The sequence below is a fragment of the Plantibacter sp. ME-Dv--P-122b genome, assembly GCF_030209375.1.
Taxonomy (GTDB): domain Bacteria; phylum Actinomycetota; class Actinomycetes; order Actinomycetales; family Microbacteriaceae; genus Plantibacter.
Genome location: NZ_JARVSC010000009.1, coordinates 112,875 through 169,466 on the forward strand (window position 1 = coordinate 112,875; position 56,592 = coordinate 169,466).

51 protein-coding genes (2 of these 51 running past the window's edge) are annotated in these 56,592 nt (G+C 68.9%); 23 read left to right on the forward strand and 28 right to left on the reverse strand.

Annotation, left to right across the window (positions count from 1 at the left end; genetic code table 11):
* A protein-coding gene (locus tag QRN19_RS15485; RefSeq protein ID WP_285028069.1) for a phosphodiesterase crosses the window boundary here: on the reverse strand, positions 1–656 show its 5' portion. It extends 283 nt beyond the left edge of the window; only the first 656 of its 939 coding nucleotides appear in the window; its start codon is at positions 654–656; the stop codon falls past the left edge of the window.
* Between the two features lie 179 nt (positions 657–835).
* Between QRN19_RS15485 and QRN19_RS15490 the strand changes: the two genes are divergently transcribed.
* On the forward strand, positions 836–1,603 hold the full coding sequence (locus tag QRN19_RS15490; protein WP_285028070.1) for a DUF1353 domain-containing protein: 768 nt from the start codon (positions 836–838) through the stop codon (positions 1,601–1,603).
* A 94-nt stretch (positions 1,604–1,697) separates the two neighbouring features.
* Here the strand turns inward: QRN19_RS15490 and QRN19_RS15495 are convergent, their stop codons facing one another.
* From QRN19_RS15495 to QRN19_RS15515, 5 genes are read right to left on the reverse strand one after another with little or no spacing between them, the layout of a single operon-like run.
* The gene (locus QRN19_RS15495) at positions 1,698–2,477 is read right to left on the reverse strand and encodes an ABC transporter ATP-binding protein (RefSeq protein ID WP_285028071.1); all 780 of its coding nucleotides are present in this window, start codon (positions 2,475–2,477) and stop codon (positions 1,698–1,700) included.
* The gene (locus QRN19_RS15500) at positions 2,474–3,295 is read right to left on the reverse strand and encodes an ABC transporter ATP-binding protein (RefSeq protein ID WP_285028073.1); all 822 of its coding nucleotides are present in this window, start codon (positions 3,293–3,295) and stop codon (positions 2,474–2,476) included. Before QRN19_RS15500 ends, QRN19_RS15495 begins: the two co-directional genes overlap by 4 nt.
* A gap of 38 nt (positions 3,296–3,333) precedes the next feature.
* On the reverse strand, positions 3,334–4,215 hold the full coding sequence (locus tag QRN19_RS15505) for an ABC transporter permease (RefSeq protein ID WP_285028075.1): 882 nt from the start codon (positions 4,213–4,215) through the stop codon (positions 3,334–3,336).
* Positions 4,212–5,285 (reverse strand): ABC transporter permease, encoded by a 1,074-nt coding sequence (locus QRN19_RS15510; RefSeq protein ID WP_228501403.1) that lies wholly within the window; start codon positions 5,283–5,285, stop codon positions 4,212–4,214. Before QRN19_RS15510 ends, QRN19_RS15505 begins: the two co-directional genes overlap by 4 nt.
* Positions 5,269–6,852 (reverse strand): ABC transporter substrate-binding protein, encoded by a 1,584-nt coding sequence (locus tag QRN19_RS15515; protein WP_285028078.1) that lies wholly within the window; start codon positions 6,850–6,852, stop codon positions 5,269–5,271. The genes QRN19_RS15510 and QRN19_RS15515 overlap by 17 nt, the downstream gene beginning before the upstream one ends.
* A gap of 174 nt (positions 6,853–7,026) precedes the next feature.
* Between QRN19_RS15515 and QRN19_RS15520 the strand changes: the two genes are divergently transcribed.
* Entirely contained in the window at positions 7,027–7,587 is a 561-nt protein-coding gene (locus tag QRN19_RS15520; protein ID WP_079003723.1) for an Lrp/AsnC family transcriptional regulator, read from the forward strand.
* A 33-nt stretch (positions 7,588–7,620) separates the two neighbouring features.
* On the opposite strand, the gene QRN19_RS15525 is transcribed toward QRN19_RS15520, so the two are convergent.
* Complete coding sequence (locus QRN19_RS15525; protein WP_285028080.1) at positions 7,621–8,004, reverse strand: avidin-fold protein; 384 nt, start codon at positions 8,002–8,004, stop codon at positions 7,621–7,623.
* A gap of 181 nt (positions 8,005–8,185) precedes the next feature.
* Here QRN19_RS15525 and QRN19_RS15530 point away from each other — a divergent pair, with 181 nt between their 5' ends.
* Together QRN19_RS15530 and QRN19_RS15535 are read left to right on the forward strand one after the other, a co-directional pair.
* Positions 8,186–9,598, forward strand: coding sequence for an aminopeptidase P family protein (locus QRN19_RS15530; protein WP_285028081.1), 1,413 nt, complete (start codon positions 8,186–8,188; stop codon positions 9,596–9,598).
* Positions 9,599–9,729: 131 nt separating this feature from the next.
* The gene (locus QRN19_RS15535; RefSeq protein WP_285028273.1) at positions 9,730–11,208 is read left to right on the forward strand and encodes a SulP family inorganic anion transporter; all 1,479 of its coding nucleotides are present in this window, start codon (positions 9,730–9,732) and stop codon (positions 11,206–11,208) included.
* 21 nt (positions 11,209–11,229) lie between these two features.
* Here QRN19_RS15535 and QRN19_RS15540 read toward each other — a convergent pair whose 3' ends face one another.
* Together QRN19_RS15540 and QRN19_RS15545 are read right to left on the reverse strand one after the other, a co-directional pair.
* A complete protein-coding gene (locus QRN19_RS15540; RefSeq protein WP_285028082.1) occupies positions 11,230–11,574 on the reverse strand; it encodes a type II toxin-antitoxin system PemK/MazF family toxin in 345 nt (114 codons plus the stop codon).
* A complete protein-coding gene (locus tag QRN19_RS15545; RefSeq protein WP_285028083.1) occupies positions 11,571–11,828 on the reverse strand; it encodes a CopG family ribbon-helix-helix protein in 258 nt (85 codons plus the stop codon). Before QRN19_RS15545 ends, QRN19_RS15540 begins: the two co-directional genes overlap by 4 nt.
* A 202-nt stretch (positions 11,829–12,030) precedes the next feature.
* Here QRN19_RS15545 and QRN19_RS15550 point away from each other — a divergent pair, with 202 nt between their 5' ends.
* Positions 12,031–13,116: an NYN domain-containing protein gene (locus QRN19_RS15550; protein WP_285028084.1), complete on the forward strand. Its 1,086-nt coding sequence runs from the start codon at positions 12,031–12,033 to the stop codon at positions 13,114–13,116.
* Positions 13,117–13,207: 91 nt separating this feature from the next.
* Here the strand turns inward: QRN19_RS15550 and QRN19_RS15555 are convergent, their stop codons facing one another.
* Positions 13,208–14,491: a M18 family aminopeptidase gene (locus QRN19_RS15555; RefSeq protein WP_285028085.1), complete on the reverse strand. Its 1,284-nt coding sequence runs from the start codon at positions 14,489–14,491 to the stop codon at positions 13,208–13,210.
* Positions 14,492–14,554: 63 nt separating this feature from the next.
* On the opposite strand from QRN19_RS15555, the gene QRN19_RS15560 reads away from it, so the two are divergent.
* Positions 14,555–15,919, forward strand: coding sequence for an LssY C-terminal domain-containing protein (locus tag QRN19_RS15560; protein WP_285028086.1), 1,365 nt, complete (start codon positions 14,555–14,557; stop codon positions 15,917–15,919).
* Positions 15,916–16,413: a ribosomal maturation YjgA family protein gene (locus QRN19_RS15565; RefSeq protein WP_285028088.1), complete on the forward strand. Its 498-nt coding sequence runs from the start codon at positions 15,916–15,918 to the stop codon at positions 16,411–16,413. The genes QRN19_RS15560 and QRN19_RS15565 overlap by 4 nt, the downstream gene beginning before the upstream one ends.
* An 8-nt stretch (positions 16,414–16,421) precedes the next feature.
* On the opposite strand, the gene QRN19_RS15570 is transcribed toward QRN19_RS15565, so the two are convergent.
* The 3 genes from QRN19_RS15570 to QRN19_RS15580 form a co-directional block, all read right to left on the reverse strand.
* Entirely contained in the window at positions 16,422–17,639 is a 1,218-nt protein-coding gene (locus tag QRN19_RS15570) for a DUF429 domain-containing protein (RefSeq protein WP_285028089.1), read from the reverse strand.
* 125 nt (positions 17,640–17,764) lie between these two features.
* On the reverse strand, positions 17,765–19,078 hold the full coding sequence (locus tag QRN19_RS15575; RefSeq protein WP_285028090.1) for a S1C family serine protease: 1,314 nt from the start codon (positions 19,076–19,078) through the stop codon (positions 17,765–17,767).
* Positions 19,079–19,449: 371 nt separating this feature from the next.
* A complete protein-coding gene (locus tag QRN19_RS15580; protein ID WP_285028092.1) occupies positions 19,450–20,031 on the reverse strand; it encodes a TetR/AcrR family transcriptional regulator in 582 nt (193 codons plus the stop codon).
* Positions 20,032–20,124: 93 nt separating this feature from the next.
* Between QRN19_RS15580 and QRN19_RS15585 the strand changes: the two genes are divergently transcribed.
* Positions 20,125–20,748 (forward strand): NAD(P)H-dependent oxidoreductase, encoded by a 624-nt coding sequence (locus QRN19_RS15585; protein WP_285028094.1) that lies wholly within the window; start codon positions 20,125–20,127, stop codon positions 20,746–20,748.
* Here the strand turns inward: QRN19_RS15585 and QRN19_RS15590 are convergent.
* Positions 20,723–24,256: a TM0106 family RecB-like putative nuclease gene (locus tag QRN19_RS15590; RefSeq protein ID WP_285028096.1), complete on the reverse strand. Its 3,534-nt coding sequence runs from the start codon at positions 24,254–24,256 to the stop codon at positions 20,723–20,725. The two genes, QRN19_RS15585 and QRN19_RS15590, sit on opposite strands and share 26 nt — an antisense overlap.
* Before the next feature lie 214 nt (positions 24,257–24,470).
* Here QRN19_RS15590 and QRN19_RS15595 point away from each other — a divergent pair, with 214 nt between their 5' ends.
* Entirely contained in the window at positions 24,471–24,863 is a 393-nt protein-coding gene (locus QRN19_RS15595; RefSeq protein ID WP_285028098.1) for a (deoxy)nucleoside triphosphate pyrophosphohydrolase, read from the forward strand.
* 18 nt (positions 24,864–24,881) lie between these two features.
* Here QRN19_RS15595 and QRN19_RS15600 read toward each other — a convergent pair whose 3' ends face one another.
* Together QRN19_RS15600 and QRN19_RS15605 are read right to left on the reverse strand one after the other, a co-directional pair.
* Positions 24,882–25,757: a hypothetical protein gene (locus QRN19_RS15600; RefSeq protein ID WP_285028099.1), complete on the reverse strand. Its 876-nt coding sequence runs from the start codon at positions 25,755–25,757 to the stop codon at positions 24,882–24,884.
* Between the two features lie 126 nt (positions 25,758–25,883).
* On the reverse strand, positions 25,884–27,362 hold the full coding sequence (locus tag QRN19_RS15605) for an MFS transporter (RefSeq protein WP_285028100.1): 1,479 nt from the start codon (positions 27,360–27,362) through the stop codon (positions 25,884–25,886).
* A 136-nt stretch (positions 27,363–27,498) separates the two neighbouring features.
* On the opposite strand from QRN19_RS15605, the gene QRN19_RS15610 reads away from it, so the two are divergent.
* Both QRN19_RS15610 and QRN19_RS15615 read left to right on the forward strand, forming a co-directional pair.
* Positions 27,499–28,134, forward strand: coding sequence for a uracil-DNA glycosylase (locus QRN19_RS15610; RefSeq protein WP_285028102.1), 636 nt, complete (start codon positions 27,499–27,501; stop codon positions 28,132–28,134).
* A 99-nt stretch (positions 28,135–28,233) separates the two neighbouring features.
* Positions 28,234–28,446, forward strand: coding sequence for a hypothetical protein (locus QRN19_RS15615; protein WP_285028104.1), 213 nt, complete (start codon positions 28,234–28,236; stop codon positions 28,444–28,446).
* A gap of 72 nt (positions 28,447–28,518) precedes the next feature.
* On the opposite strand, the gene QRN19_RS15620 is transcribed toward QRN19_RS15615, so the two are convergent.
* From QRN19_RS15620 to QRN19_RS15630, 3 genes are all read right to left on the reverse strand, one after another.
* Complete coding sequence (locus tag QRN19_RS15620) at positions 28,519–29,976, reverse strand: catalase (protein ID WP_285028105.1); 1,458 nt, start codon at positions 29,974–29,976, stop codon at positions 28,519–28,521.
* 115 nt (positions 29,977–30,091) lie between these two features.
* Positions 30,092–30,538 carry a Fur family transcriptional regulator gene (locus QRN19_RS15625; protein ID WP_285028107.1) on the reverse strand — a complete coding sequence of 149 codons (447 nt, stop codon included), beginning with the start codon at positions 30,536–30,538 and terminating at the stop codon, positions 30,092–30,094.
* Positions 30,539–30,693: 155 nt separating this feature from the next.
* On the reverse strand, positions 30,694–31,305 hold the full coding sequence (locus QRN19_RS15630) for a TetR/AcrR family transcriptional regulator (protein WP_285028108.1): 612 nt from the start codon (positions 31,303–31,305) through the stop codon (positions 30,694–30,696).
* Positions 31,306–31,424: 119 nt separating this feature from the next.
* On the opposite strand from QRN19_RS15630, the gene QRN19_RS15635 reads away from it, so the two are divergent.
* Together QRN19_RS15635 and QRN19_RS15640 are read left to right on the forward strand one after the other, a co-directional pair.
* Positions 31,425–32,198 carry a lysophospholipid acyltransferase family protein gene (locus QRN19_RS15635; protein WP_285028110.1) on the forward strand — a complete coding sequence of 258 codons (774 nt, stop codon included), beginning with the start codon at positions 31,425–31,427 and terminating at the stop codon, positions 32,196–32,198.
* A 111-nt stretch (positions 32,199–32,309) separates the two neighbouring features.
* On the forward strand, positions 32,310–33,188 hold the full coding sequence (locus QRN19_RS15640; protein WP_285028111.1) for a hypothetical protein: 879 nt from the start codon (positions 32,310–32,312) through the stop codon (positions 33,186–33,188).
* Positions 33,189–33,198: 10 nt separating this feature from the next.
* Here QRN19_RS15640 and QRN19_RS15645 read toward each other — a convergent pair whose 3' ends face one another.
* On the reverse strand, positions 33,199–34,281 hold the full coding sequence (locus QRN19_RS15645) for an alpha/beta hydrolase (RefSeq protein WP_285028112.1): 1,083 nt from the start codon (positions 34,279–34,281) through the stop codon (positions 33,199–33,201).
* 194 nt (positions 34,282–34,475) lie between these two features.
* Between QRN19_RS15645 and QRN19_RS15650 the strand changes: the two genes are divergently transcribed.
* The gene (locus QRN19_RS15650) at positions 34,476–34,649 is read left to right on the forward strand and encodes a CsbD family protein (RefSeq protein WP_064294062.1); all 174 of its coding nucleotides are present in this window, start codon (positions 34,476–34,478) and stop codon (positions 34,647–34,649) included.
* Between the two features lie 96 nt (positions 34,650–34,745).
* Positions 34,746–35,009 carry a GlsB/YeaQ/YmgE family stress response membrane protein gene (locus tag QRN19_RS15655; RefSeq protein WP_285028113.1) on the forward strand — a complete coding sequence of 88 codons (264 nt, stop codon included), beginning with the start codon at positions 34,746–34,748 and terminating at the stop codon, positions 35,007–35,009.
* A gap of 295 nt (positions 35,010–35,304) precedes the next feature.
* Here the strand turns inward: QRN19_RS15655 and QRN19_RS15660 are convergent, their stop codons facing one another.
* Both QRN19_RS15660 and QRN19_RS15665 read right to left on the reverse strand, forming a co-directional pair.
* Positions 35,305–35,856 carry a type 1 glutamine amidotransferase domain-containing protein gene (locus tag QRN19_RS15660; protein ID WP_285028114.1) on the reverse strand — a complete coding sequence of 184 codons (552 nt, stop codon included), beginning with the start codon at positions 35,854–35,856 and terminating at the stop codon, positions 35,305–35,307.
* A gap of 121 nt (positions 35,857–35,977) precedes the next feature.
* Positions 35,978–36,922, reverse strand: a complete 945-nt coding sequence (locus tag QRN19_RS15665) for a J domain-containing protein (RefSeq protein ID WP_285028116.1) — start codon at positions 36,920–36,922, stop codon at positions 35,978–35,980.
* A 150-nt stretch (positions 36,923–37,072) separates the two neighbouring features.
* Here QRN19_RS15665 and QRN19_RS15670 point away from each other — a divergent pair, with 150 nt between their 5' ends.
* Together QRN19_RS15670 and QRN19_RS15675 are read left to right on the forward strand one after the other, a co-directional pair.
* Entirely contained in the window at positions 37,073–37,324 is a 252-nt protein-coding gene (locus tag QRN19_RS15670; RefSeq protein WP_285028117.1) for a type II toxin-antitoxin system Phd/YefM family antitoxin, read from the forward strand.
* A gap of 5 nt (positions 37,325–37,329) precedes the next feature.
* Positions 37,330–37,587: a Txe/YoeB family addiction module toxin gene (locus QRN19_RS15675; RefSeq protein WP_285028119.1), complete on the forward strand. Its 258-nt coding sequence runs from the start codon at positions 37,330–37,332 to the stop codon at positions 37,585–37,587.
* A 20-nt stretch (positions 37,588–37,607) separates the two neighbouring features.
* On the opposite strand, the gene QRN19_RS15680 is transcribed toward QRN19_RS15675, so the two are convergent.
* Positions 37,608–39,140 carry a DUF7059 domain-containing protein gene (locus QRN19_RS15680; protein WP_285028121.1) on the reverse strand — a complete coding sequence of 511 codons (1,533 nt, stop codon included), beginning with the start codon at positions 39,138–39,140 and terminating at the stop codon, positions 37,608–37,610.
* 55 nt (positions 39,141–39,195) lie between these two features.
* Positions 39,196–42,792 carry an efflux RND transporter permease subunit gene (locus QRN19_RS15685; protein ID WP_285028123.1) on the reverse strand — a complete coding sequence of 1,199 codons (3,597 nt, stop codon included), beginning with the start codon at positions 42,790–42,792 and terminating at the stop codon, positions 39,196–39,198.
* Between the two features lie 256 nt (positions 42,793–43,048).
* Here QRN19_RS15685 and QRN19_RS15690 point away from each other — a divergent pair, with 256 nt between their 5' ends.
* From QRN19_RS15690 to trxA, 6 genes are all read left to right on the forward strand, one after another.
* Positions 43,049–43,429, forward strand: coding sequence for a hypothetical protein (locus QRN19_RS15690; RefSeq protein WP_285028124.1), 381 nt, complete (start codon positions 43,049–43,051; stop codon positions 43,427–43,429).
* A 395-nt stretch (positions 43,430–43,824) separates the two neighbouring features.
* Positions 43,825–45,504 (forward strand): DHA2 family efflux MFS transporter permease subunit, encoded by a 1,680-nt coding sequence (locus tag QRN19_RS15695; protein WP_285028126.1) that lies wholly within the window; start codon positions 43,825–43,827, stop codon positions 45,502–45,504.
* Between the two features lie 134 nt (positions 45,505–45,638).
* Entirely contained in the window at positions 45,639–47,978 is a 2,340-nt protein-coding gene (locus QRN19_RS15700) for a DUF6049 family protein (protein WP_285028128.1), read from the forward strand.
* Entirely contained in the window at positions 47,971–49,587 is a 1,617-nt protein-coding gene (gene murJ, locus QRN19_RS15705; RefSeq protein WP_285028130.1) for a murein biosynthesis integral membrane protein MurJ, read from the forward strand. Before QRN19_RS15700 ends, murJ begins: the two co-directional genes overlap by 8 nt.
* A 150-nt stretch (positions 49,588–49,737) precedes the next feature.
* Positions 49,738–50,748 carry a thioredoxin-disulfide reductase gene (trxB, locus tag QRN19_RS15710; RefSeq protein ID WP_086472471.1) on the forward strand — a complete coding sequence of 337 codons (1,011 nt, stop codon included), beginning with the start codon at positions 49,738–49,740 and terminating at the stop codon, positions 50,746–50,748.
* 45 nt (positions 50,749–50,793) lie between these two features.
* Positions 50,794–51,114 (forward strand): thioredoxin, encoded by a 321-nt coding sequence (gene trxA / locus QRN19_RS15715; protein ID WP_064294045.1) that lies wholly within the window; start codon positions 50,794–50,796, stop codon positions 51,112–51,114.
* Between the two features lie 267 nt (positions 51,115–51,381).
* Here trxA and QRN19_RS15720 read toward each other — a convergent pair whose 3' ends face one another.
* From QRN19_RS15720 to QRN19_RS15735, 4 genes are all read right to left on the reverse strand, one after another.
* Positions 51,382–52,440: a ParB/RepB/Spo0J family partition protein gene (locus QRN19_RS15720; protein WP_285028132.1), complete on the reverse strand. Its 1,059-nt coding sequence runs from the start codon at positions 52,438–52,440 to the stop codon at positions 51,382–51,384.
* Positions 52,440–53,450, reverse strand: a complete 1,011-nt coding sequence (locus QRN19_RS15725; protein ID WP_285028133.1) for a ParA family protein — start codon at positions 53,448–53,450, stop codon at positions 52,440–52,442. The genes QRN19_RS15720 and QRN19_RS15725 overlap by 1 nt, the downstream gene beginning before the upstream one ends.
* Positions 53,451–55,523: 2,073 nt before the next feature.
* Positions 55,524–56,165 carry a 16S rRNA (guanine(527)-N(7))-methyltransferase RsmG gene (gene rsmG, locus QRN19_RS15730; protein WP_285028135.1) on the reverse strand — a complete coding sequence of 214 codons (642 nt, stop codon included), beginning with the start codon at positions 56,163–56,165 and terminating at the stop codon, positions 55,524–55,526.
* 30 nt (positions 56,166–56,195) lie between these two features.
* On the reverse strand, positions 56,196–56,592 hold the 3' portion of the coding sequence (locus QRN19_RS15735) for a Jag family protein (RefSeq protein WP_064294041.1). The gene runs 107 nt beyond the window's last position; 397 of the gene's 504 nt are visible here — the last part of the coding sequence; its start codon lies off the right edge, out of view; the stop codon is at positions 56,196–56,198.

The following is a 56,592-nucleotide window of genomic DNA, read 5'->3' on the forward strand; positions in this document are numbered from 1 at the left end:
GGGATGCCGGCGAAGGTCGCGGTCGACGAGTAGTGCAGGTGCCCGGCGATGATGCTCCGGACGTCGGACCCCTCGAGCACTTCGGCGAGCTTCGCCTGATCGCGCAGCTCGACGCTCACGGCGAGGTCGAGCACACTCGGGACGGGCGGGTGGTGCATCGCGAGGATCGTGCCGTGGGGCGCCTTCGTCGAGAGTTCCTCGGCGAGCCAGTCGAGCTGCTCGTCCGACACCTCACCGTGGTGGTGCCCGGGGACGCTCGAGTCGAGGGTGATGACGCGGAGGCCGTTGACGTCGTACACGCGGTCGACCGGGCGGGTGGTCGGCACCTCACCGAACAGCCCGGCCCGGAACGCCTGGCGGTCGTCGTGGTTGCCCATCACCCAGATGACCTGCGATCCGAGGCGCTCGGCGACCGGCTCGACGATCGAGCGGATGCGGTCGTACGCGTCGGGTTCGCCCTTGTCGGCGAGGTCGCCCGTGAAGACGATCGCTTCGGGCCGACCGCCGGACGCCTCGAACTCGGCGAACAGGTGACGCAGGTGCGTCTCACTGTCGACGCTGTCGTAGAGGCTCCCCCCACCGGCGAGGAGGTGCGTGTCGCTCACATGGAGCAGGAAGTGATCGGGCCTCGGGTACTCGGCCGTGCGAAGACTCACGTGACAACTCTCGTTCGAGCGATGCTCTCCGAACCGCATCGCAGCTGTTTGACCATCTGACCAGACTCGGTTGAACGGCAACGGAACGCCACGCTACGACGCGGGAAACTCGTGAGCAAGGTCAGAGGCCGACATCCAGGGGACTCACACCTGACGGTGGGCTGCGGGAGGATGTCCGCATGCCCTACCTCGACGACGATGAGCAGCCGCTGCAGCGGATCGATCTGGCGCAGATCCCCCCGACCGGACGCCGCTTCCGGCTCGAGCGGCGGATCGGGTTCCAGGAGCACGCCCCGGACGGTCCCGTCGTGTGGGCACCGGCGTCCGACGACGGGCGCGACGGCGACCGCGCGGAGGGATGGACCGACCTCGCGTCCGTCCCGGGCGTCCTGTGGAGCTTCATCGGCAGCTACGGCCGGCAGTCCGCGCCGGCCGTCGTGCACGACCACCGGGCACTCCTCGCACTCGGGCTCCCGCCGGACCAGGCACTCGAGCAGCGTCTCGAGGACGACAGACAGTTCCGCGTCGGCCTCCGCCACCAGCGGGTGCCGCTCCTCCGGGCCTGGCTCATGTGGGCCGTCGTGTCGGTCGAGCGGTACGTCAGGCACGCTCCAGGCGTCGCCGCCGTGCTGATCGGACAGTCGGTCCTCGGGGTCCTGGCCGTCTGGGTCGCGACGATCGGACTCGTCACGCCCGTGCTCGGCGCTCCGACACCCGGGTGGCTCGGTCTCGCGGTGGCACCCGCGGTCCTCGCCGTATGCTGGCGGGAGGAGCGGAGACTCCTCGTCTGGTTGCCGTACGCGGGTGCGCTCCTCGGGCCACTCCTCCTCGTCCAGCTCGCAGCGGTCGGGGCGTTCCGGCTCCTCGAACTGCTCGTCCGGGAGACGATCGACCGCCCGTTCATCGACGACTCCCCCGGCCCCGTCGGCCCGCCGACCCTCCGCTGACCGGTTCCCTGTCTCAGGAACGCCTCGGCGTGTCGAGCGCGGGGGACCCGACACGCCGAGACGCTCCTGAGACAGGGACGGAGCAGAGGTCCGGCTAGGCGCCCGGGAGGGTGCCGAGTCCGTCGACGACCGGGATCGCCGCGAGGAGCCGCTGCGTGTAGGCGTCCTGCGGGTCGGACCAGACGCGGTCGACCGGACCGTATTCGACGATGCGACCGGCGCTCATGACCGCCACGTCGTCCGCGATGACCCGGACGACGGACAGGTCGTGACTGATGAAGAGGAGCGCCGCGCCCGTCTCGACCGCGAGCTTCCGCATGAGCTTCGCCACCCGTGCCTGCAGGGAGGCGTCGAGCGACGCGATCGGCTCGTCACCGATGAGCAGTTCGGGACCCGCCGCGATGGCTCGTGCGATCGCGATGCGCTGTCGCTGGCCACCCGAGAACTGGTGCGGGTAGCGGGTGCGGCTGGCGGCGTCGAGCTCGACGTGCTCCAGCAGCTGACCGACGTCCCACGCGTCGCGCACCGGGTTGACCCGGAGGCCGTCCTCGATCTGGCTCCCGATCGTGCGGCGCGGGTTGAGCGAGGCGTACGGGTTCTGGAAGACCATCTGGATCCGCAACAGCTCCGGTGCGCGCTTCCGGAGACCCAGCTTGCCGATCGGCGTCCCGTTGAACGTGATCGCGCCACCCGAGGTCGGTTCCAGCCCGCAGACCGCTCGCGCGAGGGTCGACTTGCCGCAGCCCGACTCCCCCACCAGCCCGAGCACCTGTCGCGGTTCGAGGTCGAAGCTCACGCCGTCGACCGCGTTCAGCGTGCCACGACCGGGCAGCTTGTACGTCACATGGACGTCGTCGAGGTGCAGCAGCGTCATGACGCCGCCTCCGTTCCCGTGTCGGGCAGCGCGTCGATGAGCGCCTTGGTGTACTCGTGCTGCGGATCGGTGATGACCTGGTACCGACTGCCGTGCTCGACGATCTCGCCGAGCCGCATGACCGCGATCGTGTCGGCGAGCGCCGACATCACCCCGAGGTCGTGGGTGACGAGGATGATCGCGATCCCGAGCTCGTCGCACAGCTTCCGCAGCAGGCGGAGGATGCCGGCCTGAACGGTGACGTCGAGCGCTGTCGTCGGTTCGTCGGCGATGAGCACGGACGGCTCGCACATGAGCGCCGAGGCGATCGCGATGCGCTGCAGCTGCCCGCCCGAGAACTGGTGCGGGTACTTGCGCAGCGCCGCCTCCGGGTTCGGGACGGCGACGAGGCCGAGCATCTCCAGCGCCCGCGCGTGGGCGGCCGCCTTCGAGGCTCCCGTGTGGTGCCGGTAGTGATCGACGAGCTGGGCCTCGACCGTGAGCATGGGGTGCAGGCTCGCGGTCGGGTCCTGGAAGATCATCGCGATCTCCGTGCCGCGGTACCGGTTCATGGTGCGCTGCTTGAGCCCCACGAGTTCGGTGCCGTCGAAGCGGATGCTGCCGCCGAGGTCCGCCCCGGCCGGCAGGAGGCCGCAGATCGCGAGCCCGGTCATGGTCTTGCCGGACCCCGACTCACCGGCCAGCCCCGTGATGCGACCGGCGGGGACCTCGAGGTCGATGCCGCGGAGGATCTGCTTGGCGGCGGCGCCGCGACCGAAGCCGAGCGTGAGCCCCTCGATGACGATCCCGCCACCGCCACCGCCTGCTGACTGGGTCATGTCGCGTCCTTTCGGATCGGTCACTCCGTGCTCGCCGCTCACAGCGCGCGCCCCTGCACGGCTTCCTGCGACCGCGGGTCGAGGGCGTCGCGGAGGGCGTCGCCGAGGAAGTTGAAGGCGAGCACCACCGTGAGGATGGCGAGTCCCGGGAAGACCGCGATCCACCAGGAGGAGAAGTTCTGCACCCCGTCGGACACCATCGCACCCCAGTCCGGCGTCGGCGGGACGGCACCGAGGCCGAGGAAGGAGAGACCCGACAGCAGCAGGATGGCCGTACCGACGTCGAGTGTGGCGAGGACGACGACCGGCGACACGACGTTCGGCAGGATGTCCTTGCCGAGCGAGGTGAACGGCCCGTTGCCGAGCAGACGACCGGCGATGACGTACTCGGCACCCCTGGCTCCGATGACGAGTGAACGCGTCACGCGGGCGTACGCCGGCCACGACACGATGAGCATCGCGATGACGGCGTTCGTGAGGCTCGGGCCGAGCGCCGCGGCGATGACCATCGCGAGGATGATCGTCGGGAACGCGAACACGAGGTCGGCGATCCGCATGATGGTCTCGTCGAGCGCCTTGCCGAAGTAGCCGGCGATCGCCCCGAGGAGCGAACCGATCAGCATCGCGAAGATCACGAGCATGAGGGCGAGCGGGATCGAGACCTGCGCGCCGCTGACGACCCGGGACAGGACGTCGCGGCCCACCTGGTCGGTGCCGAACCAGTGCGCGGCACTCGGGGCCTGCAGCCGGTCGAAGTCCTGGGCGAGCGGGTCGAACGGCCGGATCCACGGCGCGAGCACCGCGACGAGCAGCCAGAAGAGCACGATGACACCACCCGCGACGGCGAGCGGGGTGCGCAGCTGCTTCGAGATGTGGAGGCGGCCCTTGCGCTTGGTCTGGACGGCGAGGACGTCGGTCATGCCACCCTCACTCTCGGGTCGATGAAGCCGTACAGCACGTCGACCAGGAAGTTCAGGCCGATGTACACGAAGCCGACGATGAGCCCGACGCCCATGATCGCGGGCAGGTCGAGTTTGGTCGCCGCGGAGTACGCGTACTCGCCGAGGCCGTGCCACGAGTACACCTTCTCGACGAGGACCGTCCCGGACAGCAACGACCCGAAGGCGACGCCGAGCACGGTGATGATCGGCACGAGTGCCCCGCGGAGGACGTACCGGGTCACGACGACGTGGCCGGGAAGGCCCTTCGCCCGCGCTGCACGGACGTAGTCGAGGTCGAGCACCTCGAGGATCGCCGACCGCGCGAACCGGGTGAGCAGGCCGATCGTGTAGAGCGCCAGGACCGAGGCGGGCAGGATCAGGTGGGCGATGGCGTCGCCGAAGGTCGACCACTGGCCGGCGAGCAACGCGTCGATCGTGTACATCCCGGTGACCTTCGGCGGCGGGATCGCCGCGGGCGAAAGCCGTCCGGAGCCCGGGAACCAGTGCAGCTGGGAGAAGAACACGAAGTAGACGACGAGTGCGAGCCAGAACGACGGCACCGAGATACCGATGAGGCTCACGACCCGGATGACCTGGTCGGTGATCGTCTTCCGGCGCAGCGCGGCCCACATGCCGAGGCCGACGCCGATGATGATCGAGATGACGATGGCGGTGAGCGCCAGTTCGGCCGTGGCCGGGAAGGCGCGACCGAGTTCGTCCGCGACGGCGCCGCGGGTCTGCTGCGAGGTCCCGAGGTCGCCCTGGAACAGGTTCGCGACGTAGGTGACGTACTGCACGGGCAGTGGCTTGTCGAGGCCGGCGCTCTCGCGGAACTGCGCGACGATCGTCGGATCAGCCGCGGCCTGCTCACCGAGCGCCGCCTGCACGGGGTCCGCGGGGACGAGGTTGGTCAGCGTGAAGGTGACGAGCGTCACCCCGAACATCAGGAGGACCGTGAGGCCGAGCCGGATGCCGAGGTAGCGCGCGAGCGGGTGGAGACCCGCTCGCGCGCTGGACGTCGTCGGTGCGACGCTACTTGATTCCGGCAAGATCGACGGTCCACGTCGGGTTCAGCGGAACCTCGGTGATCGTGGTCGCGGTGACCACGTTCTGCGCCGGCTGCAGGAGCGGGATGAACGGTCCGCTCGCGTTCTGCGCCTTCTGGAGGTCCTGGTACGCGGCGGCACGGGCGTCCGTGTCGGTCGCGGCGAGCGCCGCGTTCGCGAGGTCGGTCACGGTCGGGTCGGCGCCTGCCGGCCAGCCCGCACGGAGGCCGACGAGCTCACCCGGCGTGAACGCGAGGTAGTTCGACGGGTCCGGGAAGTCCGGGCCCCAGTACCAGAGACCCACGGTCTCCTTGCCGTCGCGGTAGGCGTCCAGCTCGGTGGCGACCGGAGCCGGGGCCAGCGTGATGGTGATGCCGACCGACTTCAGCTGCGCCTGGACCGACTCGGCGATGCTCTGGAGCGAGAGCCCCTGCACCGTGATGTCGTTCGGGAAGTTCAGCGTGACGGCTTCGCCGGCGTAGCCAGACTCCTTGAGGGCCGCCTTCGCCGCATCGGCGTCGAACTGGTTGCCGTCGGCGGCGTCGAGCGCACCGTTGAAGATCGAGGGGATGAAGCCACCGGGACGGACGGAACCGTCGCCGGCGAGGTCGACGATCTTGTCGTAGTCGATACCGAGCTTGACGGCCTCGAGGAACTTCGGGTTGCTCGTGATGTCGCTGATCGCGGGGTCCTGGTTGAGCATGAGGAAGATCATGTAGCGCGAGGGGTTCGCGATGATCTTCACCTTCGAGTCGTCGAGCTCGGAGACCTGGTCCGGGTTGAGGTCGAGGGCGACCTGGGAGTCACCGGCCTCGACGTTGAGCTTCTGGGTCGGGCCCTGCACGTTGCGGAGGACGACGCGCTCGTACGCGGGCTTGGTCCCCGTGTACTCGGGGTTCGCCGTGAAGACGACCTGCGAGGCGGCGTCGAAGGACTCGAGCTGGTACGGGCCGGAGCCCGCGGAGGTGGTGTTGAGGAACGACTCGGCCGCGTCGTCGGCGGTCGCACTGCCACCGTTCTCCTCGACGACCTTCTTGTTCACGACGCCGAGGGCCGGGTTCGGCAGGATGAACGGGAGGGCCGGGTTCGGCGTCGCCGAGGTGAGCGTGAGGGTCGTGTCCGAGGTCTTCTCGATCGTGACGCCGTCGAGCAGGAAGGACGGGTTGCCCTTCACGCCCTGGACGCGCTGCAGCGAGAACACCGCGTCGTCGACGGTCACGTCGGAGCCGTCGGAGAACTTCTTGCCGTCCTTCATCGTGAGGGTCATCACCGTGTTGTCGGCGTTCATCTCGTAGCTCGCGAGGCCGTCGACGGGGGTGGTGACGTCGTCGTCCTTGAACGTGAGGAGGGTCTCGTAGAGCGCCTTCGCGACGATCGAGCCGGTCGTCTCGTACTCGCGGTTCGGGTCGGCGGTCTTGAGGTCGAAGGACGCGTCGACGACGAGCGACTTGCCCGCGCTGTCATCGAAGCCGCCTGAGGGGGAGCAGGCGCTGAGCGCGAGGCCGGCGGCGAGGGCGAGGCCGAGGGCCGCCATGCCGCGCCGGCTCGTGCGGCTGAAGGATCGTGACAAGGTGGAGCTCCTTATCTGGTTGGAGGGATGAGCTGAAAGTAGTGCGATACGCGATCATTCGTCAATCCACAAGCCGTTACCAAAGAATAATTGTCTCGATTTCGCGGCGAATCTGCCATATTCTCTCAAACGACCGCCAGGACCACCGCTGAATCTGGACGTTTGGAGCAATCGATGCAACTCGACGACACCCACATCCGCATGTTGGAGCTGCTCCGAGAGGACGGCCGGGCTTCGGTCGCCGCACTCGCCGAGGAACTCGGGATCTCCCGCTCGAACGCCTACTCACGCTACGAGGCGATGCTCCGCGCGGGCGTCCTGAAGGGGGTCCACGCGGAGATCGAGCCGGCCACGGTCGGGCTCGGCGTCGCGGCGATGGTCTTCATCACGCTGCGCCAGAGTCAGTGGGCGGACTTCCGCGCGCGGTTGTCCTCGGTCCCGGAGCTGGAGTACTTCGCCGTCACGACCGGCGAGCACGACGCGATGATGCTGATCCGGGCCCCCGACGTGGCGGCGATCCACGAACTGGTCGCCACCCGGCTCGCACAGTGGCCGTCCATCAAGGCGACGACGACCGTCTTCCTCATGGACGAGGAGCGGTCGAACGTGTCGCTCCGCATGACGAGGTCCGAACGCACGAGCGTCGAGGACTCCGGCGAGCGCTTCGGCATGACGCGGTTCGTCCGAACGAGCGACGAGCGCGCCCAGCGGGTGCCGGAGCGCCGCGGACGCTGACCCGCCGGCGGTGGCGCACCGATCCTGACGGGCTCAGGCGGCGGCGATCTCCCGACAGACGCTGACGTGCGACTGACCGTCCGGGCCGATGAAGTCCTCGGTGAGGATGAACGAGCCGTCCTCGGCGCGGGAGATGATCGAGCTCGCTTCGCCGCGCGTCGTCAGGTCGCCGGCACGGTTGCGGTGCACGAACGAGATGTCGATGCGTTCGCCGGTGCGCACCCCGCAGAACCGTCCGACAGAGACGGTGTCGCCGACGTATTCGCCCCACAGCACGCCGTGCGTCTCGTGGTAGACGAATCGCGTGGGCGCGTCGGCGTCGACGACGCTCGCGGACGACGACACCATGTCGAACACCTTCGCATCGAGGTTGAAATCGAGCGCGGCGCTGGTGCCGGTGTCGGCGGTTCCTGTCATGCCGTCATTCTGCGGAGGCGTCCGAACAGGTGTCAACCTGCCGACGATCCGTCCATCCCGTCCGTCACCTGAGCCGGTCGGACAGGACGAAACGCCGGATCCGACGGTACGGACGGGATGTTCCGCTGGCTCCGACTGCCACAGCTTGACGGCGTCCGCCGCTGGTGGCTTACTGATCTCCATGTGTCCAGACAGCCTCCAGTTCCGCGACCCCCGCACCCAGCCACTCCCCCGGGACGACGCGTTCCGCGAGTACCTCGCGACGGGCTGGGGCGCGGTGGACCGCTCCGTCGACCTCGCCGAGGGGGCCGGCGCAGCCGCCGGGCGTCACCGTGACGCCATCAGCGCCCAGTTCCCCGGCCGCTGGCTCGTGATCACCGCAGGACGCGCCGTGACGCGCGCGAACGACACCGAGTTCCCGTTCCGTCCGGACAGCGACTTCGTGTGGGTCACCTCCTGTCAGGCGGAGGGCGCGGTCCTCGTCATGCGGCCGACCACTGGTGGTCACGACGCGACGCTGTACCTCGCCGAACCCGTCGGTCCCGGTGAGGAGGCGTTCTACGCCGACGCCATGCGCGGCGAGCTCTGGATCGGCCCGTCCGCCGGACTCCCCCAGTGGGCCGAGGCGCTCGGTATCGAGGTCCGCTCCCTCGAGGTGCTCGACGAGGCCCTCGCGCTCGTCCCCGCCGACGCCCTCCGCGCGGGTGCTCCGGAGCCTCGCGTCGACGGTCGACTCGCGGCGTCGCGGGAGCTCCTCGTCGCCCTGTCCGCCGCGAAGCTCGTCAAGGACGACTGGGAGATCGCGCAGCTCCGTGCCGCGGTGGACGCCACGGTCGGCGGGTTCCGCTCCGTCGCACGCGAACTGCCCGCCGCCATCGAGTTCGGCGGAGAACGCTGGTTGCAGTCGACCTTCGAGCGCCACGCCCGCACCTTCGGCAACGGCGTCGGGTACTCGACCATCATCGGCAGCGGACCACACGCTCCCACGCTGCACTGGACGCGCTGCGACGGTCCGGTCCTCCCCGAGCACCTCATCCTCATGGACGCCGGTGTCGAAGCCCGCTCCCTGTACACCGCCGACGTGACGAGGACCTTCCCCGCGAGCGGGTCCTACACCGCGGCGCAGCGCGAGGTCCACGACCACGTCGAGCGGGCCCATCGCGCCGCGATGTCGCAGGTCGGCCCCGGCCGGTCGTTCATCGACATGCGGAACACGGCCTACGAGCAGATCGCCACGAGCCTCCGCGACCTCGGCATCCTGCAGGTGTCGGTCGACGAGGCGATGTCGCCGAACGGCCAGCAGCACCGCCGCTACCTGCCGAGCGGCACCGGCCACCACCTCGGACTCGACGTGCACGACTGCGCCCGCATCGGCGACGAGCGGTACCTCGACGAGCCGTTGCAGCCGGGCGCCGTCCTGACCGTCGAGCCCGGTCTCTACTTCCACGCGAACGACCTCACCGTCCCGCCGGAGCTGCGCGGTATCGGCGTCCGCATCGAGGACGACCTGCTCGTGACCGCCACCGGCCACGAGGTCCTCTCCGCAGCACTCCCGATCAGCGCAGACGGTCTCGAGGCCTGGTTGCGGAGCTGATCCTCGGTTCACAACTCAGGACGGTCGTCGCGTGTCGCGGCGCGCCCCTCCGGCGCGAGCGGCGACACGTCCGGTGCGTCCTGCGTTGCGAACGAGCCTAGGCTTGCACGGTGAGTCAGCCCGACGCCCCCATGCGCACCGCCGTCCGCCCGAGCCCCGGCGTCATCGCGACCCTGCGGAACCCCAGGGCCTTCAGTGTCGAGATCCTCGCCGGGATCGTGACGACGCTGGCGCTCATCCCCGAGGTCATCTCCTTCTCGATCATCGCGGGCGTCGACCCGAAAGTCAGCCTCATCGCGTCCGTCGTGCTCGCGATCTCGATGTCGATCCTCGGCGGGCGTCCGGCGATGATCACTGCCGCCGCGGGAGCCGTCGCCCTCGTCGTCGCGCCGCTCGTCAAGGAACACGGCGTGGAGTACCTGCTCCCCGCCGTCATCCTCGCTGGCCTCATCCAGATCGTGTTCGGCGTGACCGGTCTCTCCCGGCTCATGCGGTTCATCCCCCGCTCGGTGATGATCGGCTTCGTCAACGCGCTCGGCATCCTCATCTTCGTCGCCCAGGTCCCCCACCTCCTCGGCGTCCCGTGGCTCGTCTACCCGCTGTTCGTCGTCACGGTGCTGATCGTCCTGCTGCTCCCCAAGCTCACGACCGCAGTGCCGGCGCCGCTCGTCGCCATCGTCGTCGTCACCGCGATCACGATGATCGCGCACGCCGCCGTACCGACCGTCGGCGACCAGGGTGACGTCTCCGGTGGCCTCCCCGGGCTGACCGCGCTGCTCGTTCCGCTGAACCTCGAGACGCTCGGCATCATCTGGCCGACCGCGCTGAGCGTCGCGTTCGTGGGGCTCATGGAGACCCTCCTCACCGCGAAGCTCGTCGATGACATCACCGACACGACGTCGTCGAAGGGGCGCGAATCGTGGGCCCTCGGCGTCGCCAACATCCTGGCCGGGTGGTACGGCGGGATCGCCGGTTGCGCGATGATCGGTCAGACGGTCGTGAACGTCAAACTGGGGCGCGCTCGGACGCGGATCTCCACCTTCGTCGCCGGCGTCTTCCTCCTGCTGCTCGTGACCGCGCTCAGCCCGGTGATGGCGCAGATCCCGATGGTCGCGCTGGCGGCCGTGATGATGATCGTCGCCATCAAGACCGTCGACTGGCACAGCGTGCGCCCGGCGACCCTGCGACGGATGCCGATCCCCGAGACGGTCGTGATGGTGGTGACCGTCGCGGTGGTCGTCATCACCCACAACCTCGCGATCGGCGTCGCTGCAGGAGCCGTCCTCGCGATGGTGCTCTTCGCGCGGCGCGTGGCTCACGTGATCCGCGTCCGCCGGGTCCTCGCGGACGACGCCGCCTCCGTCCGGTACAGCGTCATCGGCCCCCTGTTCTTCGGCAGCAGCAACGACCTGGTCGAACAGTTCGACTACGCGGCCGATCCCGCGGACGTCGTCGTCGACTTCACCGCCTCGCAGATCTGGGACGCCTCGAGCGTCGCCGTCCTCGACGCCGTGCAGGAGAAGTACGCCGCACACGGCAAGCAGGTCGTGTTCACCGGACTCGACGAACGCAGCTCCGCCTTCCACGGGAAGCTCACCGGCCACCTCTGAGCCGGTCGACCCGGCACCACCTCAGAGGTTCAGCACTCGACGGAGCCCCGCGTCCAGGTCCAGTGACAGGGTGACGGGCACCCTTCCGGCGGCCGGACCGAGGTCGTCCTCATCGAGGGTGAGCAGCTGCGTGGTGTTCACGACCGAGTCCTTCGGCAGTCCGGAAGCCGTCGCAGGGAGGAACACGTTGCCCGGGAGCTCGGCGAGCGCTGTGTTCGACGTGACGACCGCGACGATCACGGTTCGGAGTGCGCTCCGCGTGTAGGCGTCATGTTGGACGACGACGACCGGGCGCCGCCCGGCGGGCGCACTCCCCCGTTCGCGAGGGCCGAGATCGACCCACCGGATGTCACCGCGGCGGATCACCAATCGTCACCCGCAGTGAGTGCGGCAAGGCGGTCGCGTCCGGCCGCGGCGACGCCCCGCACTTCCTCCGCCGAAGCGACTCCCGCGTGCCGCAGCGCGGTGTCCACTGCGGCAGTGAGACCGGCGGCATCGGTCTCGTCGAGATACCGACTCGCCGCCGCTGCGAAGAATTCGGACCGGTTGACACCGAGCTCGGCGGCGCGAGCCTCGACGCGGGTGAACAGTTCATCGGGCAACGAGATGGCGGTCTTCACAGGTCAGAGTATAACCGGGTATAACTTTGGTTGCGACCCTGGGCTGAAGATGTCGACGGCGTGACTGGGCATGCGACCACGGTACGCAGCCCAGGTCGGTCACGGCCTGGCCGGCGCAGCAGCGGTGGAGAGGAGCCCCCACAAGCCGGTCTGTGGAGGACTGAAGTCGCCGATTCGCAGGCCACCAGAGGATGATGGAGTCATGGCAGAAACCGGAACGCCCAGAGTCGCGGTCTACATCGACTTCGACAACATCGTCATCTCGCGCTACAACCAGCTCTACGGGAAGGCGGCGTTCAGCCGGGATCGCGCGCGGTCCCACGTGCCCTCCGCCGCACCCGAAGGCGACGAGATCTCCGAGCGTCTGCAGGCCGCGCGGGTCGACGTGGGCGCCATCCTCGACTACACCTCGTCGTTCGGGAACATCGTCATCAGCCGTTCCTACGCCGACTGGTCCGAGCCGGTCAACTCCGCGTACCAGAAGGACCTCGTGGACCGCGCGGTCGACCTGACGCAGATGTTCCCCACGACGAAGGCGATGAAGAACGGTGCCGACATCCGCCTCGCCGTCGACGTCGTCGAGGACCTCTTCCGCCTCCCCGACCTCACGCACATCGTGATCGTCGCCGGCGACTCGGACTACATCTCCCTCGCGCAGCGCTGCCGACGCCTCGGACGCCACGTGATCGGGATCGGTGTCGCCGGTGCGACGAGTCGTGCGCTCATGGCGGCGTGTGACGAGTTCTCCGACTACGACGACATCCCTGGGATCGTCCGCCCGGTCGTCACGCGCACGCCCCGGACCCCTGCCGCCGTCGAGAACACGGCTGAGGTCTCGGCTGAGGAGACACCGAAGTCCACGCCCAAGTCCGGCGGGCGTCGTCGCGCCTCGTCCGGGTCCACGCCGACGGCCGAAGCTCCGGTCGCCCAGACACCTCCGCGGATCGGCGGCCTCTTCACCGAGCCGGTCTTCAGCCACCGTGACGCCGACGACCTGGACGACACCGACGACGAGACCGCGGACCCCTCCGGCCCCGACGCACAGCGTGCGGCGACCGAGCTCCTCGTGCGGGCGCTCCGCCTCGTGCACGCGAAGAACGACGACGAGGACTGGCTGCTGAACGCCGAGGTGAAGAACCAGATGATCCGTATGGATCCGGCGTTCAAGGAGAAGCCGCTCGGCTACCGCTCGTTCAGCGACTTCATCAACTCGCGCTCGGACCTCGTCGAGGTGAACCCGGACGCGAGCCCCGACGGACGTCGTCTGCGGCTGCGCGAACTGGGCTGAGCCCGGCCCCGCAGCAGGAGATCAGCGTCGCAGCAGGACCGTCCGCCTCGCGGCGTCCTGTTCCGACGCGGATCTCTCGCTGCGGCGTGGCTCAGGCGCCCCGGAAGAACGCCTGGACCGCTGCGCTCAGAGCGGTCGGGTCGTCGATGTGGCACAGCTCGCGGGCGGAGTGCATCGACAGCAGCGGCGTCCCGACGTCGACCGTCCGGATGCCGAGTCGCGTCGCAGTGAGCGGGCCGATGGTCGAGCCGCACGGCACCGTGTTGTTCGACACGAAGTCCTGCGAGACCACTCCGGCCGCGGCGCAGCTCCGCGCCCACAACGCGGCCCCGAGGGCGTCCGTGGCGTAGCACTGGTTCGCGTTGATCTTGAGCAGTGGACCACCACCGGCGATCGGCCGGTTGGCCGGGTCGTGGCGTTCCGGGTAGTTCGGGTGGATCGCGTGCCCGGCGTCGGCGGACAGGCACCAGGAGGCGGCGTACGCCTGGAGTCGTTCGGACGTCGTCGCGCCGAGCGACGCGCCGATGCGGGTGAGGACGTCGTCGAGGAACGGACCGCTGGCACCGGAGGTCGAGGCCGAACCGAGCTCCTCGTGGTCGAAGGCGGCGAAGACCGTGATGTGTCCGGCCTCGTCCGTCGCTCCCCCGTCGCTCGCGGCCAGCAACGCCACGAGTCCAGCGTGGACCGAGGTCAGGTTGTCCATCCGGCCGGCGGCGAACAACTGACCGTCGAGACCGAATCGCCGGGGCTCCTGGGTGTCGGCGACGAGCACGTCGTACCCGGCGACCATCGACGCGTCGATGCCGGCGATCCCTGCAAGATGCGCGAGCACGTCGGCGCCGGCGAGGTCACCGACCCCGTAGACCGGCTGCAGGTGGCGCTGGCGATCGAGGACGAGGCCGTCGTTGGCGCTTCGATCGAGGTGCACGGCGAGCTGCGGGATACGGAGGAACGGACCGGTCCGGACGAGGTGCACGGTCCCGTCGAGCGTCACCAGGCGTCCGGCGAGTTCGAGCTCACGGTCGAGCCAGGAGTTGAGGAGCGGTCCGCCGTAGACCTCCACCCCGGCCTGCAGCCACCCGTGCGCGCCGGTCGTCGGCTTCGGCTTGAGTTTGAAGCTCGGCGAGTCCGTGTGCGAGCCGAGGATGCGGAACGGCGTCGTGGCGTGGGCTTGCGCGGGCTGCACCCAGGCGATCACCGCGCCCTCGCGTTCGACGAAGAACCGGCCGGCGCCACCGTCCCAGGACTCGGTCTCGAGCCGCCGGGTGAAGCCGGCCGCCGTGAGGCGCCGAGCACCCTCCGCGACCGCGTGATACGAGGTGGGCGAGGCGACGATGAAGTCGGCGAGGTCGGTGATGTGGGCGACGGAGTCCATCCCACCATCCTCCCACCACCCACGCACCCGGCACGTGGATGCACCAGGCCCTACCCTGGACGGGTGACGAAGACCCGCAGCGACCTCATCGGGCCGGCAAGCGGCCTGTCCGAAGATCGTCGCGGTCGAATCGCACGCATCGTCGACGGTTGGTTCTTCGCCTTCGGCACGGCTGCGGCCGTCTTCCTGGCGTACGTGTTGCTCACCGAGGCGTTCGCCCGCGGTTGGGCCCAGGCCTGGTTCATCCTCGTCATCTACCTCGTCATCGCCTACCTGATCCTCCCCCGCCTCCACACGGTGCTCTCCCGCGTCTATCTGCCCGACTACTTCATCGGGCGGACCCGCACGCGTGAAGGCATCCTCGGCGATCCCGTGAACCTCGGCCTCCGAGGTCGGGAGGAGCAGATCCACACGGCGATGCTCTCGGCGGGTTGGACGCTCGCCGACGACCTCGGCCTCCGTGCGAACCTCCGGATCGTGACGTCGACGCTGACCAGGCGCAGCTACTCCGAGGCGCCCGTCTCGTCGCTCTACCTGTTCGGTCGTCGCCAGGCGTTCTGCTACCAGCAGGAGGTCGACGGGAGCCCGGGCAAGCGGCACCACGTCCGGTTCTGGCCGACCCCGGCGGGCTGGTTGCTCCCGGGCGGGTACCAGGCGGATTGGCTGGCCGCCGGGACGTACGACCGATCGGTCGGCATCAGCATCTTCACACTGCAGGTGACCCACCGGATCGCCGATGACGTCGACGACGAACGTGATCACATCGTCGCGTCCATCGAGGCTGCGGACCTCGGGGCGTCGAGGTCCGTGATCGACAACTTCTCCACTGGGTACCACTCGCGGAACGGCGGAGGCGACGCGATCGTCACCGACGGCGACCTGCCGATCATCGATCTCAGCGCCGTGGTCGTGCCGCCCGCGGCGACCCTGCCGGCCGCCGACGCTCCCCCGACGCGCTCCCTCATCCGTGCCGGCGAGCCGCGACCCCTGGACACCACCGTCGGTGTGGTCCTCATGGTCGTCGCGGCACTGTCCACCGTGCTCTCCGGCGTCCTCCTGGTCTCCGATTGGAAGCAGGTCATCGCGGAGGCCCGCGCGACGGCTGCGACGGCTGACGACGTCGTCCTCATCCCGTGGGTCGTCGGGGCCATACTGGCCCTGTCGGCCGTGGTGACGCTCTGTTACCTCGTCCTCGCCTGGCGGGTCCATCGTGGAGGCAACCTCGCGCGCCTGCTCGCCATGGCGTTCAGCTCGACGTCCATCGCCACGCTCGCTACGACCTACCTGGCGGGCGCCGGCGGATTGACGCTGCAGACCAACCTGATCGGCTTCGCGGTCGACTGTTCCATCATCCTCGCCCTCTCCGGAACCGAGGCCCGCGACTGGGCTCGTGGGCGACAACGACGCACCCGGAGGACGAAGGCATGACCGACGCACCCGACCAGACGGACGAGGGGCCACGCCCCGCCACCTCGCTCAAGCGCGCGCTGCTCCTCGGCGCAGCCATCATCACGATCGTCGCCGGCCTGACGGTGCACTGGTCGGTGGCGGCAGCCTGGGCGAACCCCGTGACCAACGCGCTGTACACCGTGCTCGTCGCGCTCCTCCTGGCTTTCGCCGCCCCACGGCGTCCGCTGTGGCAGATCGCCCTCGGCGCCTTCGGCTTCTCGGCGGCGATCGAGTGCTTCCAGGCCACAGGGGTTCCCGCCGCACTCGCGGACCAGTGGCCGCCCTCGGCGCTCGTGCTCGGCACGACGTTCATCCCGACGGACTTCATCTCCTACGCCCTGGGCGCGGCGGCGTTCCTGTTCCTGTCCCTCGCCATGTCGCTGGTGATCCGCTGGGTTCGCAACGACCTCCTCGAGCGACGCGCGCGCGCGGACCGCGAGACACGGCGCCGATCGGACTCAGGACCCGCCTGACGGGTGCCCTAGCCCCGAGTCGTCTCGCCGTACTGGACGTGTTCGAGGTCGAAGACCGCTTCCGCAAGCGCGGACCTCGCAGCTTCGAACTCGACGTCGTCGGGGTGGCCCACCACCCGGGCGTGTTCGAGGTGCCAGGTGGCACTGCGCAGGAGTTCGACGGTCGTCGGAGCGGGGGAGGGCGCTCGCGTCGAGGCCGCGGGTGACGCGTCGGCGTTCGCCGCTCCACCGGGGACGAACTCGATCGTGTTCGATTCCGCCGGAGCGTCGTTCTGGGCGTATTCCTTCTTCTTCATATGTCCTTCATCGAGATCGTGAACTGTTGTGGCTTGCCGTGCGACCGGCTCCACTGGCTGCAAGGATGCCGGTTGTGGAGCCGAAGTGATATATGCCGATATGGGAATGTTCGGTTTCGAGCGCTGTTCGGCTCGCGCCATGGCGAGGAGCGACGGGACACGCCCACGGTCGTCCGGAGCATCCGAGGCGCCGAGGATCTGGAACCGTTCGAGCCCCCAGCAGAACCAGGCGGATGCCGTCCACGCGCAGATGGCAGCGTCGATGAGGTCCTCACGGTGCTTGTGCGCCGATTCCTTCAGCGGCGAGGGTTCCGCGATGAGGTGCGCCGTCACCGGGTGGGTGTCGAGGTCGAGTGGTGGTGTGGCCGAAGTCAGCGCCTGCAGGCGCGAGACGAGGTCGTCGCAGACCTCCGCGCGGCGTCGCCGTCGCTCGGCGACAGGGAGACCGGGGTCGAGGCGTTTGTAGCGGGGCCGCGCATCCGGGTACCCGAACTCCTCGGCACCCACCAGCGTGGTGTGGGGATAGGCCTCGAAGAACACGACGGCGTCCGCCTCGGGCGTACTCAGGCCGTCGAAGTACTGGAACCCCGCCGCCTCCAGCGCCGTGAAGAGCGCGACACCGCCGAGCGCGGGCAAGCGGAGGTTCGACGGGTAGGCCGAGACCTGCCAGCGCCCGTACCGCTGCCCGACCTCACGTTCACAGAGACGCATGCCGGTCTCGTTCCGAACGAGCAGCGGGGCATCGACCGCGATCACGGAGCCCGGTGAGGCGGTGGCGACGATCCAGGCGACGACGGCGTCGATCCCCACGGCCCAGCCCGCATCGATGACGGTGCCGGTCTCGTCGATGCAGACCAGTCCCGATTCGTTCGCCGCGCGGGAGTCGGTCCCCTCGCCCCAGGCGAGGTCGACTCCGAGGAAGCGGGTCACGAGCGGTTCCTTCCGGTGGACGCGGCGAGGCGCCGCCTCCCGAGCCTACTGGGCAGATGTCGGCGACTCCTCGGATCCGACGGCGGGCCGGATCCGAGGAGCCGCCGAGTGTCCCGAACGCCCGATCAGGCGACCGGGCCCTCGATCAGCGTCACATCCGCGGTCTGGGAGGCACCCGTCGCCGTGGTCCAGGTGACGGACACCGTCTGGCCGGGCTGGAGCGTCGCCATGGTCGCGGTCAGGGTCTCGGCGGAGTCGATGGCGGCTCCGTTGAGGCCGGTGATGACATCGCCGACTGCGAGGCCGATCGACGCCGCCGGCGTGTTCTCGATCACCGAACCGACCACGGCGCCCGGCACGGTCTGGGCTGCGCCGGACGCGGCCAGACCGATCCCGATGAAGGCCGGGTAGCCGATCGAGACCGTGTCGGTCTCGACGCCGGTGCGGATCTGATCGACGATGGACAACGCGTCGTCGATCGGGATGGCGAAGCCGTCGATGTCGGTCCCACCGGAGGAGGCAGCGGTGTCGACGCCGACGACCTCGCCCTCCGAGTCGTAGAGCGGCCCGCCGGAGTCGCCCGACTGGATGTCCGCGTCCGTCTGGATCAATCCGGTCAGCTGCTTGCCCGCCCCGGTCGTCTCATCCTGGACCGTGATGTCCTGGTCGAGGGCGGTGACGGACCCGTCCGCCGCGCTGGGCGTCCCACCCGTGCCGCCCGCGTTCCCGACCCCGGTGACGGCGTCACCGACGCCTGCGCCGCCGTCGTCGTCGATCGTGACGGTGTCCAGCCCTGAGGCGCCATCGAGCTGCAGGAGCGCGACGTCGTTCGTGGCATCCGTCCCGACGACGCGTGCGTCGTACTTCTCACCGGTCGCCACGACGGTCACGACGATGCTCGTCGCTCCCGCGACGACGTGGTTGTTGGTCAGGATCTGGCCGCCTGCGGTGAGGATCATCCCGGTTCCCGCGGCGGCGGCCCCCTGGTAGGCCAGCTCGGTGTCGATGTCGACGACGCCCACGGACTCCGCGGCGGTGGCACTCCGGGTGTTCGCCGTCGCGGCATCCGGCGTCGCCTGCTGCGGGCCAGGCTGACCGCCGGGCGCGCGGAAGCTCTGACCGCCCTCGTCCGGCACCGTCTCCGTCACCTGCGAGGAGGCGGCGACGCTCTGGAACGCGCCGGCCGCGAGCGAGGCGAGGCCGAGGCCACCGGTCACGAGGGACACGACCGTGGCGGCCGTCGCGGCGGCGATGATCCAGCCGATGGGCTGCCTCCTCGCCGGGGTGCCCGTGGTCGACGGCGGCTGGGGGATCGTCTGCTGTCCGTACGGTTGGGGCTGCCACGCGCCGGGCTGCGTGGAGGGGTGTCGGCCGTCGCCGAAGCGACCGTACGGGCCGTGAGGTTCCTGGGGGTGACCGGACGGCTGCTGGCCGTGCATCGCGTGGGGAGCCGTTGCGTATCCGAAGGGAGTGGTGGGGTCGGGTCTCTGACCGCCGCCGGTCGTGTTGCCGGGGTAGCCGGGCGGGGGAGTGACATCCACCCCGGGCTGGGGCTGATACGAGCCGGTGGGCGGCTGGTACGGGTCGGGTGCGGGCGACGGCTGCGGTGCTTGCGTGCCGGCCGCGGGACGTGGCTCAGAGCGTTCTGGGTCTGGGGTGGTGTTCACGGGGATTCCTCTCGGCGGGGGTGCTGAGATCATCTGACTCCCGCAATCCGAGTGAATCGTCTGGTTCGGCCATGAACGACCTTTGAGCTTCCCGACCGTTTCCCGGATGAAGATCGTGTACAGGCTCCATGCGAGACGCCACCTCAGGGTCGCGTGAGCAACGCCTCGAGCGCGGGGCGGGCCTCCACCTCGGAGATGTGTCCGGCGACGACGAGTTCCGCGAGCCCGTGGACCGCGGCCCATACCGCCGTGGTCAAGGCGGCGATGACCTGCGGATCGGCGCCGGGGGCCAGCGACGCCGTCGTCTCGGCGAGCAGCGCTTCGACGCCACCGATGAGTGGCGCCATAGCCTCGCTCGGTGAGCCGGGGACACAGACCTCGGGGTCGTAGATCAGGCGGAACCGCTCCGGATGCTGCGCCGCGTAGTGCACATACGTCGAACCGATCCGGACGGCCGCCTCCCGTGGGTCTCGACCCGCCGTCGCCTCCCGCTCCTCGCGCATGGCGTCCAAGAGCTCGGCCATGCCGCGTTCACTCAGCCGCTTCAGGAGCGCGGTCCGGTCGCCGAAGTGGTGGTACGGCGCGTTGTGACTGACCCCGGCACGGCGGGCGACCTCTCGCAGGCTCAGCGTGGCATGGCCCTGCGTCCGCATGAGTTCGAGCGCAGCGTCCTCGAGCGCCGGCCCGAGGTTGCCGTGGTGGTAAGCCGTCGTCGATCTTGACACAAGCAACATCGTACCCGTACAGTCGGTTTCGGCCAGAAGTGGACAGTGTCCAGATTCTTGGCACTGTCCAGACCTACAACTGTTGGAGACCTCATGCCCGCCCTCGTCATCGACGGCCATCCGAACCCCGGATCGCTGTGCGCCGCCCTCGCCACGAGCTATGCCGAGGCGCACGGCGACGCGACCGTCCTCGCGGTCCGCGACCTCGCGTTCGACACGAACCTCCGCCTCGGGTACACCCACCGACAGGACCTTGAACCCGACCTCGAACGCGCGTGGGAGCAGATCCTCGCCGCGGACCACATCGTGATCGTCGCTCCGGTCTGGTGGGGATCGGTACCGGCGCTGCTCAAGGGCTTCTTCGACCGACTGCTGCTGCCCCGCCGCGCCTATCAGACGAAGGCCAACGGTCTCCCCGAGGGTCTCCTCGCCGGCCGTTCGGGGCGGGTGATCGTCACGACCGACTCGCCGTGGTGGTACCTCCCGCTCGTCGGCGACACGACGGTGAAGCAACTCCGCACCACCACCCTCCGGTTCTGCGCGATCAAGCCGGTCGCAGCGAGCCGATTCGGTCCGGTGAAAGGCTCGACGGACGAGCAGCGGCGGCGATGGCTCGCGAAGGCGGCGCAGCACGGGCGCGCGGATGCGGCCCGCCGGAACCGCCGCCCCGCTGCCGCCTCGACCGAGCTCGTCAGAAGCCGTCGACCAACCGGATGAAGGCGCTGAGCTCGGCGACACCCTCCGGCGTGACCGGCAGGTACTCGGTGAGTGCAGGGGAGTGCACGAGGTAGGCCGCCCACTGGGCACGGGAGATGCCGACGTTCAGCCGGTTCTTCATCAACAGGAAGGACATGCCCCGCGGGACGTCGGCGGGAGAGGACGCGGCCAGGGACACGATCGCGATGACGGCCTCCTGTCCCTGGAACTTGTCGACGGTCCCGACGCGCACCGCGTCGAACCCCGCCGCGTCGAGCGTCGCTCGCACCGCGGCGACGTGGGCGTTGTAGGGACAGACGACGATGATGTCCTCCTGGCCCAGCGAATCGTCGACGCGTCCGCCGTCGGGGTCGGTCCAGCGGAGCCCGAGGCTCGCCCGGACGATGTCGGCGACGCGGTCGGCCTCCTCCTGCGAACTCGTGGCGTTTCCGACGTGATGGACCTCGACGACGTGTAGCCCCGGGGTGAGCCCGTCCAGACGCCGCTTCGTCGTCGCTGCGGCGGACCGCAGCTCGCCACCGTACGACAATCGCGAGACCGGCTCGGTGACCGCGGCATCCATCCGCCAGGTCTCGTGGAGGAAGTAACCGAGTTCCGGAGGGAGGACGTCGCGACCGTCGGCCACGAATCCGAGGGCAGAGGTGTCGATCGGTTCGGGATGCGTCCCCTGGCTCACCTGCGGCAGCTGCTGCGGGTCGCCCAGGAGCAGGAGGTTCCGCGCGGCGACGCTCGCCGCGATCGTGTACGCGAGCGAGAACTGACCGGCTTCGTCGACGACGAGCAGGTCGAGCGACCTCCGGTCGAACCGGTTGGGGTTGCTGAAGTCCCAGGCCGTCCCGCCGATGACGAAGCCGCTGGTCTGCTCGGCCATGAACGCGCCATGACCATTGGCCGGAAGGACCGTGTAGCCGCGCTCCGCATCCGGATCGGCACCGGATCGCAGGGTCTTCGCCACGAGCGCGGGGGAGAGCCCCGCCTTCACCACACGCTCGAGGAGGTTCTCGACGACGTCGTGCGACTGCGCCACGACCCCGATCCGCCAGCCGTGTTGCTGCACGAGGGCCGTGATGACGTGCGAGGCGACGTAGGTCTTGCCGGTTCCGGGCGGTCCCTGGACGGCGAGCGCCGAGTCGTCGAGGTCGAGCAACGCGGCGGTCACGTCCTCGATCGTCCGCCCGTCTCCGCGGTGGGGGAGCGGCTCACCCGAGCTGGTGCGGGGCGGCCGTCGCCGCAGGATGTCGACGACGCCGTCGTCCGGCCACCCTGGAGAGGCGTCGAGGACCGCTTGCCCCCACTCGGCGATCGCGTCGACCTGTGTTCCGGGTCGCGGGGGAGGAGACGGCGTGAGCGCGACCGGCAGCTCCGTGTAGGGCTCACGATCCGTCTTGAGCGTCTCCTGGATGAGCAGGGAGTCGTCGTCGACCTCGAGGACCGTGATCTGCCCGGCCGGTCGTGAGCCGGGCTCGGCGCGGGGGAGCGTGTACGGTCCCGGGTGGTCGTAGACCGCGAACGGGTCGGCGCCGACCTTCACGCTGCTGCCGGGAGCCCATCGGCCGCGGAGTCGGACGTGACGGCGGTCGCTGCGCTGCCGTCCCTCGCGGAACCAGTCGCGCTCGACGACTCCCGAGGTGACGGTGAAGACGTTCCGGGTGTCCTCCCACTCGTCGCGCGCGGCGATGAGTCGGGAGAAGTGCTCCTGCCAGAACGACTTGTGCTCGCGCCGGTGGTAGTCGATGGCGGCCGCCGCGAGCGCATACGCGGTGGCGTCGTCGGAGCGTTCGGGGTCGAGGGGGTCTCCGGCCAACGCCGTCAGCGCGTCGTGGAGCGGCGTCGGTTCGTCCACGAGGGGCTCGGGTGCGTCGGTGACGAAGGTGCCCGGCAGCACTCCCCGTTCCGCACCGAGGTCGAGCAACCAGTTCCGCAGCCGACGGGTCGACTCGCAGTCGTACGCGTTGTACTCGGCGATCTCGGCGAGCTTCCGTTCGCCTTCGGCGACGAGCTCCGGGTCGTCGCTCCGACTCAGCTCGCGCGCCTCCGCGTAGGCCGTGATGGATGCCGCGGCGTCGGTGACGTCGCTGTCGCGGTGCTCCTCACCCATGTAGAGCGGCTCGAGCTTCTTGATCGAGTAGGACCGCGATCCGACACGCACCGTCTTGCGGACGAACGGGTAGAGGTCGAACAGCACGGCCTCGCGGAGGAGGTCGTCGATCGTGTCCTCCCCGACCCCGTGCCGGGCGGCCAGCGAGAGCAGGTGCGTCCGCTCATAGGCGGCGTAGTGGTACACGTGCATGCCCGGGAACTCGGCACGGCGGGCGGTGAGGTAGGCGAGGAAGTCGATGAGGGCCGTGCGCTCCTCATGGAAGTCGTGCGCCCACCAGGATCGGAACCGGCCGTCGGTGTCGACGAGACCGAACAGGTAGTCGATGCCCCATCTCGTGCGGTCGCCCCGGCGGGCGTCTCCCGGCTCGCCCTCGGTGTACAGCGGGTCGCCCTCGAAGTCGAAGAAGACGTCGCCCGGATCGGGTTGCGGCAGGAGCCCGAGCGCCGTGGCGTCGTGCACGCGGAACGCCGGCACGCCGGCGGCGGGTGACGGCTCGAGCTGCAGGTGCGCCTGCTCGCGCAGCGCAGCGAGCGTGCTCTCGGCGATGCCGTCGACCGTCCCGCCGGCGCCACCCGACGGCTCGTGCGGCCCTGGTCGCTCGGTCGATCCGGTGAGCGTGAGCGATGCCAGATCGTCGATCGTGGCGATGCCGGCCGCCAGCAGGCGGTCGCGCTGCGTCAACCGGAGCCCGGCCACCAGCAGGACGTCGCGTGAGGCCGTGATCTCGGCGTCGCACCACGCGCATCGTCCGCAGACGCTGTAGCGCTGAGCCCCCCAGGCCACCGGAGCGTCGGCTTCGAGCCGTTCGGCGACGATCCGCAGCAGGCGCGCACGACGGCGACGGTACACCGGCAGGATGTCGGCCACCGCGTGGGTGCTGACGGTGCCGTCTCCCAGGATGAGGTCGACGTCGTCGTCGACCGGGATCCCGGCCGTCTCCAGCTGCTCCACGTAGGCGGCGAGCTGGAGGAGGGCGGTGACCTTCGGTGAGCGCGCGAGTTTGGTGTCCTGCACGCGATACCGGCCGTCGGGCCGGCGAACGATGAAGTCGGCGAAGCCGATGAACGACCCGTCGAAGAACGCGGCCTGGAAGACGACCGGGGCTCCGTCGCGGAACGCCGTGATCGTCGACTCGACGGCTGCGGCGAGCGCCACCGCGTCTCGGACGTCGGGGCGGTCGAGCTCGACGACACCGGTGCCGAACTCGGCGCGGTACGACTCAAGGACGCGCAGCTCGTGCTGGTCGCCGAGCTTGGAGGTCCGCATGAGCATCTCGTCCTCGGGCTCGACGATCGGTTCGATCCGACCGAGCTTCGCGTCGACCGTGCGCAGGAAGGCGAACTCGCAGGAGGAGGCGTTGGAGAGGTCGCTGGCGCTCGTGATGGCGGAACCGTCGAGGAGGAACATCGGTGCGGTGGGTGCCTTTCGAGACGACTGCTGCGGGGGCTGGTCCGCCTCCGATCGCTGTCAGTCTGGCACGCACCACCGACCACAGCGCCGCCGCGGGACGCAGGCTGTCGTCAGCCGAGGGGGAGCCGCCTGTGGAGCGGCGCCGGGCGTCCTCGATCCCACGTCCCCTAGCCTGGACACCGACCACGACGCCATGGGACGGGAGCGCATCATGACCACCACGATCCAGGTCGTCGCGGGTGTTGCCTCACGAGGCGACACCGTACTCGCGTGTCGACGGTCACCCGGGCGGGCGTCCGGTGGACTATGGGAGTTCCCCGGCGGCAAGGTCGAGCCCGGCGAGCAACCGCAGGACGCACTGACCCGCGAGCTGCGCGAGGAGCTCCACGCCGACGTCGCTGTGGGGGCGCTGCTGGACCGCTCCGCCGTCACCGTGGGCGAGCTCGTCATCGACCTCGCCTGCTATGAGGTCACCTTCCGCGGGGCGCCCCCGGTCCACAGCACGGACCACGACGAACTGCGCTGGGTCACGCGCGAGCAGCTCGGCGAACTCGACTGGGCGACCCCCGACCTCCCGATGGTCAGGCGACTCACCGCGAGCTGACCCCGGAGACGCGGCGTGTCAATCGGCCGCGTGGAGCGGGATGCGCGCGAGCGTGCGTCCACTGAGCACGAGATCGTCGTTGGTCGAGGTGATCGCCAGCTCGGTGACCGTCCACTCGAACAGGGTGACGTCGCGCCAACGCTCGAGGAATGCGGCGAGCGCCGCGGTCTCGGCAGCGTCGAGCTCATCGCGGAAGTGGTGCAGGCCCACCCCGACGAGCGGTGCTGGACGGCCGCCGACGGCCCGCTGGATGGGGGCGAAGGCGTCCGCGATGGCGGGGAGGTAACAGCGTCCCCGGTTGAAGCCGCCGATGACGGGGCCCGCCAGCCTGACCCGGAAGGGCGTGAACGCGCCGACGCTCGTCCGCAGCCCGTCGAGGAACCCGGAGTCCGCGTCGATGGACGAGAGCGTCGCGTGCAAGCGGTGGGCGCGTCGGAGCTCGATGCCTCGGGCGAGTTTGGGGGCGAAGGGTGCCGAGGCGAGATCGGCCTCGTAGCTCAGGAAGATCGGATCGACGAACAGTCGTTCGATCGGGACGGGGACGACGACCGCCAGGCGCGCCTCGGCGTACCGCCCGCCACGGTAGACGCCGTCAGGACTTGCGGCGAGCGCGAGCGGGTGGTCGGCGTCGATCAGGGGGAGCTGGGCATACCGGTAGCGCTCGTCGAAAGTGAGTGCCTCACCTGGGCGGAAGGTGGAGCGGACGACGTCCCAGCTGCGGAGGGCGTCGTGCGAGTGCGCCGACGTGTCCGCAACGCTCGTGGCCGTTTCGGGGACATCGACCTCGAACGCCCGGTCGCCGGATCCCCCGGTCACCGTCCGGATCAGACCCGTCGCGACGCCGGTCGGCAGCGCACCGATCGTGTTTCCGGACGCACCGGCGGGAGAGGGCATGTCGTGAGGTTAGTGGAGTGCTCGACGCAGCGCGTCGGGGACACCCCGAATTCGGGTGATCGACCCAATTCTCGGCGCGGTCGATCAGAACGCCGACACCGAGGCTACCCCTGACTCAGGTCACTCCTACTTGGAGGAATCGGGTGAGGCGGCGGCGACCTTCCGCGAACGGGCGTCGAGCAGCGCGAAGACGAGCGCCACGACCACGAAGCCGATCGTGACGAGGGTGCTGTTGCGATACGCGTCGTGATAGACGTCGAGCGACGCACCCGAGGCACCGCCGTCGTTCTCGGAGTACACCGTCGCGTAGAACGTCGCCGTCGCGGCGGCGAGCCCCACCGCGGTGCCGATGCGCTGGCCGAGCTGACCGATCGATCCGGCGACACCACCGGAGGCCACGGGGATGTCCGCGAGCATCAGCGTCTGGTTGGGAGAGATCACCGCGCCGCCGCCGATGCCGGCGAGCAGCATCGCGGCACCCATCGCGTACGGCGTGATCTCCGGGGGTGTGATGAACGCGAGGAGCGAGTTGAGACTGAACCCCACCACGACCAGCACGAGCCCGCCGACGACCAGGGGGCGTCCGAGGCGGTCGACGACCCGCCCGCTCAACCACGAGCTGACGGCGGAGGCGAGAGCGAAGGGGATCGTGATCATGCCTGCGAAGACCGGCTCGAGCCCCAGCCCCTGCTGCACGAACAGCGTGAGCGTGAGGAAGGTGGCCGGCATCGCCGCGAAGTACGTCGTGGAGATCAGCACACCGTTGCGATAGCTGCCGAGCTTGAACAACGAGAAGTCGACGACGGGTGTCTTCCCGGCGCGTTGGTAGCGACCCTCCCACCAGGCGAAGAGACCGGCGAAGACGGCGAACGCGACCAGGAGCCACCAGCGCGACGGGTCGTCGTCCGGGGAACCGGTCGTCAGGACGAACGGCAGCATGAGCGACAGCACGGCGAGACCGAGGAACACGATGCCCACCGGGTCGAGCGACCCGGCACCCGCCTCGTGCGGCTGCTGCTTGGGCAGCAGTCGGGCGGCGATCGGCAACAGGATGATCGCGAGCGGGACGTTCATCCAGAACAGGAGTCGCCAGCCGTCCTCCGGGCCGCCGATGGCGATGAGCAGACCGCCGAGCGTCGGTCCGAACGCCGTCGAGAGGCCGATGATGGCTCCGAACAGACCGAAGGCGCGGCCACGCTCCTTGCCCACGAACAACTGCTGGATGAGCCCGATGACCTGCGGCATCAGCAGGCCGGCGGCGATGCCCTGGAGGATCCGACCGCCGATGAGGATCCCGACGCTCGGTGCGACGGCGCAGGCGAGACTGGCCGCGCCGAACACGCTGAGGCCGATCATGAACATGCGACGCCGCGAGTGCAGGTCGCCGTAGCGCCCGGCGGGCACGAGGATGAGACCGAAGGCCAGGGCGTACCCGGCGACGATCAGCTGCAGGGCGGTCGGGCCGGCGTCGAGCGCCTGCTCGATCGACGGCAGTCCGACGTTGACCTTCGAGAGGTCGAGGATCGTGAGGGCGGCGACCGACACGCAGATGGCGAACGCGCGCCACTTCGTCCGGTCGTCGGGGGCGGTTCGCTCGTCAGTCATCCTGGCCAGCCTAGGCCTGCGTCAACCCGGTCCGCCCCGGCTTGACGTGCACGAATCCACCGTCCTGTGCAGCACCTTCAGCCTCGGAACCGGCTCAGACGATGACGGAGCACCCGTCACGGGCTACGCTCGGAAGATGCATATGGATGCCCCTCGCGGGCTGCAGGACCCCGACGAACTGGCCGAACGACACCGCATGCTGGCCGAGTCGCCGGCACTCGCGCCGCTGCGCGACTGGTCTGACGCGATGATGACCCGGCGAGGACGGCGGCAGGCGGACCTCGTCCTCCCGCTCGTCGACCCGGCGGACGCGGCCGTCAACGCGAAGACGCTGATCCTCCTCGACGCTCCGGGAACGCTCGCTCCCGACAGCCTCGAGGCTCCAGGATCCGGCTTCGCCTCGGTCGACAACGACGACCCGATCGCCGAGAGCCTCTGGAATCTGCGGAACGACATCGGCTTCGACGACGTCATGGTCTGGAACATCGTGCCGTGGTACCTGAGCGCCGGCCGGAAGAAGCCGAACGCACCCGAGGTCGCCCAAGGCGCGATGGAACTGCGTGCCCTCCTGCCCCTCCTCAAGAACCTGCGCGTCGTCGTCCTGTGCGGACCGCATGCGCAGGACGGCTGGTGGAAGCACGTCGAGCCACTGCTCGGCAACACCTACAGCGCCTTCAACGCTCCGCACCCCTCGCCGTTGTCGCTGAAGCAGCCGGGGCGACGCGAGGAGATCGAGAAGGTCTTCGCCCGCGCCAAACAGGTCGCCGGCTGATCGCACACCCTCGTTCCGCAACCCCCTCGCCCGTCGGGCGAGGGGGTTGCGTGCATCCGAGGCCTCGTTAGGGTCGATGGACGAGGAGAGGAGCATCACATGGACATCGGCACCATCGTCATCCTCGCCGCGCTCGTCCTCCTGGCGATCGCGGCCGTCTGGTACGTGTCACGGCGCGACCGCGCCGCCCGCTCGGCCGACGAACACCACTCGCACGACAACGACGCGGAGGTCGAGCGCGAACGCGCCAGGGGCCTCGCGGAGGGCACCGGCGGCGTTCCGCGCCGTGGCGGCGGCCCGATGGGCATCTGAGCCCGCGAGAGCGCAGAAACGGTCGCCATCCATGAGGAATGGCGACCGTTTCTGCGCTCTCGGCGGCGGGCTCTAGACGAGCGGCGGGAGGCCCGCTGCGACGCGTGCGCCCAGCGTGCCGTCCACGGCGGTCCAGTAGGCGATGACCCGCGCACGGAGCTCGGGGCGCGTCACCTTCGAGACGTGACCGATGATGTTGCCGACGAGACGGTCGCGGGCGGCGTCGTCGAGCACCTCGCGCACGAGGGTCCCGGCCTGGCCGAAGTCGTCGTCCTCGGCGTGCAGCGTCGCGGCTGCCCGCACGAGCTCGCCGTCGGACTGCCAGCCGTTGGACTCAGCGGCACGCGCAGGGTCGGCGTGGGCGCCACCGACCGAGTTGGGTGCGTAGACCGGCGCGTTCGCATCGTTGAAGGTGTAGCGCATGGCGCCCTCCTTCGAGTACGTGTGCACCGGCGCGTGCGGCGCGTTGACCGGCAGCTGCGCGTGGTTGGTGCCCACGCGGTAGCGGTGTGCGTCCGCGTAGCTGAAGATGCGGGCGAGGAGCATCTTGTCGGGGCTCGCAGCGATTCCGGGGACGAAGTTCGAGGGCGCGAAGGTCGCCTGCTCGATCTGCGCGAAGTAGTTCTCCGGGTTGCGGTCGAGGGTCATCTTGCCGACCTCGATGAGCGGGTAGTCGCTGTGCGGCCAGACCTTGGTGAGGTCGAACGGGTTGAAGCGGTAGCCCGCGGCGTCGGCGTAGGGCATGACCTGCACGGACAGCGTCCAGCTCGGGTGCTCACCGCGGGTGATCGCCTCGGAGAGGTCGCGGATGTGGAAGTCGGCGTCCTCGCCGGCGATCTGGTCGGCCTGGTCCTGCGTGAGGATCTCGATGCCCTGGTCGGTCTTGAAGTGGTACTTCACCCAGAAGCGCTCGCCGGCGGCGTTGACCCACTGGTAGGTGTGCGACCCGAACCCGTCCATGTGCCGCCAGGAGCCCGGCAGGCCGCGGTCGCCCATGAGCCAGGTGACCTGGTGCGCGCTCTCGGGGGAGAGCGTCCAGAAGTCCCACTGCATGTCGTGGTCGCGCAGGTGCGAGCCCGGCAGACGCTTCTGCGAGCGGATGAAGTCGGGGAACTTGATGCCGTCGCGGATGAAGAACACCGGCGTGTTGTTGCCGACGAGGTCGTAGTTGCCCTCGCTCGTGTAGAACTTCAACGCGAAGCCGCGGGGGTCGCGCCAGGTGTCGGGGCTGCCCTGCTCACCGGCGACCGTCGAGAACCGTGCGAGCATCTCGGTCTCGACGCCCGGCTGGAACAGCGCGGCGCGCGTGAACTGCGAGACGTCGCCGGTCGTGACGAAGCGTCCGAACGCGCCGCCGCCCTTGGCGTGGACGACGCGCTCCGGGACCCGTTCGCGGTTGAACTGCGCGAGCTTCTCGACCAGGTAGTGGTCGTGGAGCGCGATCGCTCCGTCTGCGCCGACGCTCTGGGAGTGCTCGTCGCTCGCGACGGGTGCTCCGCTGTTGGTGGTGGTGTAGCTGGTCTCGGACATGTCTCTCCTCGAGGGTGGGGCTGGTCGGACGGTCGGATGGATTCAGCACTGCCACCTTGGCGGTGACAGCTGACGATCGGCATGGAGGTGCCGTCGAGTGGTCTGTGGAACGGCGTCAGGCGGCATCCGCCTGGCACGCGGGGCACACTCCCCAGAACGTGATCTCGGCCGTGTCGATGACGTACCCCGCCGCGTCGTCGGGGTGCATGCACGGCGCCGCACCCTGTGTGCAGTCGACGTCGACGACGGCGCCGCATGAGCTGCAGACCAGGTGATGGTGGTTGTCGTCGACACGCAGCTCGTACCGGCCGGGATGGCCGTCCGGTTCGATCCTGCGCACGAGACCGGCTGCGACGAAGGCGTTGAGCACGCTGTACACGGCCTGTGGCGAGGTCTGCGGGGCGCGCGGTTTCAAGGACGCGACCACCTGCTCCACATCGGCATGCGGTGTCCGGGCGAGGATCTCGAGGACGGCGAGGCGTCCCGTGGTCACCCGGAGCCCGGCTGCCCGGATCTTCGTGTTGAAGTCGTTCGTCGCCGACTCCACCTCCGATCCGTTCATGCAGCCACCGTATCGAGTTGTTTTGAATTAGTCAAAATAAGGACTTCCCCTCCGCGTTGTCCCGCAGCCACCCCAACTCTAATATCAGATATGAGTCGTGGACCGACGGGCGACGCGGATGTGGAGAACTCCCGGTCACGGCGGGGGAGTGCGGGCTACAGCTCGACGGTCAGCAGCGGCCGCAGCGAACGGCGGGTCTCTTCGGCCATGTCCACCGAGTCGCGATCGAGCAGCCATTGCAACTGGAGGCCGTCCATCATCGCGATGAGCATACGCGCCGCACTCGCGGGCTCGACGCCGGCCACCAGCTGGCCCTCGCGCGCCATCACCTCGAAGGAGAGGGTCATCCCGTCGATCAACCAGCTGTACCGCCGGACGAAGTGCTCGTGCGCCGGGTGGTCCGGTGAGGTCGCCTCGGCGGACAGGACGCAGTGGAGCTCGACGAGACCGGGGACGCGCATGTTGTGCTCGACGAGGCGGAGGAGCCCGCGGATGCCTTCGATGCCGCTCCCGATCTCGATGCCGGACTCCTCGCGGTCCCGGTCGTCGCGGAAGTCGAGGATCGCAGCGAGCAGGTCGTTCTTGGTAGAGAAGTGGTGCAGGAGGCCGGCCTGGCTCATGCCCACGCGCTCCGCGACCTCACGGAGGGATCCACTGCGGAACCCCTGCTCGGCGAAGACGTCCATCCCCGCCTCGAGGATCTCCCGGCGTCTTGCCGCCGTCTTGGCGTAGCTGCCGCGCGAGCGGCCCGTCTGCGTCACCGTCATCCTGCGATCGTATCGGGCGTGTGGTCGGACGACGAAGGGGTTCCCGAAGCGCCCTAGCCCGGTGCTTCCCCGGGTGTCCACCCCGGTACTTCCCCAGGTCACTGTCGTACGGTGTCGCCATGAGACGCCCCATCGAGCCCGTGTACGACACCGCTGTCGGTGTCGGTCGCTCCCTCTTCGGCTTCTGGCGCCTGCGCCGTCACACCACCGGCATCGAGCACCTGCCCGACGAGGGAGGCGCGGTGATCGCGATGACCCACTTCGGCTACCTCGAGTTCGCACTCGTCGAGTGGGCGACCGTCCTCCACAACCGCCGCCGCATCCGATTCATGGCCAAGCAGGGTGCCTTCGACCAGCCCATCGTGGGCCGCCTCCTCCGGAGTATGCGGCACATCGCGGTCGACATGCGTGCCGGTGCGGCCGCCTACGCCGACGCCGTCGCCGCATTGCGCAGCGGCGAGCTGGTCGGGGTCTTCCCCGAGGCCGGTGTCAGCGCCTCGTTCACCGTCCGCGACCTCAAGTCGGGCGCCGTCCGCCTCGCGCAGGAGGCCGGCGTGCCGATCATCCCCGTCGCGGTCTGGGGCGGTCATCGCCTCCTGACGAAGAACCACCGGGTCGGCTTCCGCGAGCGGTTCGGGGTCCCCGTGCACTTCTCGTTCGGCGAGCCGATCATCGTCGCGCCCGGTGATGACGTCGGCACGAGCACCGAGCAGCTCCGCGACCGCCTGCAGGGCATGGTCGACGAACTGCAACGCGACTATCCCGTCGACGGCACCGGGGCGTGGTGGCAACCTCGCACCCTGGGCGGAACGGCACCGACACCTGCCGAGGCTGCAACCGCGGACCTCGAACGCGAGCGCCGACGCGAGGCGCGTCGGCAGACGGCGAGCTGAGCGTACGTCCGCCGCGGTCTATCCTGTGGAGGTGCCACCTCTGACCTCGTCGACCCACCCCGCAGGGCATCGTCGCTCTGCCAGCCCGCGCTCCGATCGGAGCGTGGCGCAGTGAGTCGCGGGTGGAACGGCTTCGTCGCGAAGTCGACCTGGCTCCCGAAGGCCTGGCGCGAACGCGCTGAACGTGCGCTCTCGGAGGACTCCGCGACGCCGGCCACACCGAATACGAACGACGCCGATCCCTCCGCGGACCACTCGCCGCGGCGCACGCCCGATCCGGCACCGCGGACGACGCCGACACCTCCTGCTCAGCAACCGACCGACTCGGAGTCACCGGACCCCGTCGACGAGGCATCGTCAACCGGCGAGCGCTCCGCGACCCGCCTGGTGGACCCGGTCGCACTCCCCGTCACCGCGTCGGCCCCGGTCGTCCCGCTGAGCGTCGCCATCACCGATTTCGAGCTCGCCGACGATTCCGTCATCGGCCCGGCATCGGTCCTCGACAACCTCGAGCTCACGAAGGCGGCCGTGACCCGCGTCGCGTCGACGATCCTCACGACCGAGGGCCCGATCGCCGTCCCGCGACTCGTGACCATCGTCGCCCGGCGCTTCGGCGTCGACCGACCGACCGAGGAGTCGCGCACCGAGCTGTCAGCGCTGGTGACCGAGGCGTTCGTCGTCCAGAACGGCTTCGCCTGGCCCACCGGGCTCGACGTCGTCACCTGGCGAGGTGTCCGCCGGGTCGTGCACCGCGACCACCGCGCGGTCACCGACATCAGTCCCGCGGAGATCTGCAACGCCATGGAGCTCGTGATCACCGCGAGCCCCGAGCACGAGGTCGACCGCGAGCAACTGCCGATGCAGGCGGCGTCGGTGCTCGGCTACGGTCGCCTCGGTGAGACTGCTCGGCGTTGGCTCGACCTGACGCTCGCCCAGGCGGTGCTCCACGGTCGTCTCGTCGAGGACGGCGACCGCATCCGCCTTCCCTGACACAGGGCATTCAGCGGACGGGCGGACCCTGCTGCCCGAACGGCAGACTCGTATCGGTGACGCCGTCGATGAAGGCGTCCATGCGCTGGAGGTTGAACCGGCCCTGGTCGTTGAGCAGGAACTGGTACTCGTGCTCGAGCCCTGGACGGAAGTCCGGGTTGAAGATCATCGATTGCACGTCCACACCGAGACCCTGGAGCTTCGCCTTGAACTCGACCGACTGCGGGTAGAGCGGATCCCAGTTGCCGACCGTGATGTACGTGGGCGGGTACTTCGCCGTCAGGTAGTCGACGACGGACGCGGACGCCACCTCCGGTCGGGTCTTGTAGTCGCGCGCTCCGAAGTACGACCAGAGCACCGTGTCGAGGAACCACCCGAAGCTGCCCTCGGCGTTGACCAGGCTGAGGTCGTAGGCCCCGCACGCGAGGACCACCCCGGCGAGCTGCTCCGGTTCGATCGGCGATTCGACCTTGATGGAGCTCGCGTACTCGGAACTCGTGACCACGTTCGCGACCTGGGCGGCGATCTGCGCACCGGCGGAGTCGCCGGCGAGGATGAGCTTGGACGAATCCACGTTGAACGCGCGTGCGTTGGCGTCGAGATAGCCGAGCGAATCGGCGACCTGCTCGATGGGCAACGGGTATTGCCCCTCCGGCGCGATCGTGTACTCGACCGCGACCGCCGTGTACCCCTCGCCCGCCAGCACACGCATGTAGTTGGAGATGAGTTCCTTGCTCCCGGAGATCCAAGCTCCGCCGTGCACCCACACGATCGTCGGGAGGGCGGCGCCACTGCCGCGGACGCCGTCGGGCGTGTAGACGTCGAGCAATGCGTCGGCGTCGCCGGAGCGGTACGGGATGTCCTGTCGGACGTCGACTCCGTCGGGTACGTACTTCACGAGATCGGACTGCACGACCTTCGCACGCTCGTCGAACGCCATGCGGATGACCATCGAGCCCGGCCACGGGGTCAACTGCAACCAGACGAAGATCACCAGCGCGATGGCGAGGATCACGCCGATGATCCAGAACATCGTGTTGCGGACGACACGCAGGAAGCGCGCGAAGCCCGAGCGAGGGGATGCTGTCCTCAAGCGATTCACCTCCTGGCGGGTCTGGACGGCGGCGCTGCCTGGCTGAACACGAACCTCCAGTCTCGCATTCGATCGGTCACCGCCGACGCCCCGGAAGTTTTTCAACGGATTCCGTGACGAATGGTCGCGGAGCTGCGTCTTACCCGTTGACCGGACATCATCACCGGTTTCCAACGCAGACGAAGGAGAACGCCATGAGTGCATCGGACAAGATCCAGAACGCCGCTGAGGACCTCGCGGGCAAGGCGAAGGAAGCCCTGGGCAAGGTCACCGGCGACGACAGCAAGGTCGCAGAGGGCAAGGCCGACCAGACGAAGGCTGACGCCAAGAAGGCCGGCGAGAATGTCAAGGACGCGTTCAAGCACTAGTCCTCGCGATACAGTGGCTGCCCCCGCCCACCGGCGGGGGCAGTAACACGGTCGACCGGCACCCCGTTCGATCCAGCAATCACATTTGGAGACATCATGAGTTTTCTCGGCTTCCTGTTGCTCGGCCTCATCGCCGGCGCCATCGCCAAGGCCATCCTTCCGGGCCGCCAGGGCGGCGGCTGGTTGATCACGCTGCTGCTCGGCGTCGTCGGCGCACTGCTCGGCGGCTGGCTCGGCGGCATCCTCTTCGGCGTGAACCTGCAGGAGTTCTTCTCGCTGCAGACGTGGCTCCTCGCCATCGGCGGATCCATCGTCGTGCTGCTCATCTACGGCGCACTGACCCGCAACAAGAAGGCGTAAGCGCCTCCACACAGCACTCGAACGCCCGGTCCCTCCGAGGGGCCGGGCGTTCGTGCGCGTCGGACGGGCGAACGCCGACGGCATGTCCGCCGTTTCGGGGACTGTGTGACGACCTGCCTTCTGACAAGATTTCTCATGTTTCATTTCAGTGTTCAACATGAGAGGAGGGGGTCTCTTGGACTTCTACCGAAAGCTGCTCGAGCTGCTTCGCGCGATCTGCGGCTGGGTCTGACCCGCACGGACGAACGCCCGGTCCACCAGGACCGGGCGTTCGCGTGTCTCAGTGCAAGCGACGTCAGGCGTGCTGGCCGTCGTGCTCGCCCTCACCGATCTCCTCAACGAGCTTCGCGTTGAAGGCCGGGAGGTCGTCGGGCGTCCGGCTCGACACGAGTCCCTGGTCGACGACGACCTCCTCGTCCACCCAGGATGCACCCGCGTTCCGCAGATCCGTCTTGAGGCTCGGGTAGCTCGTCAGCTCACGCCCGCGGACGACATCCGCCTCGATGAGGATCCACGCGCCGTGGCAGATCACCCCGACCGGCTTGCCCTGCTCGAAGAACGCCTTCGCGAAGGCGACCGAGTTCTCGTCCACGCGGAGGTCGTCCGCATTGACGACGCCGCCCGGCAGCACGAGTGCGTGGAAGTCGTCGGAGGACGCCTCGGCGACCGCGACGTCGACGGGCTGGACGTGTCCGTTCTTCCCGGTCACGTCCTGGGTGGCGGGCGACACCAGTCGAGCGGTCGCTCCGGCTCCGGTGACCGCTTCCCAGGGGCTCGTCAGTTCACTGTCCTCGTAGCCGTCCGTGAGCAGGAAGGCCACCTGCTTGCCGTTGAGTTCTGCGCTCATCGTCGCTCCAATCCGTCAGCGTCGAGGCACCGTCCGGCGCCTCGCCAGCGACGATACGCTCGGCCCCACCCTGTCGACCCGGCCTTCAGCCGAGGGCGAACGGGGTTGCTCGAGGGTCATGTCAGACTCCGACGAAGCGGATGGTCTGCTGCAGGCGCGTGCGGATGTCGAACAGTTGGTTGCCACCCATGCGGTCGACGCCCGGGAGACCGGTGCGGACGAGGTCGGCCAGCCGGGAGCGCTCGACGAGGACCGTGACCGGATGCTTGCGACCGATGAACTCCACCGACTCCGGGGTGGCGCCGTCCGGCACGACGATGACGGAAGCCGTGAACTTCACCCGGGCCGCCTTCGCGACGGTCCGCGCCGAGCGCACGATCGACCGGACGGGCTCCTCGCGAGGATCGAGCGTCTCACCGACGACCTCTCCGCGGTGCACCCGGACCGGGCCACCCCAGTCCTCCGATTTGACCGCGAAGAGGCCGGTCGGGCCGAGGACGACGTGGTCGAGCTTCGCCTCGCCCGGCGCCAGGACGTCGTGCCAGACCGTGTATCCGATGCCGAGCGTCGCCACGGTGCGCGCCGTCTGCTCCTCGGCGAGCGCGTTGGCCAGCTGGTGCCGGATCTCGCGCGGAGCCGAGCGGACGAGCTTCGGGTCGTAGGGGTCGTCGAGCGGGACACCGCGGCCGACCCACTCGCGGATGAGCCCGAGGTAGGCCTCCCGCGAGTCTCCGCCGGGGTGCCCGTAGGCACGAGCGCGAGGTCGCGAGTCGGCGCGCTGCGTACCCGAACGACCGGTGGTCGACGCCGACCAGGTCGGAGCATCGTCGTCGCCTGCGTCGGAGGACGGCACGTTGCGCCCGCGGTCGTAGGCGGCCCGGTCCTGCTCGGTTCCGACGCGCTCCCAGGCGAGCTGGACGGCGTTGAACTGCCGCGCGCTTCCGCCGAGGTCGGGGTGGGTCTCGCGCATGAGCCGTCGGTAGGCCCTCCGGAGCTCGTCCTGCGTCGCCGTCGTGCTCACGCCGAGCACCTCGTACGGGCTGGCTGAGAGTGGGCTCTCCGGCATGGAGGGTGGTCGCTTTCGTCGGCGGCGTCGGTCGGTCCGACACGGCAGACTATCGCCATCACCTGGAAGACCGCCCGAACCGGCACCCTGTCGGGGCTGTGGACAACTCCAGCGAGCAGACGTACAGTTTGTTGTACTTGGAGGATGTTGATGCGTACCCTCAGTTATTCGGAATCCCGCGCGAACTACGCGGCCACCCTCGATTCGGTCCTCGACGACCGCGAGGAGGTGATCATCACCAGAGCGGGGCGCGACCCGGTCGTGATCGTCGCGCTCGACGACTACGAGTCCTTGAAGGAATCGGCGTATCTGCTCCGGACGCCGTCGAACGCGCGTCGGCTCATCCAGGCCATCGACGACCTCGAGGCCGGCGAGGGCTCCGAGCACGACCTGGTCGAGTAGTCGGCGTGCGGCTCATCTGGTCCGACGCCGCCAGGGAGGACTACTGCCACTGGCAGCAACAGGATCGGCGCATCGTCAAACGGATCAATCTCCTCCTGAAGGACATCATCCGGAACGGCAACGAGGGCATCGGCAAACCTGAGGCGCTCAAGCACGGCTTCCAGGGATTCTGGTCGCGGCGGATCACCGACGAGCATCGACTGGTCTACCGCCTCACGGACGACGGCGTCCTCATCGCCCAGGCACGCTTTCACTACGAGTAGGGCCAGCGTGCCGGAACGCCTCAGGAGCTCGGCAGGAGGATGCCGTCGTCCAGCAGTGCGCGGACGCGGGGGAGGAGTTCGGCGCGGAGTTCCGACGCGTCGACCTCGACGAGCTGGGCGATCGCATCGATGATCGCCCCGAGGGTCAGCTCGCCGTCACAGGCGCCGACGAGCCCCGCCAGGCCGGTGTCGATCCCCACGGAGCGCGCCAAGCCGCCGCCCTGCCGCAGGGTCATCGCCGTCGGATCCTCGTCCCCGGGCCAGTAGTGGCGCTCCTCGGTGACGTCGCCCGCGAGGACGACGCGTTCGCCGAGCAGCTGTCCGTCGTCGAGCGCGGTCTGCCAGTCGTGAGCGAGGAGACACACGGCGAGGTGCGCACCCAGCCCGGCGGAGTTCGAGCCCGCCTGCCCGTGCAGCCGCTCGAATCGGCGTAGTGCAGTGGACGGGTCCGATCGACGGAGCAGCACGTACCCGAACCCGACGCCGGTCACCGCCCGGGCCGCGAAGTCGTCGAGCCAGGCTCCCGCCAAGCGCTCGAACTCCGGCGTCCCGAGCCGTGTGCCACCGTCCCGGATCCAGGTCTCCGCGTATTCGGCGGGATCCTGCACCTCGCGCTCGATGACCCAGGCGTCGACCGGTTCCGGACTGCGCTCCACCCACCCGGCGACGCGCTCCAGCCCGTCGGCGCCGTCGCGGTACTCCCAGTTCCCGAGGAACTGCGCGACGCCGCCGGGCGTCAGATGCCGGGCGACCTCGAGGAACACGGACTCGACGAGCGCGTCACCGACGAGACCGCCGTCGCGGTACTCGTAGCTCGGCACGCCCTCGGCACGCGGGGTGATGACGAACGGCGGGTTGGAGACGATGCGGTCGAACCGTTCGCCGGCGACGGGTTCGAACATGCTGCCGTGGCGGAACTCGATCGAGTCGATGCCGTTGAGGCGCGCGTTGAGTGCCGCGAGCTCGAGGGCTCGCTCGGAGATGTCCGTCGCGACCACGTGATCCGCGATCCGCGACAGGTGGAGCGCCTGGATGCCGCACCCGGTCCCGAGGTCGAGTGCCGTTCCGATCCGCTCAGGGAGGATGATGCCGCTCAAGGTCATCGACGCGCCGCCGACCCCGAGGACGTGCTCCTCGCCGAGCTCGTGACCCAGCGCGAGCTCGCCGAGGTCGGAGGCGATCCACCAGGCACCGCTCCCGTTGGCGTCGACCCAGGCGTAGGGGCGCAGGTCGATGGCCGGGACGACCGATCCGTCGTCGCCCAGGCCGAGAAGGCCGAGCGCCACCGCGCCGTCGAGACCGAGCGACGGCAGTGCACGCGTCGCATCGTCGGCCCCGACGGCGACCCCGAGCACGAACAGCGTCGCCAGTGTCGCGAGCGGTTCCGCTCCCGCCGTCCGGCGGCGTTCGTCGAGCGAGCGGATCGCCACGACCCGGTTGGAGCGGTGGAGCGCGGCCTCCGCCGTCTCACCCCAGAGGCCGCGCACCCGTTCGACCGTGTACCCGGCCGCGTCGAGGTCGGAACGGAGGAGGTCGATCAGTCGCTGGTCCACGCCCACCAGTGTGCCAGCTGCGGGGTGGGCCGGATCGCCCGCCCCGCAGCCGTGGTCAGCGATCCGTGGTGAGGATCGCGTCCAGGTCCTCGTCGGTCTGCTCGTCGTGCTCCTCCGCCTCGTGCCGAGCGGCCTTCGCTTCGCGCTTCCGCTCGCGCTTCGCCAGGCGACGCTCGGTCCGGCGCTCCAGGAGCAGGTACAGCACGGGCACGAGGATGAGCGTCAGGAGGGTCGACGACACCAGGCCGCCGATCACGACGATCGCGAGCGACTGCGAGATGAACACGCCACCGCCGGTGAGGCCGAGCGACATCGGCACGAGCGCGAAGATGGTCGCGCAGGCGGTCATGATGATCGGCCGGAGACGGAGCCTGGCCCCGTGCAAGACCGCGTCGTCGATGCTGTCGCCTCGAGCCCGGTACGAGTTGACCAGGTCGATGAGGACGATCGCGTTCGTGACGACGATGCCGATGAGCATGAGGAGGCCGATCATCGACGGGATGCCGAGCGGCGTCCCCGTGATGAGCAGGGCCGCGATCGCGCCGGTCGCCGCGAAGGGCACGGAGACCAGCAGGATGAGCGGCTGCAGGAGGCTCCGGAACGTCGCCACCATGACGATGAAGACGAGCACGATCGCGATGAGCATCGCGAGGCCGAGCTGCGCGAACGACTCCTCCTGCTCTTGGGCGACACCACCGACCGAGGCCGTGACCCCGCTCGGCAGGTCCAGGCCGTCGAGGCCATCCCGGACAGCGAGCGTCGTCGCGCTGAGGTCGTCGCCCGTCGGCGTCGCCGACACGGTCACGGTCCGGACGCCGTCGATGCGCGTGATCGCCGCTGCGGCACGTTCCTCGCCGACCTGCGCGACGGCGCTGACCGGGATCGGGACGGCGCTGACGTTGGCGAGGTCCTTCTGCGCCTGGGTGAGGCGGTCAGCCTCCGCCTGCTGTTCGGCGGCCTCGGTCTCGGCATCCCGCATCGCGGTCAGCTGCTCGTCGATGGTCGTGATCGAGCCCTGGAGCTGGGAGATGGCGTCGCTCAACCCGGCGAGTTGGGCGGCGCGTGCCTCGTAGGCCTGTCGTGCCGCCTCCTCCTCCGGCGTCGTGGGCGTGACCGGCGGCACCTCGACGGGAGCCGCTTGCAGGGCGCTCAGCTGAGCCCGCAGGGCGTCGAGCTGCGACGCCGCGGTCGAGCGGGCCTCCTGGAGTTCGGAGCGCTGGGTCGCGGCCTGGGATGCCGCCTCGTCCTTCGCACGCTGGGTGGCCTCGTCCTGCTCGGCCGTGAGGGCGTCGCTCGCGGCCTTCTGGGCCGCGGCCTGCTGCAAGGCGCTGACCGGAAGGGGGAGCGCGGCGATCTCGGCCGGTGTCGTGCCGACCCGCTGCGAGCGCACGATGATGTCGCGAGACGCTCCCTCGAGGATGACGGAACCCATCGGTGTGCCTCGGAGCGCACTGGCGATGGCCTGGCCGACCTGTTCCTGCGTGAAGCCGTACCGGGCGGCGGCTGCGCGGTCGACGTTCACCTTGAGCAGGCCCTGCTCGTCGGCGAGGTCGCTCGTCGCATCGCGGAGACCGTCCGTACCGCCGAGCATGTCCTGCACCGCGGCCGCCGCCGTTGCGAGTGCCTCGGGGTCCTCACCCTGCAGCGTGACCTCCATGCCTCCTCCGCCACCGGTGAATCCACCGGCGGCGTCACCGACGGTGACCTCGCCGACGTCGTCGAGCTTCGCCACGGCCTTCCGGATGGTGTCGGCTACGCCCTCGCGTGAGCTCTCCTCACCGACGGTCACGCTGATCTGTGCCGTGTTGCTCGACCCGTTCCCACCGACGGTGGTCAGGTACCCGGAGACGCCCGCGGTCTTCGCGAGGACCGCTTCGACGGCGGCGGCCGCGTCGCTGGTCACGTCGAGGCTCGTCCCCTCCGGGAGCTCCTGCGTGACCGTGACGGTGTTCTCGCCCCCGATGTCGCCGAGGTAGTCGGTCTTCAGGAATCCGGCCGAGACGATCGTCCCGGCGAACACGACCGCCGCCACGAGCAAAGTGACGACCGGACGCTTCAGGGCGGTGCGCAGGACCGGCAGATAGGCCCGCTGGAGCTTGGAGTACGCCTCGGACTCGTCTTCGACCGCGGATGCCACGACGCCGGCCTCCCCGCCGTCGGCCATGCCCGCGGCCGGGGCGGACGACCCACGCATGAACCAGTAGGCGAGCACGGGCACGATCGTGAGCGACACCACGAGGGACGCGATGAGCGCGACCGAAACGGTGACGGCGAACGGTCGGAACAGCTCGCCGACCGTCCCGCCGACGAAGGCGACCGGAAGGAACACGGCCACCGTCGTGATCGTCGACGCGGTCACGGCCCCGGCGACCTCGCGGACAGCTTCGACGACACTCGTGGTCGTCATCGCCCGCCCGGTGTGCCGACGTTTGATGTTCTCGATCACCACGATGGAGTCGTCGACCACCCGGCCGACGGCGACGGTCAGCGCTGCGAGCGTGAAGATGTTGAGCGAATAGTCGCCGATCCACAGTCCGATCATCGCGATGAGGAGGGAGAGCGGGATCGACACGGCCGTGATGATCGTGGACCGGATCGACAGCAGGAAGACCAGGATCACGATGATCGCGAACAACAGCCCGAGCCCGCCCTCGACGGAGAGGTCGTGGATGGACTGCTCGACCATCGGCGACTGGTCGAAGACGACGGTGAAGGCCGCACCCGAGCCGAGTTCCTGCTCCAGCCCGGGGAGGGCGTCGCGGATGGTGTGGGCGAGTTGGACGGCGTTGGCCGACGGGTCCTTGAGGATCGTGAGCGACAGCGACGGGAGACCGTCCGCCCGGGCGATGGAGGTCTCGGCTGCGGGTACGAGCTCGACGTCCGCGACGGCGGAGAGCGCGAAGGGCCCATCCTCGTGCTGGATGGGGAGTGCCTGTACCTCGGCCAGCGAGCCGACGGCCGAGCCGACCTCGATCGAGAGCTCCTTGCCCGCGTCGACACTCGTTCCGGCAGCCGTGATGACACCGCTCGCCTGGACGGCCGCCATGACCTCCTCGGCGGTCACCTTCTTGGCCGCGAGGTCGGCCGGACGCATCGTGATGACGAGCTGTGTGGCGTTCTCACCCGCGAGATCGACCTGGCGCACGCCGGCGATCCCACGGAGCGCGGGGAGCACGGTGGTCTCCACTTTGCCTGCGAAGTCACCCGACTCGTCCTCGGACGCGACCGCGAGCTGAAGCACCGGGATGTCGTCGCTCCCGCCGGCGTAGACCTCGGTGGTCGTGTCGTTCGGGAGGGCGCTCTTCAGGCCGGCCAGAGCGCTGCGGATGTCGCCGACGATCTTCTCGTCGTCCTGGCCGAAGTCCCAGCTGACCTGCACGGACGTGGAACCGCTGACCGAGGTCGAGGTGACGCCGGTGACGCCTTTGACCCCCTGCACCGCCTGCTCGACGGGCTTCGTGACCTCGCGCTCCACCGACGACGGCGAGGCGCCGGGGTAGGTCGCGGCCACGACGGCACCCGGCTGCTGCACGGACGGCAGCAGTTCCTGCTTCAGGGAACCGACCGCGAAGAGTCCGAAGGCCACGATCGCCGCGGTGATGAGGCCGACGATCAGTCGATTGGCGAGGCTGAGCCTCGTGAGGAATGACATGGACGGGCTGGCCTCTCGGTCGCGGTGCGGGCGTGATCGGCCCCACTCCACGCTATGGAGCGCTACGACCGGCCACATCCGCACGAGGACGGACCTCCTGCGACCCCGGCATCCGCCGATCGGACGACATCGGTGGTCCTGGGGTACCAGCCTCGGCCGCGAGGGAGCTGGGCCTTGACGGCACCACCCTCCGATACCGGGCGTACCCTTGATACCCGAGTGCGCGCCGCGGGGTGCGCCGGAGCGAGGAGGGTACGTGGATCTGCAGGCCGTCGACCTCCCGAAGTTGCGCCGCGACGCACAGCTCGAACGCGAGGTGATCATCGAGCACCGCGCCCGCGACGGCGAGGACCCCTGGGACTTCCTGCCCTCGATGCCGACGGTCGACGAACTCGTCGTCGCCGTCCTCCGGGACGACGCACTGCACGCACGGGGTCTGGCCGCCCAGCACGCGATGGCGCGGCTGGCCGGGTACTCGTCACTCGACGACGCACAGGACCACCGCGACAACGCGGATCACCTGGAGTACGAGGTGCTCCGCGAGATCGCCCGCGTGCACCCCGAGTTGACCCGAGCGGTGTGGCGGATGTCCGGCAAGGTCGCCCGGCCGCCGTGGGAGGGCGACGACGCGGAGTAGATCGACGCCGCCGCCCGGGTCACAGCGCCACGGCGGCCCCCAGGAGCACGGCGGGGAGGGCACTGGTCCCGGACGGATGTCCTGCCGGGTGTATACCTGATCCGGCATATATACTCCCGGCGGCATGACCCGCCATGGTGCACACGAGCGCCGCCATGATGACAAGACCGCCTGAGGTGTGCACGGCCATCGCCGCGCGGTGGCGCTTGACGGCGAGCGCCAGAGCGTCGTCGAACGGAGCCGGCAGCCCGGCGATGGACCGAAGCCGGACCGCCGAGGCGACAGCGAGAACGGTGCCCAGCAACCGCTCCTCGTCTAACCGCTGGATGCTCGTGTGACATCAGCCTCGAGCAGGCGCATAATCAGAATATGCAGCCAGCTGATCGTTTCCGCGCATGACGGAGTCCACGCCTTCCGCGAAGCCTGAGCGCTCGCCGTCGGACCGTCGCAAATGGTTCGGTCTCGTCGTCATCAGCATCGCCGTCGCCCTCATCATCGTCGACTCGACGATCGTCAACGTGGCGATCCCGTCGATCGTCGACGACCTCGGGATCTCCTCGACCCAGGTGCAGTGGGTCCAGGAGTCCTACACGCTCGTCTTCGCCGCACTGCTCATCGTGTTCGGCACGCTCGCCGACCGGTTCGGCCGTCGTCGCATGCTGCTCGTCGGCATCGTGGTCTTCGCCGGAGCCTCCGTCTTCGCCGCCCTCGCGGCGACAGGCGACCTCCTGATCCTGTCCCGGGTCATCCAGGGCGTCGGCGGCGCGATGATCCTGCCGACGACCCTCTCGATCATCAACGCGACCTTCCGAGGTCGCGACCGTGCGATCGCCTTCGCGGTGTGGGGCTCCACGATCGGGGGCATGGTGGCGGTCGGTCCGCTCCTCGGCGGCTGGCTCACCACCGACTTCTCCTGGCGCTGGGCGTTCGGGATCAACGTGCCGCTCGGTGTCCTCATCATCGTCGGACTCCTCCTGTTCGTGGTGGAGTCACGGGAACCCGCGACCGACCGCATCGACGTCGTCGGCGCCGTCCTGTCGATCCTGACGAGCGCGTCCCTCGTCTACGGACTCATCGAGGGCCGGAGTCTCGGGTGGTGGCTCACGGACAACCCGCTCGTCATCGGGGACTGGACCTGGCCGTTCAGCCTCTCCCCGGTACCCGTGGCACTCATGGTCACGGTCGTCGCAGGTCTTGCGTTCGTCCTCTGGGGACGCCACCGGATGCGCCAGGGGCGCAGCACGATCATCGCGTTCTCCCTGTTCTCGCTGCCGTCGTTCCGGAACGGCAACATCGCCGCCCTCATCGTCTCGCTGGGGGAGTTCGGCATCATCCTCTCGCTGCCGATCTGGCTCCAGTTCGTCCTCGGCTACAGCGCACTGCAGACCGGACTGATCCTCCTGGCGCTCGCGATCGGTTCCTTCGTCGCGAGCGGGTTCGCCGGCGCGTTCGGCAACCGGGTCGCGCCCGTCCTCATCGTCCGCGTCGGTATCGTCGCGGAGATCATCGGCGTCGCGGGCATCGGGCTGGTCGTCGGGCCGGCCACCGAATGGTTCGCGATCGTGCCGTTCCTGTTCGTCTACGGCTTCGGCGTCGGTCTCGCCACCGCACAGCTGACGGGCGTCGTCCTGAAGGACGTGCCCGTCGAGCAGAGCGGCCAGGGCTCCGGGACGCAGAGCACGGCCAGGCAGATCGGCTCGGCACTCGGTATCGCCGTCCTCGGGACCATCCTCTTCGTGAGCACGGCGTCGGTCCTCGACGGACGACTCGAGGACGCCGGTGTGCCGGCCGCGCAGCGCGACACCCTCGTGACGAGCGTCGTCGACAGCTCGGGTGCCGCCATCGCCGGTCTCGACGCGAACCCGGCGACGGCGACGGTGGCCGACGACGCCAGGATCGCCCTGTCGGACGGCACCCGCTTCGCAGCGTTCGCGGCCGCAGGATTCCTGGCGGTCGGCTTCCTCGCCACCCTGTCGCTCGGCGCCGGGCGCCGGGAGGACCGACCGGGCGAAGCCGGAGCACGAGGGGACGGGACGGACTCCTCCGAGACGTACGACCCGACCCCGCGGACGTAGGGGTCGAGGCCGCCTCACACCGTCGCCGGCGTCGCATCGGCCTCTCTAGGGACACAAGCACCCAGGTTCGACTGGGAGGCCCCCGTACAATCGTCACCGGACGGCTCCGCCCGAGCGGACCGTCCACACCGCCCATGACACGCCACCGCCACCGCTCACGCCTCCTCAGCGCCCTCGCCGCAGCCGCGCTGTCGTTCGCCGTGGTGTCCGTCGGCGGCTGGTCCACGGGGTCCAGCGCGGTCGCCTCGCCCGAGCTGAGCGCGAACACGGCATCGACACCCGACGGCCTCGTGTCCGTGGAGGTGAGCCCGAGCGACGGGGGAGCGGTCGAACCCTCGTCCCTCACCTCGTTCGGCATCACGCTCACGAACGGCACCGACGCCGATCTCCCCGCCGGCTCCGTGTCCGTGGCGGTCACCACGGCGAGGATCACCGGCACGGCGACGCTCGACGCCTGGCTCGACACGACCGGGGCGGACGCGGCCGCGACGCCCGCCGGCACCACCGTGGTGCGGACGATCGACATCCCCGAGCTCATCGCCGGACAGCAGTACGTCGTCAGCGGGCTCGACTTCACGCCTCCGGCGCTGGGGTTGGACGACACCGACGCGTGGGGCTCCTACGGCGTCTCGGCCGGCTACGTCGCGGGTGACACCGCAGCCGGAGGTCGGACGGCGCTCGTCTGGCGGGCGCAAGGCCAACCCACGTCCGCCTCGGTCGCGCTCGTCGCTCCGCTCACCGTGCCCCTCAGCTACGGCGGACTCCTCGACGCGGACGAACTCACCGAGCTCACGGCCGACGACGGTGCGCTCACGACGGAGCTCGACGCACTCTTCGGCGAGCAGATCGCGCTCGGGATCGACCCACGCATCATCGCGTCCATCCGGGCGCTCGGCACGCGCGCACCGGAAAGCGCGGTCGCCTGGCTCGCCCGCCTCGAGGCCGCTCCGAACGAGACCTTCGCCCTCCAGTACGGCGACGCCGAACCCGCCGTGCAGGCCGAAGCCGGCCTCGACCGACTGCTGACCCCGAGCTCGTTCTCCTTCGCCCTGAACGTCGCCGACTTCCCCGTCGTGCAGCCGACCGAGACGCCCACCCCGACCGGGTCGCCGACCACCGGGCCCGACGACGTCCAGCCGACGCCGCAGGCCGGCTCCTCACCGGCCACGTCCACCGACCCGTCGGCGGCAGTCACTCCGTCGGAGGAACCGGCACCCACACCGAGCCCGTCCGGGACTCCCGGGCAGGCGGTGCCGACCGTTCCGACGATGGACGAGCTCCTCAGCTGGAGGTACTCGCTCCCCAGCATCGTGTGGGCGGGAGGTGCGGTGACCGATGCGGATCTCGCCGTCTTCGCAGCATCGGGTGGAACGGTCACGATGCTCGACTCCGCGAACACGACTGACACCGGACAGACCGTGCGCGCCTCGGCGACGGTCGGCACGGCGCAGACGCTGCTGTCCGACCACGGCCTCGCGGAGTCGCTGGGCGACGCCGCAGCCGCCACGACCGACGCCGCGTTCGAGAGCGCCATCGCCGACGTGAACGCGCGGGCGGCCGCCATCGGCACGGAGGGTTCGTCCGGCGGGACGGTCGTCGCCGTGCTGCCGCGCGGGGTGGACGCGACCCTCCCCGCCCTCGGTGAAACCGTGAACGCGCTCCGCTCCCTGCCGGCCACGGCGCAGACCTCCCTGGCGGCGACGCTCGCCGAGCCCCCGGCCGCGGCGACGCTCGGGGCGATGGAACCCGACAGCGAACGCGTGTCCGACGTGCAGGTCCTCCTCGACGAGGAACAAGACGTCACCGCCTTCTCCTCGGTGCTCGACGAACCCGAGCTGCTGACCGGACGGGAGCGCGCCACCCTGCTCTCCAGCCTCGCGGCCGGCTGGCTGCGTGCGGAGGGCGACTGGGGATCGGCGGTCACCGCGCAGCAGGAACGGACGAACACGGTCCTCGCGTCGGTGCGCGTCACCGACAGCAGTCGCATCAACATGGTCGGCGGCGAGGTGTCCCTGCCGTTCGCCGTGCGCAACGACCTGCCCTATCCCGTCACCGTGGTCATGGAGGCCTCACCGAGCAACGGTCGATTGAGCATCTCGGGTTCCGTGACGCAGGAGATCGCCGCGGACTCACGCGCCACCGTGCTCGTCCCGGTGCAGTCGCAGATCGGCAACGGCGACGTCACCCTCCGTCTGCAACTCTTCAGCACCAGCGGGCAGGCGATCGGTGAGCAGTCCTTCGTGGGCGTGAACGTCCGCGCCGACTGGGAGGGCATCGGTGCCGTCGTCCTCGCCCTGCTCGTCGCCCTGCTGTTCGTCAGCGGTGTGGTCCGCATGGTGCTCAGCCGACGAGCCAAGCGACGCCGCTCGGGTGCCGCCTCCGCCGCCTCCGCGGATGCTCCGGACAGCGGTCAGCCCCCAGGCGGTGAGCCCCCGGTAGAGTCGTCACCCGGACGACAGGAGACGAATGGCTGACGGCATCGGCAGGGCGAGCGCGCTCCTCGCCTCGGGAACCCTCGTCTCCCGACTGCTCGGCTTCGTCAAGGCGATCCTCGTGGCTCAGGCCATCGGCGTCCTGGTCATCGGCGACACCTTCGCGATCGCCAACCAGCTCCCGAACACGATCTACGTCATCATCGGTGGCGGCGTGCTGAGCGCGGTACTCGTGCCGCAGATCGTCCGTGCGGGGATCCATGCCGACGGTGGCAACGCGTACATCAACAAGCTCGTCACCATCACCCTCGTCTTCATCGGTGGGGCCACCGCGCTCATCACCCTGCTCGCACCCGTGTTCGTGTTCATCGTCGCCGCGACGCTGTCGCCTGAGCAGTTCGCGCTCGCGACGGCGTTCGCCTACTGGTGTCTCCCGCAGATCCTGTTCTACGCGCTCTACACCGTCCTCGGGGAGGTCCTGAACGCACGCAAGATGTTCGGGCCGTTCACCTGGGCACCGGTGCTCAACAACGTCATCGCGATCGCCGGGTTGATCGCCTTCATCACCCTGTACGGCAGCGGCGACCTCGCGGTCAGCGAGTGGACCGACGGCCGAACAGTGCTCCTCGCAGGCTCCGCCACCCTCGGCGTCGTCGTCCAGGCCGCCTTCCTCATGCTGTTCTGGCGTCGAGCCGGACTGCGTTTCCGACCGGACTTCCACTGGCGAGGCGTCGGCCTCCGCGCCACTGGGCGGATCGCCAGCTGGACCTTCGGCATGCTGCTCCTGACGACCGGTGCGGGGATCGTCGAAACCCAGATCGTCGCTTCCGTGAGCAAGCAGGGACCCTCGGTCGCGATCCTCAACTACGCCTGGCTGATCTTCATGCTTCCGCACTCGATCATCACCGTCTCGATCGCGACGGCCTATTTCACGCGGATGAGCGAGCACGCGCAGGGCACACGCGATCGCGGACGGGACATCCAGCGGCTGCAGGCCGACATCTCCGGGGCCATCCGCGTCGTGAGCGTCCTCATCGTGCTCGCAGCGGCCGTGATCATGGTGGTCGCCGTGCCGTTCGGCAGTGTCTTCGCCGAGACGTTCGAACAGGCACAGGCGATGGGCGGCATCATCATCGCGTTCGTCATCGGACTCGTGCCCTTCTGCATCCTCTTCGTCCTCCAGCGCGCCTTCTACGCCCTCGGAGACACGAAGACGCCCTTCTTCTTCACCCTGTTCCAGACCCTCCTGTTCATCCTCCTGGCGCTGATCGTGCTCCTGGTCCTCCCGCCGCATCTGGTGGGCGCTGGCGTCGCACTCGCCATCACCATCGCGTGTATCGCGCAGACCGTGGTCGCCGCACTGCTGCTCCGTCGCCGGCTGGGGGGTCTCGACGGCCGGCGCATCGTCCTGAGCCTGGTGCGATTCATCGCGGCCGCCGTGCCTGCGGCCGTGGTCGGCGTCGTCGTGCTGCTGCTGCTCGGCGGTGTCAGCGAGGAGGGCTTCCCGACCGCCACGATCCCCGGCGCCATCGTCACCATGGCCGTCATCGGAGCGGTGATGGCCGCCGTGTACCTCGCGGTGCTGGCCCTCCTGCGCACACCGGAGCTCAAGGCTGCCTTGGCGCCGGTCCTCGCCCGGTTCGGGCGCTGACACCCACGCGTCGACACCACCTCATGCACACCGGCTGAGAGCTGCCCGAGGCCCCGGGGGAGCGGAATAGCGGCCGGTTAGGATGTGTTACACCACTCGGAACCCCGGAACCCACCTGGTCCGGGAGCCCACGAACCACTGAGGAGCATCGTGCGTCAGGTCATCATCATCGGATCAGGACCCGCCGGCTACACCGCGGCGATCTACGCTGCCCGTGCCTCGCTGCAGCCGCTGCTCGTCGCGTCATCGGTCGAGGCCGGCGGCGAGCTCATGAACACCACCGAGATCGAGAACTTCCCCGGCTTCCCCGAGGGCATCCAGGGCCCCGAGCTCATGATGAAGCTCCAGGAACAGGCCGAGCGGTTCGGCACCGAGGTCCTCTACGACGACGTCACCGAGCTCAAGCTCGACGGCGACGTCAAGACGGTCACGCTCGGCAACGGACAGGTGCACGAGGCACACACCGTGATCTTCGCCACCGGCTCCGCCTACCGCAAGCTCGGTCTGCACGACGAAGAGCGACTCTCCGGCCACGGTGTGTCCTGGTGCGCCACCTGCGACGGCTTCTTCTTCAAGGAGAAGACGATCGCGGTCATCGGCGGCGGCGACAGCGCCATGGAAGAGGCCACCTTCCTCACGCGGTTCGCGTCGAAGGTCTACGTCATCCACCGCAAGGACACCCTCCGCGCGTCGAAGATCATGCAGGACCGCGCGTTCGCGAATGAGAAGATCGAGTTCATCTGGAACAGCGAAGTCGCCGGCATCACCGGTGCCGACGCGGTCGACGGCGTGACGCTGCGCTCGACCACCGACGGCACGGAGACCCATCTGCCGCTCGGTGGCCTGTTCATCGCGATCGGCAACGACCCGCGGACGCACCTCATCCACGGCCAGCTGGAGCTCGCGCCCGAGGGCACGATCGCCGTCAAGGGCCGCTCGTCGAAGACCAACCTCCCCGGCGTCTTCGCCGCGGGCGACGTCATCGACCCCACGTACCGACAGGCCATCACCGCGGCCGGCAGCGGCACCATCGCCGCCCTCGACGCGGAGCACTACCTCGCAGACCTCGAGCAGGCTGCCGGGGAAGCGTCGGCCATCGGCGAAGCACAGACGGCCGGTCGTCCGCAGCCGGCCGACCCCGTGCTCACCACCACCGTTTGATCGACGGCCAGGCTGTCGGCCTGGCCACCACGAAGGAGAACACTCATGTCAGATGCAGTCACCGAGGCCACGTTCGACGAACTGGTCATCAACAGCGACAAGCCCGTCCTCGTCGACTTCTGGGCCGCCTGGTGCGGTCCGTGTCGCGCGGTCGGCCCGATCCTCGACACGATCGGCTCTGAGAACAGCGACAAGATCACCGTCCTCAAGCTGAACGTCGACGAGAACCCGAACCTGGCCATGAAGTACCAGATCACCTCCATCCCCGCGATGAAGGTCTTCAAGGGCGGCGAGGTCGTGCAGACCGTCATCGGCGCCAAGCCGAAGGCAGCACTCGAGAAGGATCTCGCAGCTTTCCTTGCCTGATCAGGTTTTTCTGAACCAACGAACCGCCCGGCTCATCAGAGCCGGGCGGTTCTTCGTGGTCTAGGCGTTCCACGTGAAACATCCTTGATGATGATTCTGATCAGGGATTGTCAGTCACAAATCGCGCGCGTGGCACTTCGACAAGCTCAGTGACCGAGATGGGGCGAACGTCCGCCGATCCAAGGATCCCACCGCCTTGGTCCCTGAGCTGGTCGAAGGGCGGAGGATCCTCTGGGCGGGTACGCCCATGTTTCACGTGAAACAGGGTCAGGAGGTCTGACCGAATCCCGACTCGCCAAGCTCGCTCAGAATGCGGTTGAGGTCGGCGATGGTCGCGAACTCCACGACCATTTGGCCCTTCTTCGCACCGAGCGTCACCTTCACGCGGGTGTTCAGACGGTCGCCGAGACGGTCTGCGATCTCATCGAGTTGCCCGCGTCGCGATCCGGCCACCGGCCGCGGCTTCTTCGCCTGGACACCCTGCGCCGCCGCGGCCTCGGCCGCGCGCACGGACAGGTCCTCGTTCACGATCTTGTCGGCCAAACGCTGCTGTGCCTCAGGATCGGTCAGCGACAGGATGGCACGCGCGTGTCCGGCGCTCAGCACGCCGGCGGCGACACGCTGCTGCACGGCCGCCGGCAGCTTGAGCAGGCGGATGGTGTTGCTGATCTGGGGACGTGACCGCCCGATGCGGTTGGCGAGCTCGTCCTGGGTGATGCCGAAGTCTGCCAGGAGCTGCTGGTAGGCAGAAGCCTCCTCGAGCGGGTTCAGTTCCGAGCGGTGCAGGTTCTCGAGCAGCGCATCGCGCAGCATGTCCTCGTCGGCGGTGTCCTTGATGATCGCGGGGATACGGTCGAGACCCACCTCCTTCGAGGCACGAAGACGCCGCTCACCCATGATGAGCTCGTATCGTTCGTCGTCGCCGGGAATCGGCCGAACCACGATCGGCTGCAGTACGCCGACCTCGCGGATGCTCGTGACGAGTTCAGCGAGGTGGTCCTCATCGAACACCGTGCGCGGCTGGTTGGCGTTCGGCACGATCAGTTCGGGGGAGAGGTACGCCAGACGGGCACCGGGAACGGCCACGAGCTGCGGTCCATCGGCTGCGGTGACAGGAGCGTCCGGTCCGGTGGGGGCGTCGACCGCCGCCGCCTCTGCTGCGGCCGCGTCCGCGGCGGCGGTCGCAGCGTCTTTCGCCGCCTTGCGGGCAGTGCCCTGGTTGTCGGGGAAGAAGACGTCGACGGGACGGTTCGCCTGCGAGTCTGAACTCGTCGTCGGAATGAGTGCACCGATCCCGCGACCGAGTCCAGTTCGTTTCGTTGCCATCAGTGACTGACTCCCTCAGGGTGGTTCGTATCGGGTGTATCGGAGGAGCCTGCGGCCCATCGGTTGGCGATCTCCGCCGCTGCTTCGAGATAGGACACCGCGCCGAGCGACGTGGGGTCGTAGCTGATGACGCTCTGCCCGAAGCTGGGCGCCTCGGAGATGCGCACCGCTCGTGGGATGACGGATTCGAGGACCTGTCCCGTGAAGTGGTCCCGGACGTCCTGGGCCACCTGCTGTGCAAGGTTGGTGCGGCCGTCGTACATCGTCAAGAGAATGGTGCTGACGGCGAGCCCGGGGTTCAGGTGCCGTTGGATCAGCTGGATGCTACTGAGGAGCTGACTCAAGCCCTCGAGCGCGTAGTACTCGCACTGGATGGGGATGAGCACCTCTTTGGCCGCAACGAAAGCATTGATCGTCAGGAGCCCGAGCGACGGTGGGCAATCGATCAGGACGTAGTGGAACGGCTCCTCGGCGTCCTGGATGAACTGCTCGAGCGCCGTGCGGAGTCGGTGCTCACGGGCAACCTGCGATACGAGTTCGATCTCCGCACCGGCGAGATGAATCGTCGAGGGCGCGCAGAACAGCGTGGGGAACTCAGGGCTCTGCTGGACGACATCGGCCAGGGGGAAGTCGTCGATCAGGACGTCGTAGACGCTCGGGACGTCGGAATGGTGTTCGACGCCAAGTGCGGTGGACGCGTTCCCCTGAGGGTCCAGATCGATTACCAGGACACGCGCGCCCGAACGAGCGAGCGCGGCGCCGATGTTGACGGTGGTGGTCGTCTTGCCGACTCCACCCTTCTGGTTGGAGACCGTGAAGACCCGAGTGTGGTCGGGCGTCGGCAGGGTTGCGTGAGCCAAGGCTTTACGCCTCTCAGTCAAATGGTGGAGCTCGCGAGCCAACGGCGTGGACGCGTCGAAGGCGCTACCAACGGAGTCGCGCTCGGGAGCCGCGGAATGCGTTGGTTCGGGTTGTTTCACGTGAAACCTTCTTGCTCGAAACGTGTACATCAACCGTACCAGCGTGGGCTGACGCCAGGGGAGCGATCTCCGACAGTGATCGGGGGAGTGCGGACGCGTCGCGTCCCTTGAGCGCCGTTTCGCGACACCCGCATCTCGTCGATCGCCCCGCATGATGCTCAGAAAGGAACCCGCGCCCTCCTTCTTCCACAGGGTTATCCACAGGGCTCCGGGATGCCCGACGCCGCGTAACCGCGTGCGCCTCGGGTGTGCAGGTCGAAGCTGGTCAGATCAATACGAGACGAGGCCGACGGACGTGTGTTGACAATGATGGATGAGAACCCTCTGTGATCAAGCAGAGATCCGCGTCTTTCCGCGGAAGTTTGCACCAGAAGGCCCCACTCCGGGTCCGGTAGGTCCAGGCTCTTGCCCCGGTGCGGGTTGCCCACAGTGCGGTGATACGCCGATTGGGGCCCGCTTCTTCACGGAGGATCACCAGTTCCTCCGGTTAAGCGCGAGAACTGTCCACAGAGTTATCCACAGGCGCCATCTCGACACGCTCGGACGATGAAGAGGTGTACGACTGGCACAAGTTCGCGCCAGCGTTTCACGTGAAACCTCGATTTCGCCCATGCCGAAGCGTCGAACAGCTCGCATCGATCTGCGGCCTTCCAGCCTCTAGTCACGGCCTGCTATCCGCCTCACCGGTGTGACCCGAAACCGGGGGAGCGGTAGCGACGAAGCATCACACAGTCGGCCCGATCCCACGCTCGGACCGACGTACCGGCCGCGGTTTCACGTGAAACACTCTCGACAGGACCAACACGACCGATGGATGTGATCTCAAGCCAGCCTGCGACCGCGCACTGTGCTCGTTGAAGCTCACCTGTCTCCGCCACCGCGTTGCAGTCATGCCGGAGCGGACCGACACCCATGTTCCACGTGAAACTTCGAAACCGTGTCGGTCCAGCTACACCGACCTCACTCGGGCGGGCATTCACTGAACGAACTGGGTCACACGAATCCAGGGCGACAAGAACCACCTCTGAGAACGAACAACTCAAGCAGGTGGCATCCTCCCACGTTTCACGTGAAACGTCGCTCGATCTCACACTTCAGGCAACAAGCGCCTTCCGCAGTGCCTATCTGGGCGCAGAATCATGCATCGTCAATAGGGAGTATGCCTGCTCCTTCCAAGCTGACAGGAGTCACGAGCACGACCTCCGCAGTGCCGACGCACTTCGACACATCGTTACGCCGAATGGCCGCCGTGCACCGCACGACGCTGCCCCGTCGGGGAGGGCGCTAGGAGCAGCAGGGTGCTCCAATGTGACCGCACCGCACGGAGCCGGAATCTCCAAGAGGGGAGCGCCTTCGACGCACGCGATAGCGGCGGGCCGCCCATCCTCTCCTTCTTCGGCCGGCAGCTCACCCACCACCTCAGCCAACACCGACCCGCCGGTGGACATGAACCTGCCGACGGTCGCGCGCCAGTCGGCCTGCAGGCACATAAAGGAACTGGCGGAGTGCGCATCTCGCAGCGGGTGCCCAACGCGGTCCGCCACGTGATGCACCACCGCGAGTCAGTTGAACCTTTGGGACGGGGCGACGCATCTTGCAACCAAGGACCGCCTTGGGACTTACCCGGGATTCGAACGAAGGCCTCAGATCCCTGACGAGCCCGACCGGATCACCAATCTGAGAGGTCCACCGTTGCCACCCGCACTCGTCCGTCATCTCCGAAGGGGCAGCTAGCTGGCCGGCGACCGCGCATAGCATCGACGTCTGGGTGCGCCGACCACCGGAGCGCGGAGCATCGCCGCCCGTCGATGGCGGTGCCGGCGCCGCGTCACGAGACTGCAGCTATAGACCAAGTCAAGAACATATATGAGATACCAGGAGCAACACTGCTGGCAAACGTCAGAAAACACCTGAATCCGGCCCGCCCAGCGCCCCAAATTCGTGTCCGAATGGAGCGGAGAATCGTTCCTGACGAACTCAGGACCTCTGAACTGGCCGCATGTTCCCGACCGGTTCGTCAGGAGCCATTCTCCCGCGAGCTCGCAAACCGCCAAATATCGGCCGAGGTGCGCACGCGGCTACTCCGAGAGCTCCCGACGGACTTCAGCCGCGGACGGTACCCACGATGACTCGGGTCGGCTCCGCGAGCACGCCCTCGCCGAGCGTTCGAACCTCGACGCCGGAGACCCGGTACTTGCGAAGCTCCTTGGTCGACGCGTCGACCTCCGCCTGCGCGCCGGCGCCCTTCATCAGAACCAGCTCTCCGCCGTCCTGAAGCAGGGGAGCGGTGAGGGGGAGCAACTTGCGGAGCGCGCTGACGGCTCGCGCGGTCACCTGGTCGAGGGGCTCATCGAGGCGAACCTCTTCAGCACGAGCTCGCACGACGTTGACGTTCTCAAGACCGAGGACACCGACCTGGTCGTTGAGCCAGGCGACCCGACGCTCCATCGGTTCGATGAGCACGAACTCGACGTCCGGCCGGGCGATCGCAAGGACCAGTCCAGGCAGCCCCGCACCAGTGCCGACGTCCCCGACACGTCCGGGACGAAGGAGTGGAGCCACGATCACGCTGTTGAGGATGTGTCGTGTCCAGAGACGCGGAAGCTCGAGAGGCCCGATCAGCCCGAGAGGTTCGCCGAACTCAGCCAGGTTCGCGGCGAAAGCACGACCGACATCGATGCGGTCGCCGAACAGCTCGGCTGCTTCCGCCGGTTCCGGCTCGAGTCCTGCAGGCACGTCAGTCATCGCAGTTTCACGTGAAACGATCAGGCCGCGTCAGCCGCGGGTGATGACGGTGTGACGGTCGCGGCCTTCACCGTGCGACTCGGACACGAAGCCGCGAGCCGACACGATGTCGTGGACGAGCTTGCGCTCGTAGCTCGACATCGGGGGGAGTGCCGCCTCGGTGGAACCGGCCTCGATGCGCTCGACCGCTCGCTCCACGAGGGCCCCGAGCTCCTGCTGACGGGCTTCGCGTGATCCGCCGATGTCGAGGATGAGGCGGGAGAAGCCACCGGTCCGGTTCTGAACAGCCAGGCGGGTCAGCTCCTGCAGCGCGTTGACGGTGTCAGGACGTGACAGGAGACGCAGGTTGCTCTCCGTGGGGGAGTCGATCGACACATAAGCACGACCATTGCGGGCATCGATGTCGATATCGCCATCGATATCGCAG

What these genes read in the sequence shown, in the direction of transcription:
- QRN19_RS15490 (WP_285028070.1), top strand. Translation starts at nt 836, where the DNA reads ATGCCCTACCTCGACGACGATGAGCAGCCGCTGCAGCGGATCGATCTG.
- QRN19_RS15495 (WP_285028071.1), bottom strand. Translation starts at nt 2,477, where the DNA reads ATGACGCTGCTGCACCTCGACGACGTCCATGTGACGTACAAGCTGCCC.
- QRN19_RS15500 (WP_285028073.1), bottom strand. Translation starts at nt 3,295, where the DNA reads ATGACCCAGTCAGCAGGCGGTGGCGGTGGCGGGATCGTCATCGAGGGG.
- QRN19_RS15505 (WP_285028075.1), bottom strand. Translation starts at nt 4,215, where the DNA reads ATGACCGACGTCCTCGCCGTCCAGACCAAGCGCAAGGGCCGCCTCCAC.
- QRN19_RS15520 (WP_079003723.1), top strand. Translation starts at nt 7,027, where the DNA reads ATGCAACTCGACGACACCCACATCCGCATGTTGGAGCTGCTCCGAGAG.
- QRN19_RS15525 (WP_285028080.1), bottom strand. Translation starts at nt 8,004, where the DNA reads ATGACAGGAACCGCCGACACCGGCACCAGCGCCGCGCTCGATTTCAAC.
- QRN19_RS15530 (WP_285028081.1), top strand. Translation starts at nt 8,186, where the DNA reads ATGTGTCCAGACAGCCTCCAGTTCCGCGACCCCCGCACCCAGCCACTC.
- QRN19_RS15535 (WP_285028273.1), top strand. Translation starts at nt 9,730, where the DNA reads ATGCGCACCGCCGTCCGCCCGAGCCCCGGCGTCATCGCGACCCTGCGG.
- QRN19_RS15550 (WP_285028084.1), top strand. Translation starts at nt 12,031, where the DNA reads ATGGCAGAAACCGGAACGCCCAGAGTCGCGGTCTACATCGACTTCGAC.
- QRN19_RS15555 (WP_285028085.1), bottom strand. Translation starts at nt 14,491, where the DNA reads ATGGACTCCGTCGCCCACATCACCGACCTCGCCGACTTCATCGTCGCC.
- QRN19_RS15565 (WP_285028088.1), top strand. Translation starts at nt 15,916, where the DNA reads ATGACCGACGCACCCGACCAGACGGACGAGGGGCCACGCCCCGCCACC.
- QRN19_RS15575 (WP_285028090.1), bottom strand. Translation starts at nt 19,078, where the DNA reads ATGCACGGCCAGCAGCCGTCCGGTCACCCCCAGGAACCTCACGGCCCG.
- QRN19_RS15585 (WP_285028094.1), top strand. Translation starts at nt 20,125, where the DNA reads ATGCCCGCCCTCGTCATCGACGGCCATCCGAACCCCGGATCGCTGTGC.
- QRN19_RS15590 (WP_285028096.1), bottom strand. Translation starts at nt 24,256, where the DNA reads ATGTTCCTCCTCGACGGTTCCGCCATCACGAGCGCCAGCGACCTCTCC.
- QRN19_RS15595 (WP_285028098.1), top strand. Translation starts at nt 24,471, where the DNA reads ATGACCACCACGATCCAGGTCGTCGCGGGTGTTGCCTCACGAGGCGAC.
- QRN19_RS15600 (WP_285028099.1), bottom strand. Translation starts at nt 25,757, where the DNA reads ATGCCCTCTCCCGCCGGTGCGTCCGGAAACACGATCGGTGCGCTGCCG.
- QRN19_RS15605 (WP_285028100.1), bottom strand. Translation starts at nt 27,362, where the DNA reads ATGACTGACGAGCGAACCGCCCCCGACGACCGGACGAAGTGGCGCGCG.
- QRN19_RS15610 (WP_285028102.1), top strand. Translation starts at nt 27,499, where the DNA reads ATGCATATGGATGCCCCTCGCGGGCTGCAGGACCCCGACGAACTGGCC.
- QRN19_RS15615 (WP_285028104.1), top strand. Translation starts at nt 28,234, where the DNA reads ATGGACATCGGCACCATCGTCATCCTCGCCGCGCTCGTCCTCCTGGCG.
- QRN19_RS15620 (WP_285028105.1), bottom strand. Translation starts at nt 29,976, where the DNA reads ATGTCCGAGACCAGCTACACCACCACCAACAGCGGAGCACCCGTCGCG.
- QRN19_RS15625 (WP_285028107.1), bottom strand. Translation starts at nt 30,538, where the DNA reads ATGAACGGATCGGAGGTGGAGTCGGCGACGAACGACTTCAACACGAAG.
- QRN19_RS15630 (WP_285028108.1), bottom strand. Translation starts at nt 31,305, where the DNA reads ATGACGGTGACGCAGACGGGCCGCTCGCGCGGCAGCTACGCCAAGACG.
- QRN19_RS15635 (WP_285028110.1), top strand. Translation starts at nt 31,425, where the DNA reads ATGAGACGCCCCATCGAGCCCGTGTACGACACCGCTGTCGGTGTCGGT.
- QRN19_RS15650 (WP_064294062.1), top strand. Translation starts at nt 34,476, where the DNA reads ATGAGTGCATCGGACAAGATCCAGAACGCCGCTGAGGACCTCGCGGGC.
- QRN19_RS15655 (WP_285028113.1), top strand. Translation starts at nt 34,746, where the DNA reads ATGAGTTTTCTCGGCTTCCTGTTGCTCGGCCTCATCGCCGGCGCCATC.
- QRN19_RS15660 (WP_285028114.1), bottom strand. Translation starts at nt 35,856, where the DNA reads ATGAGCGCAGAACTCAACGGCAAGCAGGTGGCCTTCCTGCTCACGGAC.
- QRN19_RS15665 (WP_285028116.1), bottom strand. Translation starts at nt 36,922, where the DNA reads ATGCCGGAGAGCCCACTCTCAGCCAGCCCGTACGAGGTGCTCGGCGTG.
- QRN19_RS15670 (WP_285028117.1), top strand. Translation starts at nt 37,073, where the DNA reads ATGCGTACCCTCAGTTATTCGGAATCCCGCGCGAACTACGCGGCCACC.
- QRN19_RS15685 (WP_285028123.1), bottom strand. Translation starts at nt 42,792, where the DNA reads ATGTCATTCCTCACGAGGCTCAGCCTCGCCAATCGACTGATCGTCGGC.
- QRN19_RS15695 (WP_285028126.1), top strand. Translation starts at nt 43,825, where the DNA reads ATGACGGAGTCCACGCCTTCCGCGAAGCCTGAGCGCTCGCCGTCGGAC.
- QRN19_RS15700 (WP_285028128.1), top strand. Translation starts at nt 45,639, where the DNA reads ATGACACGCCACCGCCACCGCTCACGCCTCCTCAGCGCCCTCGCCGCA.
- murJ (WP_285028130.1), top strand. Translation starts at nt 47,971, where the DNA reads ATGGCTGACGGCATCGGCAGGGCGAGCGCGCTCCTCGCCTCGGGAACC.
- trxA (WP_064294045.1), top strand. Translation starts at nt 50,794, where the DNA reads ATGTCAGATGCAGTCACCGAGGCCACGTTCGACGAACTGGTCATCAAC.
- QRN19_RS15720 (WP_285028132.1), bottom strand. Translation starts at nt 52,440, where the DNA reads ATGGCAACGAAACGAACTGGACTCGGTCGCGGGATCGGTGCACTCATT.
- QRN19_RS15725 (WP_285028133.1), bottom strand. Translation starts at nt 53,450, where the DNA reads ATGTACACGTTTCGAGCAAGAAGGTTTCACGTGAAACAACCCGAACCA.
- rsmG (WP_285028135.1), bottom strand. Translation starts at nt 56,165, where the DNA reads ATGACTGACGTGCCTGCAGGACTCGAGCCGGAACCGGCGGAAGCAGCC.